General features: G+C 55.2%; 53 protein-coding genes and 3 tRNA genes (1 of these 56 only partly in view). 34 read left to right on the top strand and 22 right to left on the bottom strand.

What is annotated here, in order from left to right; genetic code table 11:
- A partial coding sequence (locus ABIN98_RS17575) for an ABC transporter permease (protein WP_346911877.1) occupies positions 1 to 1,138 on the top strand: 1,138 nt, incomplete at its 5' end.
- Between the two features lie 30 nt (positions 1,139 to 1,168).
- Here ABIN98_RS17575 and ABIN98_RS17580 read toward each other — a convergent pair.
- The 5 genes from ABIN98_RS17580 to ABIN98_RS17600 form a co-directional block, all read right to left on the bottom strand.
- Entirely contained in the window at positions 1,169 to 1,927 is a 759-nt protein-coding gene (locus ABIN98_RS17580; protein WP_346911878.1) for an SDR family oxidoreductase, read from the bottom strand.
- Between the two features lie 4 nt (positions 1,928 to 1,931).
- Positions 1,932 to 2,756 (bottom strand): ABC transporter permease, encoded by an 825-nt coding sequence (locus ABIN98_RS17585; protein ID WP_346911879.1) that lies wholly within the window; start codon positions 2,754 to 2,756, stop codon positions 1,932 to 1,934.
- Positions 2,756 to 3,619 carry an ABC transporter permease gene (locus ABIN98_RS17590; protein ID WP_346911880.1) on the bottom strand — a complete coding sequence of 288 codons (864 nt, stop codon included), beginning with the start codon at positions 3,617 to 3,619 and terminating at the stop codon, positions 2,756 to 2,758. Before ABIN98_RS17590 ends, ABIN98_RS17585 begins: the two co-directional genes overlap by 1 nt.
- A gap of 113 nt (positions 3,620 to 3,732) precedes the next feature.
- Positions 3,733 to 4,890 carry a spermidine/putrescine ABC transporter substrate-binding protein gene (locus ABIN98_RS17595; RefSeq protein ID WP_346911881.1) on the bottom strand — a complete coding sequence of 386 codons (1,158 nt, stop codon included), beginning with the start codon at positions 4,888 to 4,890 and terminating at the stop codon, positions 3,733 to 3,735.
- Between the two features lie 46 nt (positions 4,891 to 4,936).
- A complete protein-coding gene (locus ABIN98_RS17600; protein WP_346911882.1) occupies positions 4,937 to 6,013 on the bottom strand; it encodes an ABC transporter ATP-binding protein in 1,077 nt (358 codons plus the stop codon).
- Positions 6,014 to 6,131: 118 nt separating this feature from the next.
- Here ABIN98_RS17600 and ABIN98_RS17605 point away from each other — a divergent pair, with 118 nt between their 5' ends.
- The 4 genes from ABIN98_RS17605 to minE all read left to right on the top strand — a co-directional run bounded on the left by ABIN98_RS17605 (position 6,132) and on the right by minE (position 9,162).
- On the top strand, positions 6,132 to 6,992 hold the full coding sequence (locus ABIN98_RS17605; protein ID WP_346911883.1) for a LuxR C-terminal-related transcriptional regulator: 861 nt from the start codon (positions 6,132 to 6,134) through the stop codon (positions 6,990 to 6,992).
- Between the two features lie 226 nt (positions 6,993 to 7,218).
- Positions 7,219 to 7,992: a septum site-determining protein MinC gene (gene minC, locus ABIN98_RS17610; RefSeq protein ID WP_346911884.1), complete on the top strand. Its 774-nt coding sequence runs from the start codon at positions 7,219 to 7,221 to the stop codon at positions 7,990 to 7,992.
- Positions 7,993 to 8,071: 79 nt separating this feature from the next.
- Positions 8,072 to 8,893, top strand: coding sequence for a septum site-determining protein MinD (gene minD, locus ABIN98_RS17615; protein WP_346911885.1), 822 nt, complete (start codon positions 8,072 to 8,074; stop codon positions 8,891 to 8,893).
- Positions 8,890 to 9,162, top strand: a complete 273-nt coding sequence (minE, locus tag ABIN98_RS17620; protein WP_346911886.1) for a cell division topological specificity factor MinE — start codon at positions 8,890 to 8,892, stop codon at positions 9,160 to 9,162. The genes minD and minE overlap by 4 nt, the downstream gene beginning before the upstream one ends.
- A 309-nt stretch (positions 9,163 to 9,471) precedes the next feature.
- Here the strand turns inward: minE and ABIN98_RS17625 are convergent.
- Together ABIN98_RS17625 and ABIN98_RS17630 are read right to left on the bottom strand one after the other, a co-directional pair.
- Positions 9,472 to 9,547, bottom strand: a tRNA-Glu gene (locus ABIN98_RS17625).
- Positions 9,548 to 9,670: 123 nt separating this feature from the next.
- Entirely contained in the window at positions 9,671 to 10,111 is a 441-nt protein-coding gene (locus ABIN98_RS17630) for a VOC family protein (protein ID WP_346911887.1), read from the bottom strand.
- Between the two features lie 98 nt (positions 10,112 to 10,209).
- Here ABIN98_RS17630 and ABIN98_RS17635 point away from each other — a divergent pair, with 98 nt between their 5' ends.
- The 13 genes from ABIN98_RS17635 (at position 10,210) to ABIN98_RS17695 (ending at position 24,007) form a co-directional block, all read left to right on the top strand.
- Positions 10,210 to 10,929 carry a Sir2 family NAD-dependent protein deacetylase gene (locus tag ABIN98_RS17635; RefSeq protein ID WP_346911888.1) on the top strand — a complete coding sequence of 240 codons (720 nt, stop codon included), beginning with the start codon at positions 10,210 to 10,212 and terminating at the stop codon, positions 10,927 to 10,929.
- A gap of 153 nt (positions 10,930 to 11,082) precedes the next feature.
- Positions 11,083 to 11,664 carry a cold-shock protein gene (locus ABIN98_RS17640; protein ID WP_346911889.1) on the top strand — a complete coding sequence of 194 codons (582 nt, stop codon included), beginning with the start codon at positions 11,083 to 11,085 and terminating at the stop codon, positions 11,662 to 11,664.
- 135 nt (positions 11,665 to 11,799) lie between these two features.
- Positions 11,800 to 12,279, top strand: a complete 480-nt coding sequence (locus ABIN98_RS17645; RefSeq protein WP_346911890.1) for a DUF192 domain-containing protein — start codon at positions 11,800 to 11,802, stop codon at positions 12,277 to 12,279.
- A gap of 135 nt (positions 12,280 to 12,414) precedes the next feature.
- Positions 12,415 to 14,013, top strand: coding sequence for a PAS-domain containing protein (locus ABIN98_RS17650; RefSeq protein WP_346911891.1), 1,599 nt, complete (start codon positions 12,415 to 12,417; stop codon positions 14,011 to 14,013).
- Between the two features lie 13 nt (positions 14,014 to 14,026).
- Entirely contained in the window at positions 14,027 to 14,872 is an 846-nt protein-coding gene (locus ABIN98_RS17655; protein WP_346911892.1) for a response regulator, read from the top strand.
- A gap of 111 nt (positions 14,873 to 14,983) precedes the next feature.
- Positions 14,984 to 15,060 (top strand) — tRNA-Pro (locus ABIN98_RS17660).
- Positions 15,061 to 15,546: 486 nt separating this feature from the next.
- Positions 15,547 to 16,404 carry a 3'(2'),5'-bisphosphate nucleotidase CysQ gene (cysQ, locus tag ABIN98_RS17665; RefSeq protein ID WP_346911893.1) on the top strand — a complete coding sequence of 286 codons (858 nt, stop codon included), beginning with the start codon at positions 15,547 to 15,549 and terminating at the stop codon, positions 16,402 to 16,404.
- Positions 16,405 to 16,467: 63 nt separating this feature from the next.
- Positions 16,468 to 17,397, top strand: a complete 930-nt coding sequence (cysD, locus tag ABIN98_RS17670; protein WP_346911894.1) for a sulfate adenylyltransferase subunit CysD — start codon at positions 16,468 to 16,470, stop codon at positions 17,395 to 17,397.
- Entirely contained in the window at positions 17,397 to 19,301 is a 1,905-nt protein-coding gene (gene cysN, locus ABIN98_RS17675) for a sulfate adenylyltransferase subunit CysN (protein WP_346911895.1), read from the top strand. The genes cysD and cysN overlap by 1 nt, the downstream gene beginning before the upstream one ends.
- Before the next feature lie 62 nt (positions 19,302 to 19,363).
- The gene (locus ABIN98_RS17680; protein ID WP_346911896.1) at positions 19,364 to 20,518 is read left to right on the top strand and encodes a glycosyltransferase; all 1,155 of its coding nucleotides are present in this window, start codon (positions 19,364 to 19,366) and stop codon (positions 20,516 to 20,518) included.
- Positions 20,515 to 21,648: a glycosyltransferase family 4 protein gene (locus ABIN98_RS17685; RefSeq protein ID WP_346911897.1), complete on the top strand. Its 1,134-nt coding sequence runs from the start codon at positions 20,515 to 20,517 to the stop codon at positions 21,646 to 21,648. Before ABIN98_RS17680 ends, ABIN98_RS17685 begins: the two co-directional genes overlap by 4 nt.
- A 108-nt stretch (positions 21,649 to 21,756) precedes the next feature.
- Positions 21,757 to 23,109 (top strand): hypothetical protein, encoded by a 1,353-nt coding sequence (locus tag ABIN98_RS17690; protein ID WP_346911898.1) that lies wholly within the window; start codon positions 21,757 to 21,759, stop codon positions 23,107 to 23,109.
- Position 23,110: 1 nt separating this feature from the next.
- Positions 23,111 to 24,007: a sulfotransferase gene (locus ABIN98_RS17695; protein ID WP_346911899.1), complete on the top strand. Its 897-nt coding sequence runs from the start codon at positions 23,111 to 23,113 to the stop codon at positions 24,005 to 24,007.
- Positions 24,008 to 24,184: 177 nt separating this feature from the next.
- Here ABIN98_RS17695 and ABIN98_RS17700 read toward each other — a convergent pair whose 3' ends face one another.
- The 3 genes from ABIN98_RS17700 to ABIN98_RS17710 all read right to left on the bottom strand — a co-directional run bounded on the left by ABIN98_RS17700 (position 24,185) and on the right by ABIN98_RS17710 (position 27,604).
- Positions 24,185 to 25,459, bottom strand: coding sequence for a hypothetical protein (locus ABIN98_RS17700; protein WP_346911900.1), 1,275 nt, complete (start codon positions 25,457 to 25,459; stop codon positions 24,185 to 24,187).
- Between the two features lie 201 nt (positions 25,460 to 25,660).
- Positions 25,661 to 27,160 (bottom strand): hypothetical protein, encoded by a 1,500-nt coding sequence (locus ABIN98_RS17705; RefSeq protein ID WP_346911901.1) that lies wholly within the window; start codon positions 27,158 to 27,160, stop codon positions 25,661 to 25,663.
- Positions 27,161 to 27,367: 207 nt separating this feature from the next.
- On the bottom strand, positions 27,368 to 27,604 hold the full coding sequence (locus ABIN98_RS17710) for a hypothetical protein (protein WP_346911902.1): 237 nt from the start codon (positions 27,602 to 27,604) through the stop codon (positions 27,368 to 27,370).
- Between the two features lie 1,249 nt (positions 27,605 to 28,853).
- Here ABIN98_RS17710 and ABIN98_RS17715 point away from each other — a divergent pair.
- On the top strand, positions 28,854 to 29,465 hold the full coding sequence (locus ABIN98_RS17715) for a calcium-binding protein (protein WP_346911903.1): 612 nt from the start codon (positions 28,854 to 28,856) through the stop codon (positions 29,463 to 29,465).
- Between the two features lie 204 nt (positions 29,466 to 29,669).
- Here the strand turns inward: ABIN98_RS17715 and ABIN98_RS17720 are convergent, their stop codons facing one another.
- From ABIN98_RS17720 to ABIN98_RS17735, 4 genes are all read right to left on the bottom strand, one after another.
- Positions 29,670 to 29,957 (bottom strand): hypothetical protein, encoded by a 288-nt coding sequence (locus ABIN98_RS17720; protein ID WP_346911904.1) that lies wholly within the window; start codon positions 29,955 to 29,957, stop codon positions 29,670 to 29,672.
- 837 nt (positions 29,958 to 30,794) lie between these two features.
- Positions 30,795 to 31,649: a sulfotransferase family 2 domain-containing protein gene (locus ABIN98_RS17725; RefSeq protein WP_346911905.1), complete on the bottom strand. Its 855-nt coding sequence runs from the start codon at positions 31,647 to 31,649 to the stop codon at positions 30,795 to 30,797.
- Between the two features lie 528 nt (positions 31,650 to 32,177).
- Entirely contained in the window at positions 32,178 to 32,975 is a 798-nt protein-coding gene (locus ABIN98_RS17730; RefSeq protein ID WP_346911906.1) for a metallophosphoesterase family protein, read from the bottom strand.
- A 142-nt stretch (positions 32,976 to 33,117) separates the two neighbouring features.
- Positions 33,118 to 33,462 (bottom strand): hypothetical protein, encoded by a 345-nt coding sequence (locus tag ABIN98_RS17735; RefSeq protein WP_346911907.1) that lies wholly within the window; start codon positions 33,460 to 33,462, stop codon positions 33,118 to 33,120.
- A gap of 361 nt (positions 33,463 to 33,823) precedes the next feature.
- Here ABIN98_RS17735 and ABIN98_RS17740 point away from each other — a divergent pair, with 361 nt between their 5' ends.
- The 7 genes from ABIN98_RS17740 to ABIN98_RS17770 all read left to right on the top strand — a co-directional run bounded on the left by ABIN98_RS17740 (position 33,824) and on the right by ABIN98_RS17770 (position 42,081).
- Complete coding sequence (locus ABIN98_RS17740) at positions 33,824 to 35,065, top strand: polysaccharide biosynthesis/export family protein (protein WP_346911908.1); 1,242 nt, start codon at positions 33,824 to 33,826, stop codon at positions 35,063 to 35,065.
- 114 nt (positions 35,066 to 35,179) lie between these two features.
- On the top strand, positions 35,180 to 35,914 hold the full coding sequence (locus ABIN98_RS17745) for a hypothetical protein (protein WP_346911909.1): 735 nt from the start codon (positions 35,180 to 35,182) through the stop codon (positions 35,912 to 35,914).
- Between the two features lie 66 nt (positions 35,915 to 35,980).
- The gene (locus ABIN98_RS17750; protein ID WP_346911910.1) at positions 35,981 to 38,284 is read left to right on the top strand and encodes a polysaccharide biosynthesis tyrosine autokinase; all 2,304 of its coding nucleotides are present in this window, start codon (positions 35,981 to 35,983) and stop codon (positions 38,282 to 38,284) included.
- Positions 38,281 to 39,063 carry a hypothetical protein gene (locus tag ABIN98_RS17755; protein ID WP_346911911.1) on the top strand — a complete coding sequence of 261 codons (783 nt, stop codon included), beginning with the start codon at positions 38,281 to 38,283 and terminating at the stop codon, positions 39,061 to 39,063. Before ABIN98_RS17750 ends, ABIN98_RS17755 begins: the two co-directional genes overlap by 4 nt.
- On the top strand, positions 39,060 to 40,454 hold the full coding sequence (locus tag ABIN98_RS17760) for an O-antigen ligase family protein (RefSeq protein WP_346911912.1): 1,395 nt from the start codon (positions 39,060 to 39,062) through the stop codon (positions 40,452 to 40,454). The genes ABIN98_RS17755 and ABIN98_RS17760 overlap by 4 nt, the downstream gene beginning before the upstream one ends.
- Before the next feature lie 72 nt (positions 40,455 to 40,526).
- On the top strand, positions 40,527 to 41,312 hold the full coding sequence (locus tag ABIN98_RS17765) for a hypothetical protein (protein ID WP_346911913.1): 786 nt from the start codon (positions 40,527 to 40,529) through the stop codon (positions 41,310 to 41,312).
- A gap of 169 nt (positions 41,313 to 41,481) precedes the next feature.
- Positions 41,482 to 42,081, top strand: a complete 600-nt coding sequence (locus ABIN98_RS17770; RefSeq protein ID WP_346911914.1) for a transglutaminase-like cysteine peptidase — start codon at positions 41,482 to 41,484, stop codon at positions 42,079 to 42,081.
- A gap of 59 nt (positions 42,082 to 42,140) precedes the next feature.
- On the opposite strand, the gene ABIN98_RS17775 is transcribed toward ABIN98_RS17770, so the two are convergent.
- Positions 42,141 to 42,974, bottom strand: coding sequence for a sugar transferase (locus ABIN98_RS17775; protein WP_346911915.1), 834 nt, complete (start codon positions 42,972 to 42,974; stop codon positions 42,141 to 42,143).
- A gap of 941 nt (positions 42,975 to 43,915) precedes the next feature.
- On the opposite strand from ABIN98_RS17775, the gene ABIN98_RS17780 reads away from it, so the two are divergent.
- The 3 genes from ABIN98_RS17780 to ABIN98_RS17790 all read left to right on the top strand — a co-directional run bounded on the left by ABIN98_RS17780 (position 43,916) and on the right by ABIN98_RS17790 (position 46,947).
- Positions 43,916 to 44,515 (top strand): transglutaminase-like cysteine peptidase, encoded by a 600-nt coding sequence (locus tag ABIN98_RS17780; RefSeq protein ID WP_346911916.1) that lies wholly within the window; start codon positions 43,916 to 43,918, stop codon positions 44,513 to 44,515.
- Between the two features lie 170 nt (positions 44,516 to 44,685).
- On the top strand, positions 44,686 to 45,309 hold the full coding sequence (locus ABIN98_RS17785) for a hypothetical protein (RefSeq protein WP_346911917.1): 624 nt from the start codon (positions 44,686 to 44,688) through the stop codon (positions 45,307 to 45,309).
- A 936-nt stretch (positions 45,310 to 46,245) separates the two neighbouring features.
- On the top strand, positions 46,246 to 46,947 hold the full coding sequence (locus ABIN98_RS17790; protein ID WP_346911918.1) for a hypothetical protein: 702 nt from the start codon (positions 46,246 to 46,248) through the stop codon (positions 46,945 to 46,947).
- On the opposite strand, the gene ABIN98_RS17795 is transcribed toward ABIN98_RS17790, so the two are convergent.
- The gene (locus ABIN98_RS17795) at positions 46,922 to 47,416 is read right to left on the bottom strand and encodes a hypothetical protein (RefSeq protein ID WP_346911919.1); all 495 of its coding nucleotides are present in this window, start codon (positions 47,414 to 47,416) and stop codon (positions 46,922 to 46,924) included. The genes ABIN98_RS17790 and ABIN98_RS17795 overlap by 26 nt on opposite strands.
- A gap of 37 nt (positions 47,417 to 47,453) precedes the next feature.
- Entirely contained in the window at positions 47,454 to 47,690 is a 237-nt protein-coding gene (locus ABIN98_RS17800; protein WP_346911920.1) for a hypothetical protein, read from the bottom strand.
- A 289-nt stretch (positions 47,691 to 47,979) separates the two neighbouring features.
- Between ABIN98_RS17800 and ABIN98_RS17805 the strand changes: the two genes are divergently transcribed.
- Positions 47,980 to 48,285: an ETC complex I subunit gene (locus tag ABIN98_RS17805; RefSeq protein ID WP_346911921.1), complete on the top strand. Its 306-nt coding sequence runs from the start codon at positions 47,980 to 47,982 to the stop codon at positions 48,283 to 48,285.
- Between the two features lie 54 nt (positions 48,286 to 48,339).
- Positions 48,340 to 48,416 (top strand) — tRNA-Arg (locus tag ABIN98_RS17810).
- A 249-nt stretch (positions 48,417 to 48,665) separates the two neighbouring features.
- Here the strand turns inward: ABIN98_RS17810 and ABIN98_RS17815 are convergent.
- The gene (locus ABIN98_RS17815) at positions 48,666 to 48,914 is read right to left on the bottom strand and encodes a hypothetical protein (protein ID WP_346911922.1); all 249 of its coding nucleotides are present in this window, start codon (positions 48,912 to 48,914) and stop codon (positions 48,666 to 48,668) included.
- A gap of 212 nt (positions 48,915 to 49,126) precedes the next feature.
- On the opposite strand from ABIN98_RS17815, the gene ABIN98_RS17820 reads away from it, so the two are divergent.
- Positions 49,127 to 51,106 carry a BTAD domain-containing putative transcriptional regulator gene (locus ABIN98_RS17820; RefSeq protein WP_346911923.1) on the top strand — a complete coding sequence of 660 codons (1,980 nt, stop codon included), beginning with the start codon at positions 49,127 to 49,129 and terminating at the stop codon, positions 51,104 to 51,106.
- 39 nt (positions 51,107 to 51,145) lie between these two features.
- Here the strand turns inward: ABIN98_RS17820 and ABIN98_RS17825 are convergent, their stop codons facing one another.
- Positions 51,146 to 51,442: a hypothetical protein gene (locus tag ABIN98_RS17825; RefSeq protein ID WP_346911924.1), complete on the bottom strand. Its 297-nt coding sequence runs from the start codon at positions 51,440 to 51,442 to the stop codon at positions 51,146 to 51,148.
- 73 nt (positions 51,443 to 51,515) lie between these two features.
- The gene (locus ABIN98_RS17830; protein WP_346911925.1) at positions 51,516 to 51,806 is read right to left on the bottom strand and encodes a hypothetical protein; all 291 of its coding nucleotides are present in this window, start codon (positions 51,804 to 51,806) and stop codon (positions 51,516 to 51,518) included.
- A 265-nt stretch (positions 51,807 to 52,071) separates the two neighbouring features.
- On the opposite strand from ABIN98_RS17830, the gene ABIN98_RS17835 reads away from it, so the two are divergent.
- Positions 52,072 to 53,490, top strand: a complete 1,419-nt coding sequence (locus ABIN98_RS17835) for a YcaO-like family protein (RefSeq protein ID WP_346911972.1) — start codon at positions 52,072 to 52,074, stop codon at positions 53,488 to 53,490.
- 187 nt (positions 53,491 to 53,677) lie between these two features.
- Here ABIN98_RS17835 and ABIN98_RS17840 read toward each other — a convergent pair whose 3' ends face one another.
- Together ABIN98_RS17840 and ABIN98_RS17845 are read right to left on the bottom strand one after the other, a co-directional pair.
- Positions 53,678 to 54,229 (bottom strand): CAP domain-containing protein, encoded by a 552-nt coding sequence (locus ABIN98_RS17840; protein ID WP_346911926.1) that lies wholly within the window; start codon positions 54,227 to 54,229, stop codon positions 53,678 to 53,680.
- Positions 54,226 to 55,065: a phosphodiesterase gene (locus ABIN98_RS17845; RefSeq protein ID WP_346911927.1), complete on the bottom strand. Its 840-nt coding sequence runs from the start codon at positions 55,063 to 55,065 to the stop codon at positions 54,226 to 54,228. Before ABIN98_RS17845 ends, ABIN98_RS17840 begins: the two co-directional genes overlap by 4 nt.
- Positions 55,066 to 55,260: 195 nt before the next feature.
- On the opposite strand from ABIN98_RS17845, the gene ABIN98_RS17850 reads away from it, so the two are divergent.
- Positions 55,261 to 56,883: the 5' portion of a glycosyltransferase family 39 protein gene (locus ABIN98_RS17850; protein ID WP_346911928.1), read on the top strand. Its footprint extends 135 nt past the window's final position; 1,623 of the gene's 1,758 nt are visible here — the first part of the coding sequence; its start codon is at positions 55,261 to 55,263; its stop codon lies beyond the right edge, outside the window.

Genomic DNA, 56,883 nt, shown 5'->3' on the forward strand with positions numbered 1-56,883 from the left:
CAGGAGGCGTGAGTTGCGCAAGCTTTCGAACATCCTGCGTCTCGGTATCAAGGAACTTCACAGCCTTCGGCGTGACGTGGTCTTGCTGATCTTCATCGGCTGGGCGTTCAGCCTGGGCATCTATGTTGTCGGAACGGGCTTTTCCGTCGAGTTGCACAATGCGGCGATCGCGATCGTCGACGAGGACCAGTCGCAGCTGTCCCACAGACTGAGACAGGCCTTTCTGCCCCCGGAATTCAAGACACCGGAGGTGATTCCGTTCAATCGGATCGATCCGGGGCTCGATACACGCGAATACTCTTTCGTGCTGGTCATCCCCGACGATTTCGAGAAGGACGTCCTGGCTGGGAACCAGCCGGCGATCCAAGTCAATATCGATGCGACCGCGGTCATGCAGGCCGGGATCGGCGCCAATTACATTGCCAATATCATCGCGCAGGAGCTGGAGCGGTTCGGTGCCGAACAAAGCACGAGTTCGACCACCCCGCTGAAGCTCGTGACCCGCTATGCCTTCAATCCGAACCTGACCAGTTCCTGGTTCAGCAGCGTGATGGAGATCATCAACAATGTGACCATGCTGACCGTGGTCCTCACAGGCGCGGCCTTCATTCGGGAGCGGGAACACGGCACGCTGGAACATCTGCTGGTGATGCCGGTGACACCGTTCGAGATCATGATGGCGAAGGTCTGGGCGAACGGCCTTGTCATCATCTGCGCCGTTGCCTTCGCGCTTTGGGTCATGGTTGGAAAGGTTCTGTCCGTGCCGATTGCAGGTTCCGTTCCGCTGTTCCTCTCAGGCGTCGCGCTTTATCTCTTCTTCGCTTCGGCGCTGGGCATTCTACTGGGCACGATCGCGCGTTCCATGCCCCAGTTCGGGCTGCTGTTTATTCTCATCATTCTGCCCATGATGCTGCTTTCGGGCGGACAGACACCTGTGGAAAGCCAGCCCCAGGTCCTTCAGGACGTGATGCAGTTCGTGCCTTCCACCCAGTTCGTCAGCTTTGCCCAGGCGATCCTTTACCGCGGAGCCGGGTTTGACATCGTCTGGCCGGGGTTCGCGAAAGTCACGATCGCCGGGCTGATTCTGTTCCTCCTGGCCGCCCTGCGGTTCCGCCGCAGCATTCTGACAGTCAGGTAGCGCGGAGCGGTATCGATTGGGCGAGGGGTGTCAGATCGTCTCGCCGCCGTCGACGACGATCGCCTGTCCGGTGATGTAGGAGGAGCGGTCGGAGACGAGGAACAGGATCGTTTCAGCGACTTCCTCCACGCTTGCCCAGCGGCCCATCGGGACCTTTTCGGCGATATAGGCCTCGATGGCCTCGCGGCCGCCCATCTGGCGGATGAAGGGCTCGTTGAACGGAGTGTCGACCCAACCGGGGCAAAGCGCGTTCACGCGAATATTGTACTGGGCATAGTCGGCGGCGATCTGACGGGTCATCGCGGCAACCGCATGCTTCGAGGTCGTGTAGGCGATCATTTCCCGGTCGTAGAAAATGCCGGACGAGGACGAGGTGTTCAGGATCACACCCTTTTTCTGAGCCCGCATGATCGGGGCGACAAGGCGCGCGGCAATGAAATGCGCGCGCACGTTCACGTCCCAAGACTTGTCGAAGCCTTCGATGGCGACACCTTCCAGCGTGCCTTCCACCTGTACGCCGGCATGATTGTGAAGAATATCGATCCGGCCAAAACGTCCCTGTACATCGGCCACCAGGGCGGCCATGGCCTGGTCGTTTGTCACGTCGACGGCGGCGGCTTCCCCCGAACCGCCGGCAGCCTCGATCCGGTCGACGGTTTCCTGCGCCCGCTCCGGGTTCAGGTCGACGACGGCGACATGGGCACCTTCGCGGGCCATGATCATCGCTCCGCCCTGGCCGATGCCGGATCCGGCACCGGTCACGATCGCAACCCGGTCTTTGAGTATCATTCGGTCAGTTCCTTGAAGATTTGCCTTTTTGCCGGCCGAGGAGGGCCTGGGCGGAGAAAACGGCGATCAGCGAGACGCACAGGACGATGGTCGCCACAGCGTTGATTTCCGGTGTGACGCCGCGCCGGATGGAGGAGAAGACGTAGATTGGCAGCGTGGTCTTGGTGCCCGCGACGAAGAAGGCGATGATGAAGTCGTCGAAGGAGAAGGTGAAGGCGAGCAGGAAACCCGCCACAATCGCCGGCAGGATCTGCGGCAGCACGACCGAGCGGAAGGTGGTGAACGGCGTGGCATAAAGATCGCTCGAGGCTTCCACCAGGTCCCGGCCGAGGCTGGAAAGCCGGGCCCGAACGATCATGGTCACAAGGGCCATGGAAAACAGCGTATGGGCGGCGATGATCGAGCCGTAGCCGAGGCTGAGCCGGAACGGACGTTCGCCCTCCGGCGACAACGAAGCGAGCAGCGGGTTGATCACGTCGAACACGGCGACCAGCGCCACCAGGGTGGCGATCCCGATGACGACGCCCGGAACGACGATTGCGGCCGCCAGGAGCATGTCGAACACCATGCGGGCCTGTCTGCCGAGGCGGGGCATTCCCAGGGCCGCGGCGGTGCCGAACACGGCGGCCAGAAGGGCGCTGGTGGTCGCGACGATCAGGCTGTTTTGCAGCGCGCCGATCAGGAACGGATTGGCGAGCGCCTTGCCGTACCACTGCACGGAAAATCCGGTGATCTCGCTGGCATGCCGTCCGGCATTGAACGAGAACAGCACGATGAGCGCGATCGGCGCATAGAGAAAGACGAAAACGGCGGTGGCGAAGGCGCGCATCAGACGAGTTCCGATTGCCGGGCGCCGGAGAGGCGGTTGGTGAGGGCCGAGGTCGCCATCATGATCAGGACGACCAGTGCGACCAGCGAGACGGCAATGGCCGAGCCGTAGGGCCAGTTGCGCGACTGCAGGAACAGGTCGACGAGTGCATTGCCGAGGAAAAAGACCTTGCCGCCGCCGAGAAGGGCAGGGATCAGGAATTCACCCATCAGCAGGATGGTGACCACGGAGAAGCCCGCGAAGACGCCGGGAAGCGACAGGGGCAGGGTGACGTCGAAGAAGGTCGACACCGGCCGGGCGCCGAGATCGGCGGAGGCCTCCAGCAGCCGTGTGTCGAGTTTTTCCAGGCCAACATAGATCGGCAGGATCATCAGCGGCAGATAGCCGTAGACGATCCCGAGCAGCACGGTTCCCGGCGTATTCAGCAGGATATGGTCGCCGAAGCCGAGCCACTCGATCAGGGCTGGAAGGCCGCGGCCGCCGAGGATGTACATCCAGGCGTAGGTGCGCATCAGGAGCGACGTCCAGAACGGCACAACCACCAGCGCCAGGAGCAGCATGCGGCGTTTTTCCTGGACCTTGATCGCCAGGTAATAGGCAAAGGGATAGGCGACCGCGAGGCAGGCCAGCGCCCCGACCGGCGCCATGATCAGCGTGTTCCAGTAGGCCTTGGCGCGCGCCGGCAGGTTCAGATACTGGTCGAGGGTGAAGGCTGCGGTATAGCCGCCGGCCGGTCCGCGCTCGCCGACGCTGAACACCAGAATGGCGATGAACGGCAGAACCAGAAAGGCGACAAGCCAGATGGCCGCCGGGGCCAGCAGGAGCCCGGTCACGAGGCTTTTCTTGGAGTTTTGCTTCGCCATGATCGAATTGCCGGTCGTGAATAGTGCGTGGCGTGGAGTTGCGGATCGGTGCGCCCCCTCCCGCCGGTGGGAAGTCGGGAGAGGGCAAGTCTGGCTTCAGGTGCGGCCTGTGATCAGGCCGACTTGAAGCGAGCCATCAGCTCGGCGCGGTTCGGGTCGGTCAGCGTTGCAGCGGCACCGAATTCAAGCGGCGTGAGCAGCTCTTTCGCCGGATAGACGATCGGATTGTCCAGGATTTCCTTCGGCAGCAGCGGGCTGACGCGGCTGTCGGTGGACGGATAGCCGTGGGCGATGACTTCCTTGGCGTTGATCTCCGGGGTCTCCAGGTAGTTGATCAGCGCGTAGGCGGCTGCCTTGTTGGCAGCTTCCTTGGGGATCGCGTAGAAGTCGGTCCAGATCTCGCCGCCTTCCTTGCCGAGCACGTATTCCATTTCCGGCAGGTCGCGGTTCAGCTGGGTGCCGTCGCCGGTCCAGCACATGGACATCCAGGCGTCGCCGTTGCGCAGCGGCGGCTGGTAGTCGGAGTTGATGGCGTAGAGATGGGGCTTGGCATCGATCAGCAGTTTTTCGGCATCCGCAAGTTCCTTGGGATCGACGGAATTGAACGAATAGCCGAAGTATTTCAGGGCATTGCCGATGGTGGTCAGCTGATAGTCATGGACCATCACACGACCGGAGCCCTTGTCCATGGTGACGTCCCAGAATTCCTTCCAGGAGGTCATGCCCTTGGGCAGTTTGTCCGTGTTGACGACGAAGCCGGTGGTGCCCCAGTTCTTCGGCACCGCATAGACCGTGCCGTCGACGGTGCCTTCATGGGTGAAGCGCTGGTCATTGGTGGCAGCCTCGTATTTGGGCAGCATAGAGAGATCGAGCGGATCGATCAGGCCCAGTTCGGCGTAAGTGGAAATGGTGTAGTTGGTGGGCACGAACAGGTCCCAGCCCGATCCGCCGGCCTGGAGTTTGGCGAGCATTTCCTCGTTGGAGCCGAAGACATTCACTTCCACAGCGCAACCGGTCATTTCGGTGAAGGCCGCGAAATTGGCCGGATCATGGTAGTTCGGCCAGGTCGCCAGGGAGACCTTCTCGCCGAGATCGCCGGCAAAGGCCCGGCCGACGCCGAAGCCGGTTTCACGGGCCATGACGGCCGTGGCGAGGCCGAGGCCGGTGACACCGAGGAAGTGACGGCGGCTTACCGAACCGCGCTTCCAGCGCATCAGTTCATGTACAAATTCCTCAGGCCGGATCGGCCGGTTATCATCCTGTTTCGACATCGATACTACCTCTGGTTCTGTTTGATAGGCCCAGTCTTGTTGCTGGTTAGGATGGGAAAGCGATGGCGGTTCCGGCCTCGAAACCGATGGACACGTTGGCGCCCGCGGCATGGACAGCGCTGGCGGCAGGCACCTGCGCCAGAATTCTGCCGAGGCCGGGAACGTCGATGGCGTAATCGGCACTGGGGCCGAGGAAAATGCGGTTGTGAACCGTTCCGGTCGCGTTGGACTGGGACGCGGCGAGGGTGATGGATTCCGGCCTGACACAGACCGTGGCCTTCGAGCCGATGGCAAGACCTTCCCGGGCCCTGGCGCTGGTCATCGTGCCGTTGTCGAGCCGGACCTCGGCGATCCCGTCGCTTAAGCCTGCGACTTCGCCGGAAAGCATGTTGGTCTTGCCGACGAAATCGGCGACGAACAGCGATGCGGGGTCATTGTAGACATCTCCCGGTTCGCCAAGCTGGGCGATCCGGCCTTCGTTCATCACACAGACGAGATCGCTCATGGACAGGGCTTCTTCCTGGTCGTGGGTAACGAGCAGGAAGGTGATGCCCAGATCCCGCTGCAGGGACTGCAGCTCGATCTGCATCGCGGTGCGCAGCTTCTTGTCGAGTGCGGCGAGCGGCTCATCAAGGAGGAGAACCTGGGGCCGGTTGACGAGGGCGCGGGCAAGGGCGACGCGCTGCTGCTGACCGCCGGAGAGTTCATGCGGCCGGCGTTCGGCCAGGTGGCCAAGCTGAACCATCTCCAGCGCTTCGCCGACGCGGGTACGGATTTCGTCCCGGGGCAGGCGCGGGCGCTGCTGCTTCAGGCCATAGGCGACGTTGGTTTCGACCGTCATGTGGGGGAACAGGGCGTAGTGCTGGAACACCATGTTGACCGGACGGCGATAGGGCGGTTCTCCGGCCATGTCGCGGCCGCCAACCAGGACGTTTCCGCTGGTCGGCATCTCGAAACCGCCGATCATGCGCAGGCTTGTGGTCTTGCCGCAGCCGGAGGGGCCCAACAGGGCGACGAAGCTGCCTTTGGGGACGGAGAGATCCATCTCGTGCACGGCAACAAAATCACCGAAGAGCTTGCTAACGTTGCAGAATTCGATATCGGGACTTTGGATGGAACTCACCGAGTGCTCCACTGCTGCATGTCAATTAGGCATGCAAAAAAACTAGCATCGGTCGAATTTAATATATATACCCCTCAAGTGGTATTTTGGTAAAAAAATTAGTTTGAGGTGGTAGTTCATGGTTGTGTCGCGGGATCGCACCAAGCCGATGGCCGCTTTGGCGGCTGCGATCGACGCGGCCCGGGAAGAGGCGGAAAGCCCCGGCTGCGGCCGTTTCGGGCCGGCTCTTCTCGCGTGGCTTTCCCAGATTACCCATTTCGATCATTCGGTGACCTTCGCCTACCGCGGCATCGCGCGGCCACCCTGCCTGTTCGAAACGTTCAATCCCGCGGAAAGTCATATTTTTGTGGCGCTGTACCAGGAAGGGCCTTACCGCCTCGATCCGTTTTACCAGACGGCGGTGGAACGGCGCGCCGGATTCTGGCGGATGCGCGAACTGGCGCCCGACCGGTTTTATGCCAGCGAATATTTCCGCACCTATTATGAAAAGACGGGGCTTGCCGAAGAGGTCGGCTTCTTCGTCCCGCTGGAAAGCGGGGTGACGGTCGTCGTGTCGCTGATGCGACTGGACAAGTCCAAGGCGTTCAGCGCGGTGCAGATCCGTGCCTTGCGGGAACTGTCGCCGGTCGTTCTCTCACTCGTCAGGCTTGCGTGGGGAAATATCGCCGTCGACGACCCGTCGAACGGGCAGGGAGTGAACGGTGATCATACGCAATCGGAGCCGGACAATCCCTCCCAGATTTCCGCGTTGCTGACGACGGACGAGGACGGCAACCCTCTGCTGACACCCCGGGAAATCGAAGTTGTCGACCTTGTCCTGAAGGGCCATTCATCGGATTCGATTGCGGCCCTGCTGGGCATGACGCCCGGTACGGTCAAGGTGCACCGGCGCAACATCTACCGCAAACTGCACATCCGCTCCCAGGCGGAACTCTTCGCCTGGTTCGTCGCCAATTCCGGGATGGCAAAAGGCGAGTAGCGGCACAGGGGCCCGGAGGCTTTTGCCGCACTTCGCTTTCTCGCTGGAACTGGCCGGGTTGTTCGGGTTCAAGATCGATGTTCTTTTTTTGTTCCATATCCTTTTTTGTGGTAATAGCAGTGGAAAACGACGCTCTGCCCAATTGCCGGAGCCTGGGAATGCTACCTCTTATGTGAACAGAAGCCGACTGCTTCGCCATCAGCCATGAAAGTGCCGCGAGCCCCTAATGAAGTTCAAGGGTAAGTCCTTTATCGCCATAGTCCTGACGCCGGAGACGCCCGCCGATGCGTGGTTCGGGGAACTCGACCGGATCATCTCGCGCTCACCGGGGTTCTTCATAGACCGGCCGATCATTCTGGATGTGCGCGGCAAGAAGATACCGATCGAGGATCTGGAAGTGATTCTGGCGGGCCTGGGGGAGAGGTCCATCCGGGTCATGGGGATCGACGGTATTGCCGGAACCCGCCTGAAGCCTGGTATGCCGCCAAGCTTTGCCGGAGGCCGTCTGGCAACCGATATCGAGGTGCCGGATCAGGAAGGAGCCGTAGCACCGGAAAAGACCGAAACCAAAGCGCTTTCCGGATCGAAAAAATCCCAGCCGGAGGCCAATGACCGGAAAAAGCCGGCGAATGGCACTTTCCAGAAGGCCGTAACCGGTGTGGCAGCCGACGGTCAGTCGATTGTCATCACAGAACCTGTCCGCTCGGGCCAGAGCGTGGTCCATCCAACGGGAGACGTTACCGTCGTGGGCTCGGTGGCATCGGGGGCCGAGGTCATCGCAGGCGGTTCGATCCACATCTACGGTGCCTTGCGGGGCCGCGCCCTAGCCGGGGTGTCCGGGAACGAGCGGGCGCGAATCTTCTGTTCGAAGCTGGAAGCGGAACTGGTGTCCATCAACGGGCTTTACACCATTGCGGACGACTTTGCCGATCATGTTGTGAACAAGCCGGCTCAGATCCGTTTCGACGAGGAGAGGCTGATTTTCGAATCTCTGAATTAGGCAGAGACCTGATCAGAGACGTTGCAAGCCGAGTGTTCCCTGGCCAGACCGGGAAAATCGGAAAACAGGAAAGCACACTATGAATAACGCCACAGTCATCGTGGTCACATCGGGCAAGGGGGGCGTCGGCAAAACAACGTCGACCGCAGCCATTGCCTCGGCGCTGGCCAAGCAGGGATACAAGGTTTGCGCGGTGGATTTCGATGTCGGTCTGCGCAACCTGGATCTGATCATGGGCGCGGAACGCCGGGTGGTTTTCGATCTGGTCAACGTGGTACGCGGTGAAGCCTCGATCAAACAGGCTCTGGTGCGCGACAAGAAACTGGAAAACCTCTACCTGTTGCCGGCTTCCCAGACCCGCGACAAGGACGCACTGACCGACGAAGGCGTAGCCAGTGTCATCAACGAGCTGAAGATGTATTTCGACTGGATCGTCTGTGACAGCCCGGCGGGCATCGAGCGCGGTGCGACCCTTGCCATGCGCTATGCGGACGAGGCGATCATCGTGTCCAATCCGGAAGTCTCTTCCGTGCGCGACTGCGACCGGATCATCGGCCTGCTGGACGCCAAGACGGTCTTGGCGGAACAAGGCGAACGCATGCCCAAGCATCTGCTCATCACCCGCTATGATGTGGAGCGTGCCAGGCTGGGCGACATGCTGGCGGTCGAGGACGTGGTCGACATTCTGTCCGTACCGTTGATTGGCGTTATTCCGGAAAGCAGAGATGTACTGAAAGCCTCCAACGTCGGCCTTCCGGTCACCCTGTCCGACGAGACTTCCCCGGCCTCCAGGGCTTATACGGAAGCCACCCAGCGGCTTTTGGGCGAAGACATTCCGATCACCATTCCCACCGAGAAGAAGGGCTTGTTCGGCAAGTTCTTCAAGGGGAGGGCGGCATGAATATCATGAGTTTCTTCGGCAAGCGGGGCGACACAGCCTCGGTTGCCAAGAACCGACTGCAGATTCTGCTTGCCCATGAGCGCAGCGGAAATTCGACCGAAGACGCCCGGCTGATTTCCTCCCTGCGCGAAGACATATTGGCCGTGGTCGCCAAGCATATTTCCATCGATCCAAACGCCGTGCGCCTGGAAATGGACCGCTCAGGCGACATCACGACTCTCGGTATCGACATCGAACTTCCGGACGGAGCGACCAGGAAGTCTGCCTGATGGCCGTGCCGGACAGGGGCCCAACCCTCAATTCTGTGCCCGACCCCCAATTCTGTGATGGTGCGCAAGCGCCCTCACAGATATTGGAAAACATGGGCCTTCGGATGCGATCCGGATGAGCGATGTCCGCAAGCGTGCCGATCAGAAACAGTAGGCCCAATCGGGCCTCATGATCGCAAAGTGCAGTCGAAACGACCTGGTCCGGAAATGATGATCCAAGGAAAGCGATCGGATGAAATCGTTCAGACGGGTTCGCTGCCAAACGCCAGCGCTTACTCGTCTCATAGTCGATCATTTCAGGGAGAAAGTTGGCACGCCCAACGGGACTCGAACCCGTGTTTCCGCCGTGAAAGGGCGGCGTCCTAGACCGCTAGACGATGGGCGCGCGGACGACGTCGTTGCGTCGTGGGGAGGCTTATAGGCAGTATTGTCTCACGCCGCAAGAGCAAATTGTCATGAAATTCACAGGCCCGCATGCGCGGGCCCGTGAGGGCGCAAAAAGCGGTTCCTACCACTCGCCGGTATTGGGCATGGAGGCCCAGGGTTCGGCGATTTCAAGGGAATCGCCCTTCTGCAGCAGCTCGAAGGAAATGTTGTCCGGCGAGCGGATGAAAGCCATGCGGCCGTCGCGCGGCGGGCGGTTGATGATCACACCCTTTTCCTGAAGGCTGGCGCAATAGTCGTAGATATTGTCGACCTCATAGGCGAGATGGCCGAAATTGCGCCCGCCGGAATATTCCTCCGGATCCCAGTTGTAGGTGAGCTCCAGCAGCGGCGCCTTCACTTCCGTGCCGCTTTGGACGTCTTCTGAGGCGGCCAGAAAGATCAGGGTGAAGCGGCCGGCCTCGTGGTCCAAGCGGCGGACTTCGGTCATGCCCATCTTGTTGCAGTAGAAATCCAGCGATTCATCGATATCGCGGACGCGGACCATGGTGTGCAGGTAGCGCATTGCGTGTCCTTGTAGATAATAAGGTATTGGAGTGATGATCAGAACGTATGGCCACTATGACAGAAATCAATGATCTTGCCACCGCACGAGACCGGATAATGCGTTTTTTAGGCCCGGACGCGGGGCGGATCGTGGTGCTGACGGGTGCCGGGATTTCGACGGAGTCCGGCATTCCCGATTTTCGTTCGCCGGGCGGGCTCTGGTCGAAGATGCAGCCGATCGAGTACCAGGATTTCGTGAGCCATGAAGAAAGCCGCCTGGAGGACTGGAACCGGCGGTTCCAGATGGCCGAGATCTTTCACAAGGCGGAGCCGAACGCCGCGCACAGGGCGCTGGCCGGGCTGGCTAGAGGCGGCCGGCTTTCGCTTCTGATAACCCAGAACGTGGACGGGTTGCATCAGCGCTCCGGTGTGCCGGAGGACCTGCTCGTCGAGTTGCACGGCAACAGCACCTATGCCTCCTGCCTCGACTGTGGCCGGCGCGCGGAGCTGGAGGATCAGCGGGCGGTGGTCGAAGCGGGCGACAGCCCGGTTTGCGGGGCCTGCGGCGGATTGCTCAAGGCGGCAGTGGTCAGCTTCGGTCAGATGATGCCGGAAGACGCCCTGGTTCAAGCCGCGGAGGCTGCCCGCAAGGCGGATGTTTTTGTGGTCATTGGATCGTCGCTGGTGGTGCATCCGGCCGCCCAGTTGCCGGTGCTCGCAGCCCAGGCCGGTGCCGAACTCGTCATCATCAACAGGGAACCGACCCTGATCGACCCTCTGGCGGCGGCCTGCATCCGCACTCCGATTGCCGAGAGTTTTGTGGATTTTGCGCCATAGCCGGCCAATAAATGCAAATGCCTTGTGGTTAGTTTCACAATCCCCCTTTCCGGATCGAAGTCGAATGTTATCCTTTTGTTAGGAATCAGCCGGTGCGTGAGTCGCAATTCCGTTCCGGCTGGGTGATGCGGACCAAAGACGGGACAGTAGGCTATGGGGGGCAAAACCGCTCGGGATGCCCGCGCAATCGAAGCGCTGACGGATGATGTTGCCGTCGACGTAATCGAGATTGCAGGCACGATCAAATGGTTTGATGTTGCCAAGGGGTATGGGTTTATCGTTCCGGATTCGGGCGAGGCTGATATCCTCTTGCATGTGACCTGTCTCAGGCGCGACGGCTACCAGACGGCCTATGAGGGCGCCCGGGTGGTCTGCGAGGTCATGGACCGGCCACGGGGACTGCAGGCCTTCCGGATCTTGTCCATGGACGAATCCACCGCCTTGCATCCGTCCCAACTTCCGCCTTCGCGCACCCATGTTCAGGTTGTTCCGGAAAGCGGTTTCGAAAAGGCGACCGTGAAGTGGTTCAACCGGGTCAAGGGCTTTGGCTTCCTGACCCAGGGCGAGGGCACAGAGGATATTTTCATTCACATGGAAACCCTGCGCCGCTTTGGTATCGCCGAGCTGCGTCCGGGACAGGATGTGTTGGTGCGCTTCGGCAACGGACCGAAAGGCCGTATGGCCGCTGAAATCCGGCCGGTGGGAACCGGAACTCATATTCCAGCTTCGCACTAGTTTTCGGGTTTAGTAATTTCCCGCACGAGTAGGTCGGACGACACAGTCCGGCCTTTTTTGTTGGCGTTTAATCGCAGGCAGGACCTGCTGAACATGTGCCGGCCCTATTCAGTCACATCACATGGAGCCCCGTTCATGCTGCGTCTGCCTTTTCCAAACCTGCGTTTCCTGTTTGCGGCCATTGTTCTGTCGGCCGGGCTTTCCAACCCTGCGCTGGCTGCCGACGAGGAGATGCCGCTTCCGACCGAGACCCTGACGGTCACCACGGAAAAAGGCCCGCAGCAGTTCACCGTGGAAGTTGCCGCGACAGACGCGCAAAAGGCGAAAGGCCTGATGTTCCGGGAAAGAATGGCGCTCAACGAGGGCATGCTGTTTCTGTTCCAGGCCGCAGGGGATCGCTATTTCTGGATGAAGAACACGCCCTTGTCGCTGGATATCATTTTCATCGGCGATACGGGACGGATCATCCATATCGCGGAAGGAACGACGCCTTTTTCGGAAAAGACCATTTCGTCGCGAGGGCCGGCGCGATACGTGCTGGAGTTGCTCGCCGGCACGTCGCGACGGCTCGGGATCAAGCCGGGTGATCAGGTTGACTCAAGGTCCATCAACTAACGTTTGATCGGAATAACACGATTGGGTGCAGCCTTTTCCTGAACAGGATCACGCGCCCTCGGCAATTTTGCGTAGGAAATTCTAAATACATTTGTTCGAAAGTAGTGAAATGTACTTGGCGTGTGGTGCGGGACAATGAGCACACATTTCATCCGTGAAGGCTCTGACGATAGCGCGCTACTCGGGTGCCTGATGGAAACCATGCATCAGGGGATCACGGTTATCGACTCCGACCTGAATATGGTACTGCTCAATGCGGCCGCACGGCGGCTTTTAAATTTTCCTGACGATGCCATTAGCGACAACGCGACCCTGGAAGACCTGATCCGGTTCAATGCCGAACGGGGGGACTACGGTCCCGGCGACCCGGAGGAACAGGTCCATCAGCGACTGGAGCGGGCGAGACGGTTTGAGCCGCATGACTTCGAGCGTGTCCGGCCGGACGGCACGATCCTGCGTGTCCAGGGGACACCGACCGCCGATGGCGGTTTCGTCACGATCTACACCGACGTCACCCACGAGCGCACCCAGGAACGGGAGCTGCACGATGTGCGGGCGCATCTGGAAGAGCGGCTCGATGACCGCACACGCGAACTCCAGGACAGTCGTGATCTGCTTCTCAACGCAATCAACGCGGTGACGGACGGAATGGGCATTTCCGATCCGCAGGGACGGGTGATGCTTGCCAACGAGCGCATGCGGCAGATCTATCCGGGGGTCGACGAGCGCATCAAGGAGGGAATTTATGTTCCCGAACTTCTGAAGCTTATCTTTCCGGATGAACCCGAGATACCGTTCGAGGAGCTGATAAACCGGACCGGGCCTTCCCAGGAAAAGCGGTTTCCCGATGGCAAGTGGTACCGGATCGACCGTACCCGGACACCGGATGGCGGCATTATTTCCGTCTATGCTGACATCACCGAATACAAACAGCAGCAGGCCACGCTGATGGGGCAGGCCCACGAACTGGTCAAGCTGCTCAATCAGGAAAAGCAGCTCAGCGAATTGCAGCGGGACTTCGTCTCCATGGCATCGCACGAGTTCCGTACGCCGCTCGCCATTATAGACAGCAACGCGCAACGGCTGATCCGCCGCTCCGACAAGCTTGAGCAGTCTGCCGTTCTGGAACGTGGACAGCGCATTCGGGATGCGGTCGGCCGGATGCAGTATCTGATCAACCGGTTTTTGAATTTCACCCGCTCGCAGGCGGGGGGGATGGAGATCGACAGCCGCGATCAGCCTCTGAAAGACACCATCAGCGAGTGTTGCCGCCGTTTTCAGGACAGCTGTTCAAGCCACCGGATCGTCCTCGATCCGGGCAACCTGCCGGAGACCTTGCGCTTCGACCGGAAACTGCTTGAGCTTTGTATCGACAACCTTCTGTCCAACGCGGTGAAATATTCGCCCGATGCGGACGAGATCCGGGTGGCCGGTCACACAGACGGGACGTGGGCGGCGATCAGCGTTGAAGATGACGGATTGGGAATTCCGGAAACGGAACACCGGAAGGTGTTCGACCGATACTTCCGGGCTTCCACATCCAGCGGCATTGCCGGTACCGGGATCGGTCTCAACATGATTTCGATGATTATGGACAAGCACCGCGGGAAGGTCGACCTGGAAAGCCGGGTAGGCGAGGGAACCCGTGTGACGCTCCGCCTGCCGGTCGCGCAGGATGACGCCGGGGAGCGGTCCGAAAGGACGTCTCCGCGGCGGCGGGCTGTGTCTGCCTGAAGGAGAGAAGACCATGGCAGCCAAGGCAACTATTCTGTGTGTTGAGGATGAAGGGTTCCTACGGGAAGACCTTCGTGAAGAACTGGAGGAAGCCGGTTACGACGTCCTGACGGCGCCCGACGGCCAGGTTGCCATTGAGCGGATCGGCGAAAAAAGGCCGGACCTGATCCTGTGTGACGTGATGATGCCGGACATGGACGGCCCGGCGTTTCTCTCCTATGTCCGCTCCGCCATGCCCGCCCTGAACGATGTGCCGCTCATCTTCCTCACCGCCAGGGGCATGCGCGAAGACATCGTCGCCGGCAAGCAGATGGGCGCGGACGATTATCTGACCAAGCCGGTCGACTACGATCTGCTGCTAGCCACCGTCGAAGCCCATCTCAGGCAGGTTTCCCGGGTCGAGGGGCTCAACCGTATCCGGCTGCAGCAGATCTATGAAGAGGTCAAGCGCCTGCGCGGCTCGAAGGAGCCGTTGACGATTTCCATCGTCACCGGAAACACGAAGGTGATCGCACCGATCCGCGGCGCGCTCCTGGAACTGGGCTGCAAGGTGCGGACCGTGCCCGAGGCCAACCTGGAACATGGTGGGGCGCTGTTCGATGACGACAGCATCACGATCCTGACCTACAGCGAGGCGGTGAGCCGATATCTGACCGGACAGGCAGGGATCGCAGGCACAGGGACGTCGAGGCGGGTGCTCCTGGCGCCTCCGAGCATGAGTGAGACCCGCAAGGAGAGCCTGATGGAAACCGGCCTGGATGATTTCATCGACTATCCCTACAAGCCGGTGGACATTTTCAAGGTCGTCATGAACCGGCTGCAGGAGGTCAGGCTGCCAAACGCGAAGGCGGCGGGTTGATTTGCGCTCCCCAATCACCCAAATGCGATATCCACCGGCGCGCGGTCTCGCCCCTTGCGTCCTAGCTGCGATCGCGTATAAATCAGCACCTGTTCGCAGTCGCGACACGATCGGGGTATAGCGCAGCCTGGTAGCGCATCTGGTTTGGGACCAGAGGGTCGCAAGTTCGAATCTTGCTGCCCCGACCATTTTTCAAGCAGTTAGATGATTTCAAAGAACGATGCGCTTCGTATTCCTACGACATCGCCCCTCGCCGCGCCGGCGACGCGGCCGAATGCTACGCCACACCCAAAGGGCAGTGCAGGTCCTCGGCTGGGGCGCGCAGAAGGGCCTGGCGCCATGTGCCTGGATACCTGGAACTGGGTTGCAAGAACCCGCGGGGGTATGTGGGGGATCGGCGAGGCTGATCGATGATTTTTCCCGGAGAATGTACCTTGTTCGATCCGAGTTGGCGGTGAATGAGTTAAGGTGATTTCCCAACGTATTCAATTGTATGGCATTTTTTCAAATCTACACACGCGTTAATCAAAACGCTCGATTTATGATCATAAAGCTCTTTCGCAGTTGCACAATATGAGGAAGTTTTTATTATTCTGTTGTAAATAGATTGTTAGCCATTTTCGAGCAAGCGGCGATTGCTTGTCAGCTTACTTTTATCGGTTGGAGCCATGTTTATGACATCTGATCTATCTACTCTGCCTGAAGCCCGCCTGTTATCGTTAGCCATTACCGCTGGTGCCAAGATTCTTGAGATTTATGCCGAGCCGTTTGAATCGGCGGAAAAGTCTGACGGATCTCCTGTGACGGCTGCGGATGCGGCGGCGGAAGCGGTCATTCTGGCGGGTCTGGAACGGCTTTTCCCCGGTATTCCGGTCGTTGCCGAAGAGGCGGTCGAGGCGGGGAGCCTTCCCGCTGTTTCGGGGCGATATTTCCTGGTTGATCCTCTGGATGGAACGCGGGAGTTTTTGAAGCGCAACGGCGAGTTCACGGTCAACATCGCGCTGATTGAAAACGGTGTTCCGGTTTTCGGCGTCGTTCTGGCGCCCGCTCTCGATGAACTCTACTGGGGCGGTGCCCTGCCTGCGGATCTGGCCGCTGGGGAAACGTCGGTTTCGGGCGCCTTCTCCGGCAAGGTGTCGGGGGACCGGATTACGGATGTGGCGCCGATAACGGTTCGCAGCCGGCCGGCCGGCGGCCTGTCGGTTCTGGCGAGCCGATCGCATCTGTCGGAAGAAACCGCCGCGCTGATCGACCGGCTTGATGTCGTGGAGCGTCTGTCGGTTGGCTCCAGCCTGAAACTTTGCTGGGTGGCAGCGGGCAAGGCCGACCTTTATCCGCGGTTGTCTCCCACCATGCAGTGGGACATTGCCGCCGGAGATGCGGTTCTCAGGGCTGCCGGTGGCCATGTGCTTGAAGCGGACAGCCTGAAGCCGCTCGCCTATTCGGTGCCTGCGGGTGCTGAAAAGAGCGACCTTCTCAATCCGCATTTTATCGCCTTGAGCGACCCGGATCTGCTGGCGGCCCTTGCCTGATCCGGACACGGAAAGACACCGCCGGAGTTTACGTCCGGCCTGACATTTGAGGTTTTGACACTCATGAACGTGACAGCAAACGGCCTGACCGCGCAGCGCTTGAGCAACTTGCGCCGGCTGGAGGCGGAAAGCATTCACATTATCCGCGAGGTTGCGGCGGAATTCCGCAACCCGGTGATGCTTTATTCCATCGGCAAGGATTCCGGTGTGATGCTGCATCTGGCGATGAAGGCGTTTTATCCGTCCAAACCGCCGTTTCCGCTGCTCCATGTGGACACGACGTGGAAGTTCCGGGACATGATCACCTTCCGCGACGAAACCGCGAAGCGGCTCGGTCTGGACCTGATCGTCTATTCCAATCCGGAGGGGTTGGCGCAGGGGATCAATCCCTTCGAGCACGGCTCTTCGGCCTATACCCACGTGATGAAGACGGAAGCTTTGAAGCAGGCGCTGACGAAGTACGGCTTCGATGCGGCCTTCGGCGGTGCGCGCCGGGACGAGGAAAAGTCCCGTGCCAAGGAACGGGTGTTCTCGTTCCGCAATTCCAGCCACGGCTGGGATCCGAAGAACCAGCGGCCGGAACTGTGGAACATCTACAATTCCCGCGTGGCAAAAGGCGAAAGCATCCGCGCGTTTCCGCTCTCCAACTGGACCGAGCTCGATATCTGGCAGTACATCCTGACCGAGGACATCCCGATGGTGCCGCTCTACAAGGCGGCGACCCGTCCCGTGGTGGAACGCGACGGCATGCTGATCATGGTCGATGACGAGCGCATGCCGCTGCTGGCGGGCGAGGTGGTTCAGGAAAAGATGGTGCGGTTCCGCACGCTCGGCTGCTATCCGCTGACCGGCGCCATTGAATCGGATGCCGATACCCTGCCGGCCATCGTCAAGGAAATGCTGATCGCCCGGACCTCGGAACGGTCCGGCCGCCTGATCGACCATGACGACGCCGCTTCCATGGAAAAGAAAAAGCGCGAGGGCTACTTCTGATGTCGATGAGCGAACAGATCCTGGCCTCCGAAGAGGCCGTCACCGACTATATCCTCGCCCAGGAAGACAAGGACCAGCTGCGGTTCCTGACCTGCGGCTCGGTGGATGACGGCAAGTCGACCCTGATCGGCCGGCTTCTCTATGACACCAAGCTGATCTTCGAGGATCAGCTTGCGGCGCTCGAACGGGATTCCAAGAAACACGGCACGGTCGGCGAGGAGATCGATCTGGCGCTGCTGGTCGACGGTCTGGAGGCCGAGCGCGAGCAGGGGATCACGATCGACGTGGCCTACCGGTTCTTTGCGACCGACAAGCGCAAGTTCATCGTCGCCGACACGCCGGGCCACGAGCAATATACCCGTAACATGGCAACCGGTGCCTCCACCGCAGATCTGGCGGTGCTTCTGGTCGATGCGCGCAACGGCCTGATGGTGCAGACCCGCAGGCATGCCTTCATCGCCTCGCTTCTGGGCATTCGTCATGTGGTGCTTGCGGTCAACAAGATCGACCTGGTCGACTATTCCGAAGCGCGGTTTGAGGAAATCCGGGCCGAATTCGAAACCTTTGCCAACGGCTTCGATTTCGAAACCTTCGTCGCGATTCCCATGTCGGCGCGCTTTGGCGACAATGTCACCGCCAGAAGCGAGCGCATGGGCTGGTACGACGGTCCGACCCTTCTGGAGCATCTGGAAGGCGTCGATGTGGGCGAGCATGTGCTGGAGGCGCCGTTCCGCTTCCCCGTCCAGTGGGTGAACCGTCCGAACCTGGATTTCCGCGGCTATTCGGGCACGATTGCCAGCGGCCGGGTTGCCGTCGGCGACAGTGTCGTCGTGGCAGGGCCGGGCAAGGCCTCGAAGGTCGCCAGGATCATCGCGCCCGAAGGGGACGTGAACGCCGCGCGCGCCGAAGAGGCCGTGACCATCACGCTTGAGGACGAGATCGACATCTCCCGCGGGGATCAGTTGTGCGCTCCGGAGGCCCGTCCCGACGTGGCCGACCAGATGGCGGCTCACCTGATCTGGATGGCGGACGACGCCATGTTGCCGGGCCGGTCTTACCTGATGAAGATCGGGACGAAGACGGTGACGGCGACGGTGACGGAGATCAAGCACAAGATCAACGTCAACTCCTTCGAGCATGCGGCGGCCAAGAAGCTGGATCTCAACGAGATCGCCTTCTGCAATCTGGCCCTGAGCCAGGCGGTCGCCTTCGATCCTTACGAGGCGAACCGGTCGACCGGCTCCTTCATCCTGATCGACCGCATGACCAACGCGACGGTGGGGGCCGGCATGGTGTGGTTCGCGCTTCGGCGTGCGACCAACATCCACTGGCAGGCGCTCGAGGTGGACAAGGCCGCCCGCGCGGAGAGCCTCGGCCAGAAGCCGGCGGTCCTGTGGTTCACCGGGCTGTCCGGTTCCGGCAAGTCGACCATCGCCTCCATCGTGGAAAAGAAGCTCCACGCAGAAGGCAAGCAGACCTACACGCTCGACGGCGACAACATCCGCCACGGGCTGAACCGGGACCTGGGCTTTACCGACGCGGACCGGGTGGAAAACATCCGCCGGGTGGGCGAGGTGGCGCGGCTGTTCGCCGACGCGGGTCTGATCACGCTGGTGTCGTTCATCTCGCCGTTCCGCTCCGAGCGCCGCATGGCGCGGGACCTGCTGGAGGAAGGCGAGTTCTTCGAGGTCTTCGTGGATACGCCGATCGAGGAGTGCAAGAAGCGCGACCCGAAGGGTCTCTACAAGAGGGCGGAAGCCGGCGAGATCAAGAACTTCACCGGCATCGACAGCCCCTATGAGGCGCCCGAACACGCCGAGATCCACCTGCGCAACGTCAACCGGGACCCGGAAGACGTCGCCGACGAGGTCATCGCATTCCTGAAGGAAAAGGGTGTCGTATAGGTGTTATTTGCATGCACATAGATTACATTCCGTAATCTTCCTGCATTAGTTTGGATATTTCGATGGCGAAAATTCTTGTCGTTGGTAAGTATTATTATCCTTTCCAGGGTGGTATTGAGGATAATACGAAAAGTGTCTGCGAAACACTGGCTAAAAAACACGATGTCACAGTACTTGTATTTAACCATGAAGCAGGCGAACGCGAAGAGCATATCAATGGCGTGAGAGTGATTCGGAAAAAAGTTTTAGCGAATCTTAAAAGTCAGCCGGTGGCACCGCGATTGTTTTCCGGCATTTCTATCGATGACTATGACGCGATACATTTTCATTCGCCGAATCCCTTTGCAAATGCGCTATTTTTATGGAAATGGGGATTTAGCAAGCGGCCTCCAGTTATTGTCACGCATCACATGGATATTTATGGCCGCAAGTTTTTGAGAAATTTGGCGATACCATTTTTACATTTACTGGTTAAAAACGCCAAGACAACAATCATAACTTCGAAGAAAAATCTGACCATTTCCGCTGATTTACCGAATAGCGGAAACTACACGGTCATCCCACTCAGCATCGATCCAGACGATTTTGTTATCGATGAGAGCATTCGCAAGTCCGTCATGAACCGGAGAAAAGCGCTTTATGGCGATGCAAAGGTGATCGGATTTCTTGGGCGTCATGCCCGGTACAAAGGTTTGACCGAGCTTGTTGAAGCCATTTCCGGGCTTCCCGATATCCATTTACTCATCGCCGGAGACGGGCCGCTTAGACAGAATATAGAAACGAGAGTTAGGGAACTCGGCTTGACCGATCGGGTGCATTTCCTGGGTCGTGTCAGCCACGAGGAAAAACTGGAGTTGTTCGCGAGTATTGATGCTTTCGTGTTTCCATCCACAGAAATCACGGAAGCCTTCGGCATCTCTCAAATCGAGGCAATGTTCTGCAAAACTCCAGTGGTTTCCAGCAATTTACCGACTGGCGTAACCGATGTCGCAATAGACGGAAGAACCGCAATTCTGGCCGAACCGGGCGATGTCGAGAGCCTGCGGGAAAAAATAAGGATCGTTATTGAGGACGCGGATCTCTCGGCGCGTTTGCGACAGGCGGGTCATGAGCACGTCGCTGCCAATATGATACACGAAGTCACGGGCGAGCATGTTTTTAATATGTTTGACGCCGTCATTTCTGGAGAAACCATAAAGGGAATTCAGAAACAATGAAATCCGTGCTCTTCGTGAATCACACAGGCCAGAAAGGCGGCGCCGAACTCTTTTTGGTCGATCTGATCAATCATGCCCCCACGAACTGGGCGGCCTGTTTTTTGAGCCCTGGTCCGGCTGTTGATTCCATTTCGAAGGATCATGAATGTTTCGTATTGCCGGCCGAGAGCGACCTTCTCTCTATTAAGCGCGAATCATCTTTTTTGTTACAGTTTCTGGCGCTTTTCAGCCTGATTAAACTCTCGTGGAACCTTAGTAGAGTTTGCAGCAAGTACGATGTGATTTGCGCCAATTCCCAGAAATCTTTGTTTGTCGCAGGACTTGCTTCCTTTTTTAGTCGTAAGCCGTTGGTCTGGATACTTCACGATATTATCACTGATCCGGCCTTCAGTCGTTTGAACCGGAAGGCAATTATCGCCTTTACTTACCTGTTCTGCAGCAAGGTATTAGCCAACTCGCAAGCCTCGAAGGAGGCCTTTATAGCCAGTGGGGGACAGGAGAAAAAAGCCGGTATCATATACAACGGTTTTTATGTCGGAGAGGAAGAAGAGGACCGAGCGCTTACGAAAACATTATGTCCGGGGAAGGTTGCGACGGTCGGGCTCTTTAGCCGAATCAGTCATTGGAAAGGCCAGCACGTCCTGTTGGCGGCCTTGTCGCAGCTAAAAGACGTGAATGCGATAATTGTCGGTGCGCCGCTTTTTGGAGAAGAGGCCTACGCCGAAGAGCTTCGAGATATGGTCGACAAGCTGCAGCTGAATGACCGTGTCCAGTTTCTGGGCTTTCGCAATGATGTAAAAGAACTGATGAAATCCGTTGATATAGTGGTTCATACCTCGATCGCGGCGGAGCCCTTTGGACGTGTCGTCGTGGAAGGAATGATATCGGGTACACCCGTAGTCGCCACAAAAGGCGGCGGCGTGACCGAGATAATCCGGGAAGGTGAAACTGGGATTCTCGTGCCACCCAATGAACCGGATGCTCTGGCATCGGCAATTCAAACGCTGTTGAACAACCCGGATCTTTATGGACGACTTAGCCGAAACGGTCTTCAGGAAGCACGCGACACCTACTCAATTAATAATACCTTGCATTCTTTCCAAAACGTTTTGGACACATTGGAGAACTAAAGACCTGGTCGATCAGTGGGAGGCCGTTTGGACCGACGCGCCGCCTAGGACCTCACTTAATAACCTGCCTCTTGGTCTTTAGGTATTCCGGTTTGGTGGCTCACAAATATGCTTGCAAAAATATGGCGAATATCGAGAAAGAACCCCCGCCTCCTCAACCTTTTTGAGGGCATAGCTTCAAAGGCAATTGGGGCGGTGATGTGGTTCGGCTTCACGATTGTTATCAGCCGGAATCTCGACATTTTGGAAACAGGTTATTTCTTTTACGCCCTTTCTATTTTCCTCTTCATACCGCAAGTGACAAATGCCGGATATCCGCCGCTATTGCTGCGCTACGGGTCCGAAATGCTTCACATGCAGGACTTTCGTGGGGCTTCGAGACTGCTACGCCGCTCGATCACTGTGACTATCATCTGCTCGCTCTTGGCGTCGGTGGCGTTCATTGCGAGCTCAAGATGGGGTTTGACCGACCTCTACACTGACAATGATTTGTTTATTGCCTGCTTTGTCATTGGATCTTTGCTTTTTTCGCTGCAGGCCTTGTTCAGGAACGCTGAGATCGCTTTCGATAGAATTCGCGATTCCAATCTGAATTTCTACGTGTTTAGAGGACTATTTTCGCTCGTCTTCAGCTATATAGCGCTGCAGACTTGGAGGAGTGACCTGGTCGTCGCGATGTTGGCAATATGCAGCGCGATGTTATTGATTGTACTTCGAGATTTTTACGTATTACGAGATTTCATCTTCAAACGGAGACCAGCGTCATCTGCCACAAATGAGGCCATTTGGCCCAAGCCAACCCTGACTTGGATCTCTGAATGCGGTTCGGCTCTGATTATCAAGGGCGACGCGCTTTTCGTATCCTTCTTTTTGGGGATTGAGGCTGTCGCAAGTTACTTCATCGCGCAACGTATTGCCGTCTTTGCCGAGTTTTTCATCGACGGGTTACGGTCCTATGTTGCGCCCCGGCTATCGAAGGCGTTTTATAGTGGCGGCAGTGTTACCGAGCGCAACCGAACCATTTCAGAGGTTGCAGTCGTTTATTTCCTGGCGTCGTTTGTTTGCGTCGTTCCGCTACTAATTGCAGCGCCGTATTTGCTACAGCTTTTCGGTGGTCATGCCGAAGACGCGCTTTTATCCTGTTACATCTTGATCCTTGGGCGATTGCTGGTGGCGTCTTTCGGTCCGACCATCTTCATTTTGGACTATGCCAACCTTCGGATTTATCGAAGCTATATCACGCTCTTTTTCCTAATCCTGACACCCTTCGTCTATTGGCTGTCGACATCGGTTCTCGGGTTTGTCGGGGCCGCGACCGCTTATTCGTTCATCATAGTCGTTAATGGACTTGTACGGGCGCTCGTGAGCTGGCGAAAATTGGCGATCTGGCCAGGTGTGACGCCACAGGGTGCTATAAACGAAGCCAAGGGTCTTCTGAAGATGAAGCAGAAGGGAATTTGATTTGAATCCAGAAAAATTCGTACTCGTTACAGGTTGTCCGAGGTCCGGAACGACGGTCGTTGGCGAATTACTATCGCTGGCGTTGAACAGTTACTATCTGTACGAACCGATGAACGCCCTTTCCGGCGATACGATTTTCAAGAACTATTTCGCTATTCCAGGAGATGAGACTTTTCCTGAGCCTGTTGCGCGAGATTTCCTGAATCGAATGCAAAAGTTGAACCTTCGTCTTCAGTCCGGTCTGTGGCCGCATGAAAAAGGTTGGATCCGTTTCAGAAAACAACTGATTGGCGGGCGCTCGCGGGTGTCGCTTCGGCTGTGCAAACTGCATCCCTTTTTGAAGACGGTTATATGGAAAGATCCCTTCGCCTTCTTCGCTATTCCTTTCATTTTGGAACATACGGATTTTCCCGTGGTGATTACCCATCGCCCGATTGAGGGAATCGCAGCTAGTTTTAAACGGTTTGGATGGGGGTTCGATCTGCGCGACCTGGTGAAGCGGATGAATGATCCATCCCTTCCCAAAATTCCGGCGGATCTTGATCTGTCGAATTCCGTCGTCAACGCGGCCGTGCTTTGGTGCATCATGGATGCCAAGGCGCAGGAGTATCAAAAATCCGGAAGGGTCAAGATTATCGAGATCGATGACTTGATCGCCGATCCGCTCGCATCGACGGAAGGCCTGTACCAGCACTGTGGCTTGCCGCTAACCGACAAGCTGCATAGGAAGGTCGAGGCGCGCTATTCGAAAGATACCGACGATAAAGTTCCAACACACAACACAGCGCATGTGCGCAAGCGCAACATCAAAGCCGTGAATTCCTATTGGAAGAAAGTGCTGGACGACGATGAACTGGCGGCAATCGAACGGGTGAAAGGGATGTTCCAGGAAATCTAGTCAGTGTTTTTTCCTGGGGCACTCCCTAATTTCAAACAAATAGACGTGAAAATTGACAAGATTTTTTTATGAAGAAACAAGAGAAACTTTTAAGTTTGGAGAGCCTGCGTGGAATTGCAGCTGTATCAGTTGTATTTTTTCATTTTAACGCAGGCAGCATATTCAATGGCGTTTTTTTCAATTCGACTCGGATACGGAAAGTCGACTAACCGGTTTCGATATACTATTCTTTGTGAAACTACTAGACCTCAGGCACCAGCAAAATCCTGTAGTTAGTATTATGAAATTCGTATAAGTATACATGTAAATAAGGGATACCAACGATAGGAATCCTAAAAATATTGACCACTTGCTTCCTTTTGTAAAGCCAACGAATACGGACCATAGAAAGAATAGGAATACCGTTAAGCAGTACAGGTATCCGAAGTCTCCGTAACGCATTTTGAACCAAGCCCAGGAATAATGCGCAAAGGATCTTTCGTAATCATAGCGATGTGTTAGTTGTACGGCGTATTCGGCCCCATGGCCGAATCCAAAGGATGATACGAAAATTCCCTGCTGTTGCTGCTGACTGACAATCGCACGGTATTCTGCATCCCGTTCGCCAGTCGAAGCGTCGTTGCTGTACTCGTTCGATGAAAATGCTGATGCCAGTCGGCGGGCCGTTTTTGAATCCTCCGGGATTATATTGATGAATATCGCTCCGGCTGCGATGACAACCGTCGCTACCGCCAGGAACAAAATAATATTCTTCCAAAAATATTTGAGCATGATCATGGAAAAGCCGAGAGCAAGAAACAGCATCTTGGTCCGGTTGAAGTCGTCGGCCCAAAATGCCAGGAGCACAAATCCCATCAGCAAGGTTGGGATATGAAGCTTTTTTTCCGAAAAGAGCTTGGCGAAAAACAGGCTGAAGAAAATTTCTGGTAGTGGATCTCCAGGGGCGGGCCGGGTGGGCAATCCCGCGAGCATCCCAACCGTTCCCAAGACCGCGATGATCAACAGGACCACGAACATGAAATTCATGATCCGTTCGATTTCCATCTTTTGAGCGGATTTGAACTCATCCTGCAGGCGAATGACGTTTAGTGCAATGACGATCAACGGGACGGTGTCATTGAAAATTTTAAATAGCTTATTGTCGTTGATCAGACCGACGATGACACCATGGACGCATAGTATTAGGAAAGTACCGGAAATGATTAGTGAGAAAGCCTTGATATATTTCAGGCGAGCAAACTGAATTGAAGTTGCTACGTAATCAAGGGCAATAAATGAATAAAGGATGTATTGATAGGTTTGACTGGTCTTATACCACCACATTCCCATGCCAAGCTCGAAAACGAGCTTGACTATAAATTGAGCTAAAATAAAATAAAATAAAATTCGGAAGCTAAAAAATTTAAAATAAGGGAGAATATCAATTTTTTTTAAAAAATACTTCTGTTTCACAGATGTGCGCCCAATTGTTCCGCTCATTTTATAGACAGGGTGATTTTTGCATAAGAAAGCATAATGTCTTCCAAAGGCCGTGTCTATTGGCGTGCGCTGTTAGAAACCGGAAACATATCGATATTGGTGGCAATGACGCGGAGCCTGAGTCTCCCGATGTTCTTTCGCCGGCCACCCACAGCGCGCATTGCCTCTATAGCCTCATTGTTGCACGGATGCGTTAGTGGCTGCGTTGCTCTTGAGCCTGAATTTGATCAGGCTTGCGCGAATGGAAAGGGCGACAGGTACCTGGCTTTGACAGGTGCCATTTTTTTCGATGGTCTTAAAGGCTGGAACGGTTTCCTGCATTCCGAGTTGTACATAGGTGATAGGGGCGGGGACGACGTCACACGGGTGGTCGAGCAAGAGGTTCATCATACGATCTTCAGCTTTGTGATGTCCGTTCCAGAAAGCGACTATGTAGGTGCTGTCATCGGTTTGAAGCCATTGTTTGATGTTTACATGTTTGATGCCGGAAGTGTTGCTGAGGCTGACGTTCAAAGAGGCCGGCTCCAGTTTTGATACGTCCGGAATTGCTTTAATGATGGCAGCATAGGTGCGATAGGCGTCTTTCTCTCTGGTCAAGTCATATGACAACAGACCAAAGTTGTGTTGGACGTGGTTTGGATCCGTCCCGTCATCTTTTAAATCGTACCAGAACACGGCTTCGATCGGTATATTGTGACGGACGTTGAGATCGATATAGATCAGTATTGATCTGCTCAGGTAGTCTGCTTGAGTTTTTTCTGATCCGACGCCGTGACTGCCACTCTCTGAGGACGAGTAGCCAAATTCGGTTAGTAAAATGCCCAGCTTCTTGCCGTTCGGGGCTCGCGACTGGATTTCGTTGTTGAAGTTGATGAAGGCCTCTTCAACATCGAGGAGATCATCGCCCGGGACACTGTTGAAATGGGGATCGTCCTCCGGCGGCTTCCGTTTGGTATAGGGGTGAACGGATACAGCATCGGCGAATTCAAGCAGGCCGGCATCCATGGCCCGGCGCAGCCAGGCGCGTCCCTTCGGCCATGAAAGGCTTGCGATGGCGCCGACGGTCATTTGGATGTCCGGTCGCACCGCTTTGAACTTATGTGCAATTTCCCGGTAAACCTCGACATATTCCTCGGGGGTCGAATTGCGCCAGAAGAACTTGATGTTTGGTTCGTTATGAAACTGGATGGTCTTAATGTTCGGGTGACGCTGGATCAATTCGGCGATCCAATCGGTAAAGTGCCGATTGAATTCCTTGTAGCGCGGAACACGCGGTGTTTTGGCAAAGACATGAAGGCTGACGATCAGACCCTCCTGGTCTGCCAGAGTGAGCCATTGATCAATCAGGTCGCGGCGATGTTTTAATCCGGCGGCGACTTGTGGGCTGTGTTTTTCCAAGCGTATCAGGCCGGCGCGTTCTCCATCGTACGAAAAAATCGGAAATGTTATGCGTTGAATACCGGCTTTTTTAATTTGTTTCATCAGGACCGGTAAACGCCAGTTGGGATCCCAATTATCCTTAAAATCCGGGGTTTTCAGAAAATGTCCGACCACACCATAATATTTGGCTTCAGGAACGAACTGGTCTGGCGTTTGTGCCTCTACCGGTACCGTCACGATGCCGGCAATAAGTGCGAAAACTGCGGTAAAAACCATGCTCAAAAATCGGCGCATAATTGCGTCTCCGCACCAGTTGAAATTGGCTGTGCCATTGAATGAAATAGACTTATTGAATGAGGAAACCAGAATTTGATATTCAGTTCAATATATGGCGCAAATGTGATGTGAAGGCAGCCATGCGAACTGATATCCGGGACAGCGCCGATAATGGCGGTTGTGCGGCTCTTAAGTGAAGTGAAGTTCCTCCGATTTTCCGGACAGTCACACGTTAGCGGATTCTAGCTGTTCAGCCTGCCTCCTTTTGTTTGCAAAATGAGGCTGATATCCGAGCGTCGAATGACGTCGGGCGGGATCGTACCATCCCTTGATGAGTTCGAAGATCGCCATACAGGTATACGCCTTGGTCTGAAATTCGCGGCGGATGAGCAGTTCAAATTCCGGTATGGCGGCGGAGCTCTCCCACTTGGCGTTGTCTTGGGCTTCCCAGACCGAGCCCATGGACGGCCAACGCCACTTCCTTTCATCGCTGCCAAAGGCCGCTGCGTGTATTGCGATCCCTGATCACTGTCTTGGATGACGTTCTTCGGCTTGCGTCGCCCGATCGCCATCTTCATTGCGTCGTTGACCAACCGGTCCTTGAGGTATTGGTCCTTTGCCTATCAACGATTCTGTGACTGGAGACGTCGTGGATCGCCGCCAGATACAGGAAGCCTGCCCTAGTCGGCACATAGGCGATGTCTGCAAGCCGAAGCACATCGGGTTTACGGGGCAAAGAAGTTCAGGTCGACCAGATCACTGACCGGCCGCAGCCGTTCGTTCCGGATCGTGATTCGCGTTTCCTAACGGCAGTCGCTTCGATTCAAGCCTGCGGCTTTCACAAACCGTTCGACATCCTGCGACCGATAGCCGGCAGAAGTATCTGTCTCTGCGAGTTCTGCATGGATGTGCAGGGCGCCATAGCTTTCTTTCGATGTTGAATGGATCTATCCGAGTTTCTGAATCTGATCGCCATCGGCGGTTGAACGAGCCGTTGGAAACTGTCCGCTCCGCACATAGAAGCCGTTGTGTGACGCGTCCAGAGGAGTCTCCTTCGTTCGACAGGATCCACGGCCTGATTCGCGGTCACGAAATTGAAGACCGGGACAAGGTCACGCCGTTCGCTGAAAACCAGGTATTCGCCGTTGAGCCCGAATCAATAGCGCCTTCAACGGCTCACCCTTTGAGAGGAAATAGAGCTCTGTAGGAGGTTGACGGTTCTCCTTGTGCAGCCGCCGGGCCTTTTCCCGCTTGGTGCTGGTAAGGCCGTCATCGTGAGTTCTGCCGTCAGTCTCTGCCTGCTTGACCCAGCGACAGATCGTCGCGACCGTCGTCTCGAATTCGCGCTAGGCGTCCAGCTCTGCGACCGGCCTTTGCCTGCGCGATCATCAGTTTCCTGAATTTCGGAGGGGCCGGATTCTTCTTATAATTTATGAAAAACACTTTATTTTACAACCAAAAGTGTCCATCGAATCAGGTAACCTCTATCCCCGGATCTGAGATGCTTGGCGACACCGTCAAACCCAATTCAATGCGGCCAGGCCGGCTTCAATACGGCATGCTGAGCGCTCCCGGGCGTGCGTTCCGCATCCAAGTGTTCACTCTATTAGTGAAATCTACCAAAAATATGTTGCGTCAGGAACATAATTTCGTTAATAATCCACTAATTCCAGGCGGAATTAATTTTCATTTATAAATGATGGAGTGAGATATGAGCATCGTAGGTACCAATTTCGACGACGACATGACTGCCCAATACACTACCGGAGATGACTCTATTAAGGCGATCGGTGGCGACGATAAGATGTTTGGCGGCGCCGGAGATGATATCATGTTTGGTGGTGGTGGAGATGACCTCATCAAGGGTGGTAAAGGCAATGATGAATTGCGCGGCGGCGAAGGCAACGACGAGCTTCAAGGCGGGTCGGGCGACGATGATCTGTTCGGCGGCGAGGGTGATGATGCCCTGAAGGGCGGGACAGGAAATGATTTTCTGTTCGGCGATGTGGGGAACGATAGACTGGACGGCGGCACCGGAGACGATCGCCTTCGCGGAGGCGAGGGGGACGACACTTTCCACTTCTCCAATAGTTTTGGAAATGATGTCGTAACCGATTTTGAAGACGGTGATAGCATCAGTTTTCAGAAGGGCGTTTTTGACGGTTCGGCCCAGGCAGTGGAGTTTGACACTTTGTCAGAATTCTTAACTGCAGCTGTTAATGCCGGATATTCGGTCTCTGTTGACGGCGATGACCTCTTGGTCGATTTTGGATCGGGTAACTCAATTACATTCCTCGATCACGCCTCCGACTTTGTTATCTAAGCAAGAATATATTCAGCGGCAGCTTTTTGCTGCCGCTGAATATTTATATATTGAATGAAATAAAATTGAATTATTAGATACTTAGTTTGCTTCAATATTACCTTCCGAAATTCGCACACTCCTTTAAGTCAAGACTTGTTGTCTGCTGATCTTCGAGAAGAAGAGGATCAGGGATGTTGAAACGTGAGTTGCACTTGCCGGTAGTCAAGGCGGAGATTGCCTGGAAATCTTGAAAGGTGGTTTCAAGATTGGCGAGTCGGCGATAACTGGCAATTGTTTCTTCAGAAAGATCGCGCCCTGAAGCGTGAAGTGAGGCGCGGCAAGGTCAAGCCGGCTCATCTCGAATAGTCGGTCGGCAAGCCTTATTTTCTGCTGTAGATTTCGCACTCGTCTTGCTAGTCCACGCCGAATGGCGAGAGCGATATCAGCCTCACCCTGATAGGCCTGACTGATGAACAGTTCCTGGAGACGTCGTTTTTCGGTGTCCGGCATATGACCTGGTATTTGAAAAACGAAGCTTCTCCGGAGAACGAGATGCGGAGCCGGCGACTGATGCAGCTCGTGGGCCTGATGCCAATCTGCCGGAAGCCCAATTCACGCAGGCCGGCCAAGGGACACAAGACCTTTCCATATCAGGCGAAAGGCTTTCGGCTGGAGCGGCTGAACCAGAGGTCTGGACGCCTGACGCCCTGTATATTTACCGCTGCGCCGGAGGTTCCTCGGCCTGGTCGAGATTACCGACTGGGTCTCCCGCAAGGTGCTGGCCTGGCGAATCGCCAATGCGTTAAAAGCCGATTTCTGCTTTAGGCATTGTACGAGGCGAATCATAAATCCGGTACTCTGGGAATGCTGGGGCGCATATCAGGGTTGGTGTGCGGAAGTGACCTGCCGAGGCATAAGACAGCCTTCAGATGAGTTATCAAACGGACGGTTGCGACGATCGCTTGAAATCGCCAACTATGCGTCGATCAGGTATTTCGAGCGCAGGCAGAAGCAGTCATCGAGCCTTCGGTCGGAGCGCCGGCGATAGCTACGACAATGCTCCCACCGATACGATCACCGGGCTTTGCAAAGCCGAAGGCATTCATCGGCCTGGGTCTTGGCGAAGCTGCGAATACGTCGAATTCGGCGCATTCGAATCGGGTGATTGGTACGATCACAGGCGGGCGCTGGTACAGGCGCGTGCCGAGGCCCTTAGGGAGCATCTTGCCGGCTGAACCGTAGGAACAATAGTACGCCATGATGCAGCAAGTGGCCGCACGCATACTTGAACGAAACTGCTTCCAATAAAAAACGGCCCGGTTCTCGGGGGGAGATGCTGCGGCCTTATTAAGGCGCTGCAGAGGCCGGTTTGGCGTCGCTTACTGCCTGACTGTCAAATAGTGCCCAGTCTTTTGCGTAGAAGTCCCCGATGAACTTTTCGACATCATCTCCAAGGTGCATCTTGTCGTATTGCGAAGCGGCTTTCACGAACAACGGGCTTTCGGCGAGGATTGGCTTGACGATCTTACGAACGGACTGCGGCAGCATTTTATATGCCGGTGAGGCGACTTTATTGAGTTGCTTGAACCATCCCTTTGGCTTCAGGCTAGCGTGAGTGTAGCTCATATCACCAAGCGAAATCCCGAACTCATCCTGCATCCAACTGCGCCATGCATCCATCTGATCGAGGCGGAAAAGCTTCGTGACTTTGCGCTCTCCTTCCAGGTCGATGTAGTCGGCTTGACGGGTGAAATGGATGTAGGGCAAGTCGCAGAAAACTTCTTTTCCGTCGAGCCAGTTGCAAACATTCTTGCCTTCCTCGATCACATGGTTTTCCTGGATGGAGGTTGGTCCTAGATCGCAAAATTCACGTAGACGCTGCATGATTGCGGAGATGAAGCGGTCCCGCGGATTGCGTAGGATCGCAAAAGACGTCGCGCCGGCGAATGCCGCATAAGTGGACGGAAAATACTCGGATAGGTATTTCAGAGGAATATGCGCCTGATGGATTGAACCCAGCACGTCATGTTCGAAACCGCGCCAAGACAGTAGCGCTTCAGTTTCCTCTACGGTTTTGTTCAGATCCCTGGCAAATAAGGCATATGGGAAGTCCGCGATACCGTCGAGTCCTTGGTAGATGTTAGTACCTGCACATTTTGGAATATGGACAAACATGAGTTGATGTTGTTCGGAGTAGCGCACGCTCTTAAATCCAGATTAGGTGAGAACTTACCGTTTTTAAATGCTGATGATATTAGGTTTTTATAGCCTTAAAGTAGTGAATATTTAGGAAATATCCTTATGACTAATAAATAGTCTAAGATTAGAACGTTGAAAATTAAGCATTGTTGCGGTGAGCTTTCAAGGGTTTCAAGCAATCTCTCATTTGAAGAGAAGAAGGACTGTTATTTCATATCAGAAGCAATCGAATTAGAAAAGTTAATGGTATAAAATAATTTAATAATAATGTATCCACTTAACTTTCTTCACGTATGAATGACACGATGGTTTCGTTAGGTCGTCGACTCATGTCCCGATAGTCTGGAAGGGAGCATTCGGTATTGTGGTGCACCTGTCGGGCGTCGTGGTCTACCTGGAGCGAAGCGTCGGCTTGATGGAATTGATATGCATTGGTCGGCAGTTTACCGGCTGATTTCCTGATTGTGATTTGAGCGCCCAGTTTTCTGATGAATGTTCGTCAGGATCTTAGAACATTTCAGGCTGGTTCGATCATTGTCCAACGAGTGCACTTGCCGAAAATGATTGCACTTGCCCCCGGTCGGTTTGCAGGAAACGTAAGCCTTCTGAATCGAGTACGGCACAAGTGAGCTTGCCGGTAATATATACGCCGGTATCTATGTTGATCCGGTTAGGTTTCAGTTCAATCTGGCTATGCGGCGTATGGCCATGGATAACCAAAGCCCCGAAATCCCCTGTGTAGTCCAGGAATTCATGCCGAATCCACATCAGGTCTTCGTCTCGTTGATAAATGAGGGGGACACCCGGGCGGACGCCGGCATGTACAAAGGCATAGCCGTCAATGTGATGCATTGTTGGAAGCGTGCGTAGAAAATTCAGGTGTTTCCGAGGCATGGCCAATCGAAATTGACGCTGAATTTCAAATGCATTAACGGCAGTAGGGTGAAGATTTATTCCATAGGATTTGAGTGTCGGGGAACCGCCGACGTTAATCCAGCGAGGCAACACGTCTGGGGTCGTTAGAAACGTCAGCATTATGCTTTCGTGATTGCCCATCAGACATAATCGATTACGGCCTGCTTTTGGTCCGCGAGAAAGGGCTTCGATAACACCGGCGGACGAAGGGCCGCGATCAATGTAATCTCCGAGAAAGATTTCGGTGACTTCGGCAATGGGGCGAAGTCTCAGATCCTGCTCGACTGCGGCAAGCAGGGTGTTCAAATGGTCCAAATGCCCGTGTATGTCGCCAAAAACGTAATAGCGTTTCGATTCTGGAATTGGAGTTCTCGCAAAATTGCGAATGCGCCTATTGAACCAACGTTTGAACATACTCACCGGGCTGCATAAGAGCTAGATACGTTTATCGATTCCGATAAATATCCAACCAACGACAGCTGGATAAATTTTTCTGCTCCCAAAGATTCTGACAAATTCCAGTGACAAAGCTGGACAAATGATCAGTCGAACCCGCCTAACGTACTACATCAAAGCTGCCACAGGCTGCCGGGCCATCCACATCGTCGCCTGCCTTGGCGCTGATTGTCTTCACACCAAGCAAGAAAATGAGGCGGCATTCGTTGGAATGCAGCGGCGCATTGTAGGCTGTATCGTCACCATAGAGCGTTACCGATCCACCGTAAGAATCTTTTCTGCAGACCAAGCCAAGCTGGGCAGTCGTTGTCGTGGCGCTTCTGTCGGACAAGGCCATCGGGGTCAGGTTCAGGGCTGGAGAGTGTTGCCCCTTTTCGATTTTCCAGAAATTTTCTATCTGAGGCCGCAAATCATCGCATTCTTCCGCAACTGATGAAGTGGCCATGCAAATGCATATTGCGAATGATGTGAGAATTGGTCTCAGCATTTAGGAACCTGCTTAATGTTTCGATTTAATATTACGAACAATCGCTTCGCTGAAATTGGCACGCTTCATTCGCTCCGCGCAACCCATTTGTGGGCTAGATTCGCTGAAAGGCCGAAATTTGATTCTCCTCGTATGGAATCTGCGAACGTACCGAACATCATATCATGAAGGATCTGTTCATAATCTGTGTTTAGTATTATGAATCTGTTGTTAATATGCAACGCTGACCATCGTTTCGGGGTGTGCTTTCGATTTGTAATTGCATCAAAATATGTACGTGGTAGCAGCTTATTAAAATTCTTCTGCGGGCAGGATTGATATGACCTCCAATTTTTTGAAGTCGGTTCTAATGTGTTCAGTCGCGGGGCTCGCCGCGTGTGACACCCTGCCTCGTTCTGGGCCAGACCATAAGGCAATCCAGACGCAGGCAACCGATTCCATCGTAGAGGAGCCCGGCGCCGCGCAGAAAAGCACAATAAAATATGCCTTCCTCGATCTTTCTCCGGCGGTTCTGAAGTACGTTAAGGGCTCGGAGCTCGGTTCGCTCTATCGCGGATTTGGCGGCGGACGAGGCCCTGCGCCGGAGATCCTGGTTGGCGTTGGCGACATAATTCAGGTGACGATATTTGAATCGTCCGCGGGCGGTTTGTTTATTCCTGCAGATGCCGGTAGCCGGCCTGGTAACTTTGTGAATTTGCCTCAGCAGACGGTAGACAGGCGTGGCTACATTACAGTGCCTTATGCAGGGCAAATATTGGCATCGGGACGGTCATTGCCCCAGATCGAGACTGAAATCGAGGCCAAGCTCTCGAACCGGGCAATCGAGCCGCAGGCGATTGTTCACTTCGTTGAGCGCAATGCGACGACCGCATCGGTGGTCGGTGAAGTTAATGACCCGAACAAGCTGAGGATCAGCGAAAGCGGCGACCGTGTTCTCGATATTATCTCGAAGGCGGGTGGCATAAAGTATCCGGGCTACGAAACCTATGTGACTTTGCAGCGTCGCGGCCGAAAGGCGAGGGTTTATTTCAACTCATTGGTCGAGAACCCGACAGAAAATATTTATGTAGCACCTGGCGACACAATCTATGTCGATAGAGAGCAGCGGTCTTTCCAGGCTTTTGGTGCCACGGGCTTGAGCGGGTCATTCAACTTTGACAAAGAAGAGCTGACGTTATCCGAGGGTGTCGGCAAAGCCGGCGGCCTTCTCGACAGCCGGGCCGATCCGGGTGAGGTTTTTGTCTATCGAATGGAGTCGCGAAAGTCGCTCGAAGAGATCGGGGTCGATATGTCTCAGTTCGACGCGGACAAGGATGAGATTCCAGCCATTTACAGGACCAATTTCCGCGATCCTTCGGGATATTTCGTCGCCCAGGGTTTCCAGCTGCGCGATAAGGATGTCTTGTATGTATCGAATGCTGAATCGGTCGAGCTCATTAAGTTCCTGACAGTTCTGAATTCCGTTACTTCGACCGTTTCCGGTGTCAGTGGAGATGCACGCCTGACCAGGAATAATGCGGTATCACTGTCGCATGGGGTGAACGTCACTTTGGACGAGTAAGTGACGGTTGGGGATTGTAGTTACGAAGGTGCATTGGACGTGATGCATTGGGCAAAGCTAAGGATAGCTGGGGTGTTGCGCCGTTAAGAATAGTTCAAACAAGGGAAGCCTTGGGTGTTGGGTGTCCGTTGTGGTTCATTGTTTTTGGTGTTAATATGTCAAGCATATTTAGGGAGTCGCTTGATGTTTCGGTTGTGTGGAAGTGTCTTTGAAGTGCGGAATATTGCCGGTTTCGTTGGTGTCGCCTTTTTGTCCTTGGTCGGTCTTTCCGATGCTGCGACAGCTGATTCCTGTTTTCTTTCTCCTGCAAAATTGTCCGATACTGCTGTCAGTTCCTTCAAAGATAATCCCGATGCGCTGCTGACCTCAAATCCGGTCGGCGGGTACAGTTTGTCGACCCAGGTTAGGGGACTTGTCGGTTCCGATACGGATTCGATATCCATCATCGTTGGTCTTTCGGAAAAGGCGAATGACGTTCAGGTGGCGGCAATCGCAGCAGGTTTAGCCCAGGCAGCCACTGCTTGTGTGAACAGCCGCCCTGATGTGGCCGCACAGATTCAGCAGGCTGTTGCTGAAAGCGGCAATCAAGCGTTAATTGCCGCATTCGCTGCGTCAATTGGGGATACGCAGACTGCAGCGCTTACCGGTGGGATTGGCGGTACCGGCGGAACCGGAGCAGGCGGTGGCGGCGCGATCGGTGGCGCCGGAGCTGGAGCAGCTGGTGCTGGTGCGAATGGAACGGATTCTTCTGCAACAAATGATACGTTTTCTCTCGCCGCTAACGGCGCAACATCGAGCATTTCAACGACTCTTGGGAATGTTGTCGCCGCTGTTAGTCCCACGCAATAATGTTAATATTGTGCGAACCCCTATTGAGCGGCTTATGCCGCTCTTTTCATATTGGTCTGAGTCAATATGCTAAACAAACAGAGCTCTTCCTTATCCGATTACGGTTTCCTCGATAAAGGACCGGGTGATCGGGATCATGAGGACGAACTGTCCGTCGATTTGGAACGCGTTTTAGGTGCATTTAAACGTCAGTTCAGGTTGATAGTTTTCTTTAGCATTGCCGGCTTGGTTTTAGGCATTGCATATGTATTGAGTGCACAGCCTCTTTATACCGCGTCCTCACAAATCTTGATAGAAGATCAGAACATTACTGGTAATAACGGTGATAGCGGTCTTGGTATCCGTTTCGATACAGCCAAAATCGACAGTCAGGTTGAATTAATTAAATCGGACAGAATTGCCCTATCGATTATCGATAAACTGAAGCTGATTGAAGATCCCTATTTCATGAATGCTCGTGGGTCGATTTGGGCTAAGGGCATCAATGCGATTAAACAATTTGTAAGTGGTGGTTTTTGGTTCGGAGGCGCGAATTTATCCGAGGCCCAGTTAGAGCAGAAACGCCAGGCGGCTCTAAGAATCTTGCTGGATAATCTTAATGTTACCCGAAAGGGGCTCACCTACGTCCTGGAGATTGATTATACTTCACCGTCGGCCGATGAAGCTGCTCGAATTGCGAATACCTACGCTGACGCTTATCTTCTTGATCAGTTGGATGCGAAATATGATGCGGCCAGGCGGGCAAGTGACTGGTTGCAGGTGCGCATTCAGGAACTGAAAGGAAAATCGCTCGCGTCGGACCTTGCGGTACAGAAGTTCCGGAAGAAACATAATCTGATCGCTGCTGATGGAACTCTGATCAGCGAAACCCAGATGGCCGATATGAACAGTCAGTTGATTCTGGCGCGAGCGGCAACAGCTCAGGCTCAGGCAAAATATGAGCGTATTCAGAATATTATCAACAACGGCCAAATGGATGCCGCTGTTACGGAAGCATTAAACAATCCGGTTATCGCTGATCTTCGCTCGAAATTCCTGGAAGCGTCCAAACGCTACGCTGAAATCAGTCAGAAACTGGGCGCTAATCATATTCAGGCGTTAAAATTTAAGAATGACATGGCTGAGTATAGGCGTGTCATTTTCGACGAGCTAAGCCGTATCGCACAAAGCTACAAAAGCGACTTTGACATTGCCAAATCGCGCGAGACGTCCCTTGAACAGAGTCTGTCGAAGCTCGTCGGAGAAAGTGCAGATACCAACGAAACGATGGTTTCGCTACGAGAGTTGGAGCGGGAATCCGAAACCTACAAGAATCTTTATCAGACTTTTTTGCAGCGTTATCAAGAAACGATCCAGCAACAATCATTTCCAATTACTGAGGCGCGCGTAATATCCAATGCGCGAGCTCCAGAAAAGCCTAGCCTTCCTCGCAAGACTCTTGTTTTGGGAATTGCCCTGGTTCTGGGGGGCATGGTTGGCGTTGGAATTGGTGTCGCGCGGGAATTCCGCGATCGGGGCGTTCGAACAGGGGAACAAGTGAGGGAAAGACTTGGACTTGAATTTCTAGGCTTGTTGCCAATTCTCTCCCACAAAGGAATTAACCCCCTGGAAAAATTTGGAAATCGGCTCAACGATACCAAACGCTACATAAAGCCAATAGATAGTGTTCTTAGACAATCCTTGGATTCTCCGTTATCATCGTTTTCGGAGACGCTTCGTGCAGCAAAAATTGCTGCGGACTTGATGTTGGGTGAAAAGGAGACCAAAATTATTGGAGTTGTTTCGATTTTCCCAGGAGAGGGAAAATCAACGATTTCCAAAAACTTCGCCTCCATGCTTGCCAGTCTCGGACCTAAAACGCTTTTAATTGATTGCGACCTCCGCAATCCTGGACTGACTCGAAGCGTAGCCGGCGAGGCTGAAGCTGGATTGTTGGAAGTGTTGCTCGAAGAAAAAGAGTTCAAATCCGCGCTACTTGTTGAACCGGATTCTAAGCTCTTCGTTTTGCCGGCGGTGGTTAGGCAGAGGATTTCGCATACAAGTGAGTTACTTGCATCACCCGGAATGAAAAAGCTATTGCGCCAAGCAAGCGAAGCATTTGACTACGTCGTCATCGATTTGCCGCCGCTGGCTCCGGTAGTAGACGTGAGAGCTATTGCAGGACAGATTGACGCTTTCCTGTTTGTCGTTGAGTGGGGGAAGACCGCGCGTCATACGATCAGGTCCATGTTGAGTCATGATGAGCGTTTGAGAGAAAAATGTCTCGGTGTCGTGCTGAACAAAGTTGATATTCAAACGCAGAAACTTTACGAGAAAAACACAGCTGAAGGATATCAGTATTCAGCCCATTCCCGGTACTATTCTGATTGACCTTGGCCTTGCTGTTCGCTCGCTTAAGTCATGTGGTATTGGGTTTGTCACTGTCAGGCGCTGCATTTATTGCGATCTCAAATGACTTGAGCGCGCGCAGGGTTCTGCTCACGGCACAACCTATCCTGCGTGGCATAACTCTGACGGATGCTGAAGCCGATCGTCTGGCTCTATACCCTGATAATAGTGACCTTTCGTGCCGACGCGATATTCAGGAAGCTGCCATGACTGTGAAACTGGCAGTTCTGGAGCATCGTCTTCTAACAACGGCATCCACCGAGACAGTCAATCAGTCCTATATTGTCGTGAAACAGGGGATTCGCCATCTGCTCTCGTGTTTTCCGCTGAATGGTAACGGTTGGATGCGTTCAGCCATGAGCACCATGAGGATGGAGGGGCCGACAGAAAGTGTTATGCATGAGGTTGAACTTTCCGAACTGACCTCTCCCCGGGAGGGATGGCTATTAGGATCGAGAATTCCGTTTCTGATTTCACTCAGTCAGACACAAGATCCACGTGCCATCGAGGCACTCAATAATGATCTCGATACACTTTTCAGATGGATGCCAGAGTGGCAGGTGCGTGCGATTTTTGAGGCAGTCGGCGACTACGGGAAATCCATCATGCGGGCTCGATTTTCGGCAGGAAATGCCGATGTTATTGCGGCGATGGATCCGGATCGATTGGAACTGCTTTATCGGATCATGGGGCTGAAATTTCCAGAAAAGGACTGCGCGCGGTATTTCAGGCGGCTGAAAACCTGTGTTGGAAGACGATGAAACTGACGCAGTCCCCTGTTTGGCTTTATTTTCGTACCAAACTTTCTGAGGCAAACAGATGGGCCCTATTGCTCGTCCTGGTACTCTTGTTGCTTCTGAAAGGCGGTACGCCATGGCCAGTCGCTGAAGTTGTCTCAATTCTGATCGGTTTAATGTTGGTTTTCAGCTCTGTAGAGCCTCCGAGAAACGCGGCGGTTGCCAGGTTCCAAGTCTATTCTTTGGCTTTCGCCGTCAGCGTTACCATGTACATTCTTTTCCAGACGCTGCCCATCAGTGGACTTTCTAATCCAATTTGGGACCTGGTTCGAAAGCAATTAGACTTGAACTTGTCCGGAAGAATTTCCGTGGCACCGATCCAAAGTCTCTGGTCGATCTTTCGGTTGGTATTGCCCTATGCAGTCTTTTCAGTAGGGTTGGCGCTCTTCCAGTTTGAAAAGGATGTTAAGTGGCTCTGGCGTGCATTCAGTGTCATAGGCACTGCCTTTGCAATTTACGGGATTCTTCAACTCCTCCTGTTTCCAGACTGGCTATTCTTAGAGGCCAAAACCTACTACAAAACCTCTCTAACAAGTGTCCTGGTAAACCGGAACAGCGCGGCCACATTCCTGGGAATGGCCTTGATTGCGACCGTGTGTTTGATCAGGTGGGAAGTCCGGAGCGGAGAAAGGTCTGGTTTTTGGGAAGAGCCATGGCTTCAGTTAGGGTATTTTGCGCTTTCCAGGAATCTAGGTCTATTGATCGGTGGGGTATTTCTCCAGGTTCTGGCTTTGGGACTGACGACGTCTCGTGGTGGCCTGTTATCATCTACACTTGGTCTATGCGTTGCCGTTTTTCTGCTGGATTTCCGGGTTCTCCGCAGGCGGGTTAGCAACCGGGTAGTCAAATGGGGTATTCTAACGCTACTGGCTATATTCGCATTCGAACTTTTTTCGGGTCGAACCGTTCACCGGCTTGAAACTGACCTCTCCTCGGCTCGATTGTGCACCTACAAATCGACTTTGCAAGCAGCGCTGCTGAACCTCCCATTCGGCACTGGTTTAGGTACCTTCCAGGATGTTTTTCCGAGCTTTCGTGATCCGAATTGCGGGGTCGTCGGTATCTGGGACAAGGCTCACAATTCCTACTTGGAGAATTTCCTCGAACTCGGCTTGGCCTATATCTTATTTTTGGGAATTGGCTGCATTCTCCTGCTCAGGACGCTTGTCCGGGGCTATGGCGAGCGCCAGGAATATCGCCCCTTTGTTGCGGGTGGACTAGCTATAACCGTTCTTGTTGCTGTGCATGCCCTGGTTGATTTCTCGCTGCAAATACCGGCGGTTTCAGCTTTTTATGCGCTTTTATTATCCAGTTCTGTGACAATTGCGCTGGGAAGATCGCCAAGAGACATGTAAAAACTGCAGAATGAGAAAATACTTTGGGCGTGGTGTTCTTGCCGTAAAATGCAGGAAATAGGGATTTTCGAAATGAAGCCGGGTTGGCTCCGTGAGCAGCCGGAAAAGGACGACGGGAGCCGTTCGGACGAAAGCGCCGGCGGACGGCGATACAAGATTTACTGGATCCTAGCTGGTCTTGTGATCTGCGCAAATATCGCTTCTTTTTCCTTTCGAGGGGAAATATCGACGGCATACACTGCGCTGAGTGGTTTCTTGCAAACTTCCTGGGGTTCGGCGGATGACAATCCCGCGCAACCAACGTCCAACAAGCCGCCTTATGAAGCGTTACCGCTTGCATACAATGCGCCCGCGCGCCGGCCATTCTCCGAACTTTATCAAGCCCTAGATTTGCAGCCGCCTTACACGGTCGTGACGTCAAACAGTTTCATGGTCGGAAATACACCTATCAGATTGGCTTATATCTTTGGTATCGGCGCAACGGACCTTTGCATCGACGACAGCTTTGCCAAGTTTCCCTGTGGCCTTATGGGGCGGGCCTCCCTTCAAAACAGGATCTCCAATGAGCCGATGTCCTGTATCCCGGTTTTCTATTTGGCGGGTGCCCCTCATTATGACTGTCACCTGACTGATGGAATGACCCTGTCGCGTTTTCAGGTTCATGCAGGATTTGCGCGTCCAGATTCTCTGGGCGAACGATTATTCTCAACCGAGAAACAAGACGCAATTGACCGCCTCGCCGGAGCCTGGAACGGCAACTGGACGATACTGACCCTGGACGAGATCAAGCGTCAGGAGCGCCTGGCCAACCAATTTGACCAACTCGGTGACGAGGCGGCTGAGGCGGTAGAGAACTGATAGTCGTAGCGAAAATCAGCAGAGAGTATCGCAGATATTTGAAACTTGAAAATTACCAAAGCGTTACGCTGAACGGTACAATTTATTGAAAACTGCGTTTGGGTCTCGAACCTGGATTTCAGATGTTTCGTGTAGCTTCTCCTTCAAATCCTGTCGGGGAGAAGTGGATATGCGTAACAGGGCAGTTCTTTTAGCGATCTTCGCCGGTTTGCTGCTGGCTCCGGTCCAAGGTGCATTTGCATTCGGTCTTGGTGGCGGCTTGTCGTCGCTCAAGCGGCAATTGGAGCCGCGGTTCATTTCCAGCCGCGGGCCGACACTTGCGCCGATGGGGCATGTGATTTTCTGTGCCAAGGAGCCGTCCCAGTGCCGGTCCTTCGGGCGTTCGGTCGTGGCGATGAACGCGGTCAAGAAGCAGGAACTCAACCGGATCAACGCAAGCGTCAATCACCGTATTCGTCCGATCAACGATAAAGGCAGCAAGGGTTGGGCGGACACGTGGACGGTGGCGCCGAAGTCCGGCGACTGCGAAGACTTTGCGCTGACGAAGAGAGCGGAACTGATAGCCCGGGGTTGGCCGTCACGCGCCTTGCGTATTGCGGTGGCCAAGACCTCCTGGGGGGAAGGGCATGCGGTGCTGGTGGTGCGCACCACCGATGGCGATCTTGTCCTGGACAATCGTCGCAGTGGTGTGGTGCCGTGGCACAAAAGCGGCCTCACCTGGCTGAAAATCCAGTCGCCGGTCGATGCCAAAAGATGGCTCGCGATTTGACCTCGCGCAGAAAAGGCACTTTGAAAAACGGCTTCGGCGCAACCAACGTCCGGGGCCGATTAGTATCCTCGGCCTTTGAAAAATTCGCGCACGATCGTACCCACCATGATCTTGATGTCCAGCAAGGTTGATTGCTGATCGACATAGGTCAGATCATAGTGAAGTCTCATCCGAGCGGCGTGGGCATCTTTTGTCTCGCCCCGGAAGCCGTTCACCTGTGCCAGACCGGTTATCCCAGGCAGCACGGCATGCCGGTCATGATAGCGTGCATCGAATTCTTCGTAAGGCACTCCGGCGGCAAGCATGCCTGGAACATGTGGGCGAGGGCCCACCAAGGACATGTCTCCCCGGATCACGTTAAAGAGCTGCGGTAGTTCGTCGAAATTGCTGCGGCGCAAAAAACGCCCGATCGGTGTTACACGCGGGTCGTTCTTGACTGTTTGCTGAACGCCGGAGTGATCGCATTGATCGACATACATTGAACGGAATTTCAGAACCGTAATGACTTCGCCGTTCTTGCCGTGACGTTCCTGGCGAAAGAAGACAGGTCCCTTACTCGTCGCCCTGATGGTCACAGCCAAACCGAGCAAAAGCGGACTCAACAGTCCGACCGCTGCGCTTGCTCCGACGACATCAATCGCCCGTTTGAGTGGTCTGGATTTCTGAGCGACAGCAGCATCCGCCATGAAATCAGCGGCCGCCGCATTCGACGTTAACATTGCCGAAAACGATTGATTTTTCTCGACATTTAGAGCACTTGCGCCACCAGTAACCTTTGGTAGCTGAAAGTGCTGTGTCGTGGGTTTAAAAGGCCGTCGTTTAGCCGAACGAAACTTAAAAAGTGGGCGAATACCAACTTTGCCTCGGCCATATTCAATATTTTCGTGCGTCATAAATGCACCCAATAATAGAAGTCAAGCTACATGGCTCAACCAAATTAACCGCATCTGGCGTGACAAAAAAGCAATTTATTGACAATCGGTTAACATGAACCAGCTTGTCATTTCATTATTAAAATTACCTTAACCCAATTTGCAGTGCACTGCAACACGCAATGCAAAAATTTACAGTATGTACGCACGTGGCCAGGCTTCGGCTGGCGAGCAGGTTCCAGGCTGCCCGCAATATGTTTCAAATGAAATTTTCAGGAAAATTTTTCGGTTGGGACCGAAAGCAATCAGCGTGTGCCGCGGATGCAGGCATATGTTGAAGTGCGCGCGTTTCCGTCCTGTGAAAGGGCTCGTCAAGCGGAGCGATCACATCAAGCCGAATGATGTGAATATGCGGCAATTGGATAACTTCATTATCTACGGAAAGTTGACTATTCCGCCAGTCAGATCAGCAAATACAGAATACCAATTGAGGCCGCTATAGAGCCCCAGAACAATAAGTTCTTGAACAAAAGGAATAAGAGGTCGGCCCCTGCGCCATCGGGCTCGATGATATGATCGACGTAGCCGCCCGCGGGTTTCGCCCGCTCGTCTGTGAAGTAATTTGCCATACTCAAACACCTTGGCAATTTTCATATTTAAGAATTGATTTTAGATGAAGGCGTATTAAGACTTTGTTAAAGGTCAGGTCTGCCGGCCGTTTCCGGTATTGAGCCACATCGAAGATAGTTCTCAGGCAAAGTTTGTGCCTTCGAGTCATCGTTCTCATTGCAGATGCTTTTATAGGTGCAGAAATGGTGGGTGAGCGCCCGAACGCCCGGTAAAACTTACCTGAAGCTTACTCGATTTTATTCAATTTATTGAAAACTGCGTTTGGGTCTCGAACCTGGATTTCAGATGTTTTGTGTAGCTTCTCCTTCAAATCCTGTCGGGGAGAAGTGGAAATGCGTAACAGGACAGTTCTTTTAGCGATCTTCGCCGGTTTGCTGCTGGCTCCGGTTCAAGGTGCATTTGCATTCGGTCTCGGTGGCGGCTTGTCGTCGCTCAAGCGGCAATTGGAGCCGCGGTTCATTTCCAGCCGCGGGCCGACACTTGCGCCGATGGGGCACGTGATCTTCTGTGCCAAGGAGCCGTCCCAGTGCCGGTCCTTCGGGCGTTCGGTCGTGGCGATGAACGCGGTCAAGAAGCAGGAACTCAACCGGATCAACGCGACCGTCAATCACAGCATTCGCCCGGTCAACGATCGGGGCAGCAAGGGTTGGGCGGACACGTGGACGGTGGCGCCGAAATCCGGGGACTGCGAAGACTTTGCCCTGACGAAGAGAGCGGAACTGATTGCCCGTGGCTGGCCGTCACGAGCCCTGCGTATTGCGGTGGCCAAGACCTCCTGGGGGGAAGGGCATGCGGTGCTGGTGGTGCGCACCACCGATGGCGACCTTGTCCTGGACAATCGTCGCAGTGGTGTGGTGCCATGGCACAAAAGCGGGCTGACATGGCTGAAAATCCAGTCGCCGGACGATGCCAAAAGATGGCTCGCGCTTTAAAGACGCCTTTGAACACATCCTGAGACGAAAAACGCTTTCGACGAAAACGCAGGCATAGGGATCCTCGGTCTGATATCGTGTGTCCGATGCCGCTTTGTCCACGTACACCTTGACCGGGATCGGCTTATGTTCTTGAGTGATTTCAGTTTATCATGCCTGAGGATGCCGTTATGCAGAAATCCCAGGTCTCGTGGCTTATTTGCCTGCCATTGGTCATTTGTCTCTGCGTTCCGACGAAGGCTCAAAATGCCAAGCAGACCGATCAGGACGCCGGAAACACGAAGGTCTTGTGGACCACGGAGCCGGTGCGGGTAGATCGGAAAAACCAGAAATTGCCGCGCGCGCCCGACCGCCGGTTAAGCGAGCCTTTTCCTGATCATATCTATATTCCGAAAAGTGTCCGCGTGTCCGATAGCACGACCTTTCAGGTCGGAGATGATATCTTCCGTCTGGCCTTTCTTGAGCCGATTCCGCCCCAGAAGGTGTGCAAAACGGAGGAGGGGCGCAGGTGGTCTTGCGGATTGCGGGCGCGGACAAATCTTAGAGCAATGATTGCCGGCAAGCAGATCAAGTGCAGGCAGACCGGACAAACCGAGCAGGGGGTGCCCTTGGTCAATTGCGAGGTGCATTTTGGCGTTACTCTGGCTGAGGATTTGTTAAGGTCAGGCTCCGCGACCATGACACCGGATGCGCCCGTCGAACTGACGAAGGCGTCCACTTTTGGCGTTGAAACACGTGCAGGTATCTGGAGCGATGCCGAGTTTCTGAATGCCAATGGAGGAAGAAGACAGTGAACAGCAAACGAAAACTCTCCAATTTTGGAAAGTCCGGTCTCCTCTCTGCCGTCTTTTTTTGGTCGGTGTTCGCCCCAGTTCCAGGTTCTGCTCAGGTGGATAATCGACGAAACGAGGGATGGCCTTATATCGAAGGCGTCCCGAACGCACCACGTTATGGGGATCGGCGGGACAATCGCCCAGGTTACCGTCCGGGAGATCAGAACGAGAATCGATACAATGTAACGCCTGGATACAGGCCAGGATACGCTCCCAATAGCAGCCCTGCTTATCCCTCCAGCAATTGCCCCGCTGACGATCAGCGTTGCCGATAGGGCCGTTTGCCGCGTTCACGACAGCGCCGGCCCGTCGCGTGTAAGTTCATTAAATTTCGATCTTATCTTCTGATTGGATCCCGGCGATCATTCCTTCGGGAATTTCCGGGCTTTGACCAGCCGTGACAAGAGAATTCAGCGTCCTCAAAATACAATCTCTCAAGCAAGTAATGGTTGCATTCGCTAAAGTAGACTTAGCGCAATGCATGCATAGTAAAATTGTATTTTTGAATTTTAACCTTATTTTTTGATTAATTAGTGGGTTCGAATTCATTCGCTTGTATTTGACGGCATACTATCACACGTTGAAGGAACCAGTTGTTAACTATGATAGGTCCGATAATGGCGAAAATAGTCATCATCTGGGGGAGTTCGGGAAAAATCTGGCGGAGGAGATTTTAAACGGGGGAAACAATAGCCGGACGGCAGTCCGATATCCGCCTGACACAAAATAAAAGCCAATGTGGATGGGAACACGTGGACTTGGTCGGTATTCGCCGTCCAGTTCGGTGACTGCTGCGCCTAAGGAAACAAGGTAATCGGGTCTTGGAACGGCGGGCAGGCCTCAGGACATCAGATAACACGGGAACGGGACGGCCTCGGCCGAGGCGGGTAAATCAAGATGTTCGTCGATCAAACGGGTGAGGGAACCCTGGAAATTTCCAGCGCAATCTCGATCCTTCAGGCAAAGATAAAAGATGCGGGGCTTCGTCTGAAGGAAAGTTCGGATTTTACTTTGTTCGAGGATACGATTCGGGCGACCGAGGATCGCTATCTGATGGAGGATTTCTCCAGCAGGTTCTTCGACCTGCATGGCGCCATGGCGTTCTGGATCGGTGCCTGGGACGAGAAGGGGGAGCCGGTTTCCGTTCAGGCGGCAAAAGTCGAGGATCTGAAGGATCGCAGTCTGGGCGAATTCTGGCAGCAGCAGCAAAGGCGGATGTTCGTCGACCCGGCGCCGAATGCGGTGCTGGGCGAAGAGCATGCGCAAGATGCGTTCTACATGCGCGGTAAAATTGTCTATCACGGCAATCTCTGGCTCCGCCGGGATGCGCGCGGCAAGGGGCTGGCCGAGGCGTTGACCCAACTCGGCTTTCTGGTTTCGCTGCTGAAATGGTCTCCGGATTATCTCTACGGCCTGATGGCTGCGAGAAACGCCATGAAGGGGTTCGGGATCCGGGTGGGGTACCGGCGATACGTACCGCGCGGGACCCACTGGGTCGTTCCACCGGCGCACATCCGTCCTGACGACTGGCTGGTGTACTCGACCAGAAGCGACCTCATCGGTCTTGCCAGGACTATTGTTGCTGAAGGTCTTGAATGACGCCGAAATACGCGCAGAAACGCCTGTCTGAATGTGCTGACGGGCGCAGCGTCATGATCAGGCGCTCGAAGGCGATCTCGATCGTGCCGCCTTCCAGATGCAGGGCCGTGCGCGCGTAGCCATAGTAGGGGCGTCCGGACAAGGCGGCTCGGTAGCCTTCGGCGGAAGCGTATTCCAGGTCCGGGTCCGGGGTTCTCAGTTCCTGTCCCTGCTGCATGGCCCATTCGTCGCCGAACAGGCTGCGCTGGCTGGATCTGCGTCCGACATAGAAAATGGGAGGAGGGCCGATGCCCTCAAGCTTGTCGGAACATAAGCTCAGGTATGGCATGTGTTCGCGCAGGTTCTCGTTCACGAGGCCCGAGGAAGACATCATGCTTTCATAAAAGGCAGAGAGCTGAGGGTCGGCGAGGCCCTTGTCGATCGCCTCGGTACCCAGCTCGGTAAAAACTGGCCGTTTTGTGGTCAGCAAAATCGCACCGTTCCCTGACTTCGATTAGTAGTGATTTCTACTCTTTCACGAATGCCTTAAGAAGGAGTTCAATAATACCGTAAAATTCTTCCTTCGTCTCATGAGATAACTCATGGGCACTGGCAACTTGGTAGTCGAGTGTCAGGATCATGTCCCACATTTCGGTGAGATTATGGCGATCGACTTCGGCTTTCAGTTTTTTGAGCCGCCTGTCACCAGGTTGAACATGTTCATGAAAATAGGCAGATTGCGGTATGAAGGGTGGTGTTTGCATTTTTTTCGAACACTCTCCGAAAGGTGCGTGTCCCGGATTCTTCGGGATCCGGTTAGAAGTCCTGCCGATCTAAAGCAGTGATACCAATGGCACAAATTACTCTGAGTTGTATAGGGGCAAATGAAACCAATCCCCATTTACGGTTAAACCGACTTTAAGTGAAGACTGATCCGGAGGCTTGGTCCCGTCTTCTCCATCGGGTGTTGACACGGGGCCAAAAGAGGGGAAAAACCTTGGCTGTGGAAGCCGGTCCGGGGAAGCGGGCAGGCCCAGTTCGGGAACGATCAAAATGCTTGCACGCATCTATCGGCCAGCGAAAACCGCCATGCAATCCGGAAAAGCCAAAACCCATCGTTGGGTTCTGGACTATGAACCGGAGACGGCCCGTTCGGTGGAGCCGCTTATGGGGTACACCTCCTCTTCCGACATGCGGCAGCAGATTCGGCTTTATTTCGAAACGAAGGAAGAGGCTGTCGCTTACGCCCGGCGCAACAGCATCGCCTATCGCGTCGAGGAGCCGCGTGAGCGCAAGATCAGAGGCGCCTCCTATTCCGATAATTTCAAGTTTAACCGAATTGCGCCCTGGACCCACTAAGTCCGTATCCTTGGATCGGGCATGTCGCGAGTCGCATGCCACACCTTCCAATCAGGCCCCGTAGCTCAGCCGGATAGAGCACTCGCCTTCTAAGCGAATGGTCGCAGGTTCGAATCCTGCCGGGGTCGCCAATTCTCGGAAATTTGTTTTGCCTCGGGCGCCGAACGGCTGCGCCTTGAAACGAACTGCTGCGCCGGGGCGAATGCAGATGCCGATCGCGCAGAGAGTTTTTTGTTGGTTCTGAAGACGCCGGAGAAATCGATCAGGCGAGAATAAACGATGCAGGCAAATTTGCCTGGTGCCTTCGCGTTCATAAGGTTGACACCGAACCTCGAAATGAGGTCCGGTATCCTCCCTTCTCTTGAAGAATACGCCCTGGATCAGGCGTTTTCCTTGGCTCCGTTGCCTTCCGAAATCGTCAAGGGTGTGATTTTCGCCTTGAGAAGCATGTTCATTTCCTCCGAATCCTCATCCAGCGCATTGAGCGCCATGTCGAGGAAGTAGGCGCAGAAGGTCCGGCCGTCTTTTTCGGCTTCGCGCTTTGTGAAATAGATCATGCGCTTCAAGGTCTCTTGAGCGAGTTCGTCACCCGGGGCCTGGTTCAGGTCGATGTCAACCGCTTTGGACATTTTGATACCCACCATAATTTGGAATTTCGAATTGCTGCCTTTTGGCATTCTTCTTAGCGCGGCAGGATCGTTTCGCCGCGTGAAATTACCGTGATAGACATATCCTACATAACAGGAAACAGTTTTGCAGCGTATTCGCAAAACTTGGTAACTGCTGCATAATCAGTCTCGGTGGTACTCTAACGGTTGATCCGTGGGTCATGGGAAGAATTTTGAAAATTCAAAGCCTTGGTGTTCCAGCTCTTACCGACGACACGCGTGCTCCGGTTGCGGTGAAAACGCGCAAGGCCTTGGCTATCCTGATCTTTTTGCTGAGAACACCCGGCAATACGATTCCGCGCGAAGCTCTGGCGGATTTTTTCTGGAGCAACACATCACGGGACAAGGCCACCCAGTCCCTGCGTCAGGCCTTGCGGCAATTGCGCACGATCGAGGAGACGGCCGGAATCCGTTTCCTGCAGACGGGGAACATGCATGTTTCGCTGGATCCAGGCGGACTTGACTGGGATCTGGTCCGTCTCGGGACATTGATCGGGCGCGGTAGAGCCGCTGATTTCAAGGAAGCCGAAACTCTGTGGAAGGGCGAATTCCTCTATGGTTACGAAGCGCTCGATCCGGAGTTCAACAGCTGGCTGTTGATCGAGCGGGAGCGAATCCGCACCGACCTTCTGGCAGACTGTTTCAGGAAGATCGACGTCATGACGGCCGGCGACGACGATGAAAGCATCGAGGCGGCGGCGAAGTTTCTGCTCCATGTGGACGGTACTCTGGAGCATGCGCACCAGATTTTGATACGGCGCTACTTGACACTGGGGCAAACGGAACGGGCCCGCCAGCAGCTCAAGGCATGTGAACGGGAATTGGCGATCGGCCTCGACGCCAAACCCGATCCGGCAACCTATCGGCTTTTCGAGGAGACCGCCGGACCGGTCCCGGCGGGAACAGGGGCGAAGCGGGGCGTCTTCAATCTGTCGGGTATGCTTGGCCCGTTGGACAGCGAAGAAATCCGTCTGCCGGAAATCTCTATCCTGTCCCTGTCGCTTGATAGTTCGGGACAGATGAATGCCAGGATGCTGCGGGATGAAATCGTGGCTGGACTTTCGTCCTATCGGTCTTTCGAACTGATTCAGGCGGAATACAGGGAAGAGGATAGTGGCGGCAGCGTCACGCGTGTGGAGAGTGGGGAACTGGGGAGCTATCTCCTGCGCTTTCGCCATGATCCGGCAGCGAGCCGTGTTTATATCCAGTTCGAGAGCCGAGATACCGGCAGGATCCTTTTCAACGAGATCATCGACTTCGATGTGCTCAGCGACAGGAATTCGGCCCATGTAGCAGCCTTTCACACCGTCAGTCGCATTCATGCCTATGTGGTCGGCCGTCTGCGCAAGGGGGGGATGTCGATGCCCTTCGCCCGCTGGTGTCAGGCGGAATCGCTGATCTGGGAGTTCACGCCGGCGGCGGATGCAAAGGCGCTGTTGATCCTCGATCAGCTCGAAAGGTCGCACAACACGTTTTCGATGACCTACGCGGGCAAGGCCTCGATCAATATGAAGCGTCTGCTTTACTATCCGAAGGAAATGGCCGACTCCAAACAGGGGATCGAGGACATCCTCTCGGTGGCGGAGCGGGGCGTTCTGCTGGACCCATGGCAATCGGTCAATCAGCGTGTTTATGGCTGGGCGCTCGTCCAGTCGGGCCTCGCCGAAGATGCCCGACGCGCGTTCAGACATGCCGAACAACTCAATCTTGTGGATCCGAACAATCTCATGTCGGTCGCAGAAGGTCTGGCCTTCGTTGGAGATATCGAAAGCGCCCGCAAGATCGCGGAGCGGGCCTTCGGATTGTTTCCTGCCGTACCCCGGATCTTTTTCGAATATCTGGCCAACATCCACTTCGCGGCGGAAGACTATTCGTCGGCTGCCGAATTTATCGAGCGGGCTCCGGCGGGCAGTATTTTCGGCCTGACCACGCGTATTGCCGCCCTGGTCTGCACGGGCCGGGAAAACGATGCGCTCAATGTGCTTGAGACCTTCAACAGACGGTTCGGCAACAGTATCGACCGCGATCTCCTGAGGCCGCATGACCAGTTTCCCTGGCACCAGAGGATCAATTTCTTTCAGGACCCCAATACCCGAGCGAACTACCGCCGAGGCGCCGATCTGGTTCAGAGGTTCTTCTTTGGCGGGTTTTGATGGGGCCGTTTGAAAACAGCCAGTCATGGATATCGGAGGCTAATTCAGAGCGGGCGTGATAACGGTTTCGGCGACCCGGGCCAGATAATCGGGATCGTGCCGGTCCAGCCGCTGCTGATTGAGACGGAAAGGCAGGACCGCGACAGGCTGACCGGCTCGTTCGCTCAAGACCTTGAAGTTGAACAGCGCCATTGTCTCTTCCGGCAGTCCGATACGTCGCAGTTCGGACTTCGGGTCGGTTTCCAGACGCTTGCGCAAGTCAGGGTCCCGCGACGCTTCCGCCAGGAGGCGGCCAAGTTCGCGAGTGTTTTCCTTGTAATAGGGAAATCGGGCCATAAGCCTCTCCTCCTGTCCGGGCGGCGGATGCGGGTCCGATCTCCCGCATCCGTAAAGGAGCCGGAATAGCGGCTTATTTCGGCAGGTCCTCATAGAAGCAGGCGCCCAATGCCTGGCGGCCGAGCTCTTCCAGGTAGGCTTCGTCGCCGTTGGCGAGCCGGGTTTGGTCGATGCCTGCCGGCACGACGAGGTGGACCGTATCTGCGGTATCCGCGCAGACGATCATGGCGGACGAAAGACCAGCTTCGGGGAGCGAAGCTGCAGGATCCGCGACAAATGCTTCGCGGGCCGCGCTGTCGGAAAGAATTTGACCGAGCTTCCGGCCGGTTTCGAGAATTTCGCGGCTATGAATGTTGTTTTCCATGTTTCGATAACCCTGCTTCTGTCGCCTGATTAGGCGAATTTCTTTCTCCTTCTCTTGAGTTAAATTGAAAAGCTCAAGAGAAATATCTTTATATATGTCGAATTAAATTAAGTTTATGCGAAATGTCGCTAGAAACTAATTAATTCGACGATTAAATACTTTTCGATTGCATGAAATTGATCAATGGAAATTTGTGAATTACTATTCAATGCAATTTTAGGTAGATTCTACATGTGGACAAAACGTGGTCACCGGTAAGAAGGCAATGGCGCAGCTGCTCGAGCGGCTTCAGGAGGGGGATGTCCGGTCCCGAGCGTGGAGATCGGATCCGGGCGGCATTAGGTCGGCCAGCGACCGGCTTCTGGATTGGGGACTTGCCGTGGGAAGCAGTGCGGACGTCCGTCTGTCACCTGGAGTGAGCCCGGAAGTTGTCGCTCTGTTTGCAGGTTTGATCGACCTTTATGAACCGGTCCTGAAACCGGTGGCCTTGACGGATTGCCCGATCCATTTTTGCACCGGACTGGTCCGGTTGCCCGGGCGCGCAAACTCGGCTTCCAACGAAGCGCGCATAACCATTCCAGCGGGAGGTCAGGGCTCCGATCCGGCAATTGCCGCTCTTTCCTGCCTTGGTGAAATGGCTGAGCGGGTAAGTCTTTTTTCCGAGGGGGGCGAAGATCCTCGCATTCGATGGAGAAACGACGACCTTGAGGATCTTCCTCTCGGGCCTGTTCTGGGCTTCAGCACGAGACAGGAGCGAAGGTTTGCCGAACGCTCACCGGCGCTTCAGGCGGTCTTTCGACAAGACGGGATCGATTGGAACGCCATGTCGGACAGGCGGGTTGAGATCACCCGTTTGCGCGATGGAGGTCGGGCGCAAATTCCGGCTTATGCCGTTCTAATGGGGGAGAGGGACGGCATGGCACCATCCGTTCCCAGTGTGGCATCCAGCTCGGGTGCCGCGGTCTGGTCGAGCCGGGAAGGGGCTGCGCGGCGGGCGCTTCATGAGCTTGCCGAAAGAGACGCTTTCGGACGCGCCTGGTACAACCGCTTGGGGATAACTCGGGTATGCCCGGAGGATTGGGGCCGGATTCTGCCTGAAAATTTAGCACAATTCCTGAATGCGCGTTCGCGCTACACGAGTGTTCTCCGGGTTTTCAGTGATTTTGACGTGCATGTTCTGGCGGCTGTGTCCTGTCAGCAAAACGGTTTGGGGGGATGTCTGGGAGTCGCCGCGGCTCCCTCCGCCGCAGATGCCGCATCTTCCGCCGTTTCGGAAATGCTGCAGGCGGAGATCTCCCTGGAATTCTCAGCCCGGGCCTATGACGCGGATCGCAGGCGTGGGGAGGTGCAGATGCCGCCGCGGCTCGCTCTGGCGGGAACACTGCGTTTGTCCGACGAGCTGGGGTTGAAAGACCTGCCGTGGGCGGACCCACAGGCACTGGCACGCATCTACGATGAAGATGACCTGGAACGGAGTTGCCATGCCCGAAACATCGATCTCTGGCGGTTTGATGCGACCAGGGCCGACCTCGGCATTCCTTGCGTGAAAATCCTGTCGCCGCAGCTGTGTTCCTGGCAACCGAGGTTCGGCAAACAACGGCTTTTCGCCGGTGGAGAAAGCCTGAACGCTGCCGATATGGAAAGCCTGGAACTGGAATTCGAGAAGCGTCCGTTCCCCTACTGAAAGAGGGGCGTGGCCCGAAGAGCGTTGACAGTCGGGAAGGTCGGCGATATAAAAACTTGAGGGTGAAATTCAACTTTGTTGATGAGCCCTCTCTGGCGATTGCCGGATGCCTTCTCAGGCTCTCTGGAAACTCAAGGCGGGCAATGGCCCGCCTTTCTTTTTGCGCGCTGGACCGAGGCGTCGGAAGCTATTGCAGGCTCGGTCGGCCATCCTCCGTTGGCCGCGACAGGGTCATGACCCAGAAATGGCGCCACTTGCCGTTGGACCGGTCGAAGCTGGCAATGCCGACACGCGTTACATAGGGATTGAGCAGGTTCTTGTTGTGGTCCTTGGATCCCTGCCAGCCGGCGAAGGCGGCCTGCAGCGAGGCATAACCCGCCCCCAGGTTCTCTGCGCCGGCATAATTCGGGTAGCGCGCCTTCTCCAGTCTCTGTGACAGTCCGAAGGCGCTGTGTGCCCAGGTGTCCATGCTGTCGCGCCCGGCAATATGACGGGCCATGTCGGCCGAAACAGTATCAAGCCTTTCGTCGTGGCGCAGCGGTGGTTGACCGTTTTGGGCGCGGTAGGCGTTCAGCATGTTGAGCATCGCCTGCGTGTCGACCGGTACCTGGGTGAAGACCGGCTGATCCTCAAGCTCCTTGTTGCTTTGCACAGCGCCGCAGCCGGCGAGCGGAAAAAGGAGCACGGCGAGAAGGCTTCCGGCTTTCGCGATTTTAACGATCGTCTTCAGGATGGTCATTCCGGCTCATCCCCGGGCCAACTGACGCCTTCGTCAGACCAGAAGGGGAAAGGACCGGGATGGCTTTCGACATAGGCCATGTGAGTCACCAGGCCCGCCGTTGGCGTGTACCGGTGCAGGAAATAGGCAGGCGGTTCGAAATTGAACATGGACGGCGCCTCGTCCGCGAAGTCGAGCACCACCTGATGGGCAACACTGGGTGCAAGGGTCATGACCGTCCCCGCAAAGCCGGCGATGATCGGCCGGTGCACATGGCCGCATAAAAGGCGTTCGACATGCCGGTGACCGCTGAGCACTTCGGCGAACGCCTCCGTATCGTGCAGGCCGATCCGGTCCATGTGAGCGATACCGGTCTGGGCCGGTGGGTGATGAACCGCAACGAGGGTTGGCCGATCGTCTTCCGAAAGGGTCTTGTCCAGCCAGGCAAGCTGGTCTTTCCCAAGATGCCCGTGCGGTTTTCCCGGGACGCTGGAATCCAGCGCCACCAGGCGTATGCTGCCGATCTCCACCGCATAGCACAGGTCCGGTCCTTCGGTTTCATTGATGCCGGGATAATCGGACATGGCGGCACGCATGCCGGCCGCGGTGTCGTGATTGCCGGGGATCAGATAGACGGGCATCGGCAGCCTGCCGAGCAATTGCCTGGCGAGTGCGTATTCGCGCGGATCGTCCTTGTCTGTCAGGTCGCCGGTCAGAACAACCGCGTCCGGGCGGGTTCCAAGGGACAGAAGGGCCTTGATCGCCCGTTCCGCCAGCATGTTGGTATCGCTGACCCGGTAGCAGGTCAGGCCGCGCGGGCGCAGGTGCAAGTCGGTGATATGGGCAATCAGGGTCATGGTCGGTCCCGGAATCGATAGAGCTTCTAAGCGGGGTCGACGATAGTCAAACCTGTGGGGCAAGCAAGGACCTGTTTCCGTTTTGGGATGGTATCCGTAACTGATGACAGGCCTTGAAACCTCATGTAGGAGGAGGCTGCTAAAGATGACCCATCGGTACTCGCCTGACCTGACCGGAGCGATCGGATCTGAGAAATGACGACTGAGACATCAGACACTTCGGGGGACAATTCCGCAGAACAATCAGGACCTGTGGCCCCGGCTCCGGTGCGCCCGCTCTGGCTCCGGCTGTTCGGACACGATCTGTCTGCTCCCCTGTTTCTGCTTCTGGTGTCGCTTTTCCTGTTCGTGCCGGGGCAGTGGACGGTTCCGCCTCTTGACCGGGACGAACCGCGTTTCACGCAGGCGACCAAGCAGATGCTGGAGACGGGGAACTATGTCGATATCCGCTTTCAGGACCAGGCACGGTACAAGAAGCCCGTTGGAATCTACTGGTTGCAGGCGGCTGCGGTAAATGCCTCCGGCCTCGGGGCGGAGGCACCGCTTTGGGTCTACAGATTGCCATCGGCCATCGGCGCGACGCTCTGCGTCCTTTTGACCTTCTGGGTCGCCCGGGCTTTCATGGGGCCCGCGGGAGCGCTGGTCGCAGGTCTGTTCGTGGCCATGGCGATCATCCTCGGGGTCGAGGCGCGGCTTGCCAAGACCGATGCGGTGTTGTTCGCAACGATCCTTCTTGCCCAGGGCGCGCTTGCGCGTATCTGGCTGAAAGAGACGCCCAAGCGCCACTGGGGACTGAGCTTCGTCTTCTGGACTGCCTTGGCGGCCGGCGTTCTGATCAAGGGCCCTGTGGCGCCGATGGTGGTCGGTTTCACCGTTGTCGGCCTGATGGCGCTGAAGCGGCAGGTCGCCTGGTTCAAGGGCGCCGTTCCCCTGTTCGGGATCCTGTGGTTCGTTTTGCTGGTCTCGCCCTGGTTCATCGCCATCTGGATGGCAACGGACGGGGCTTTTTTCCAGGAAGCGATCGGCAAGGATCTTCTCGGCAAGGTCGGGCAGGGGCAGGAGAGCCACGGCGCGCCGCCGCTGACGCATCTGGCCACCATGTTCGGGGTCTTCTGGCCGTTGCCGGGGTTCATCTTCCTAACGCTGGCCACGGTCTGGCGGGAACGGGCGAGCCGTCTGGTTCTCTTCTGTGTGTCCTGGTTCGTGCCGTCCTGGATCGTTTTTGAACTCGTGGCCACCAAGCTGCCGCATTACACGATGCCGCTGTTGCCCGCTCTCGCGCTGCCGGTTGCCGCTGCGCTGGTGGATCCGCAGCGCGTACAGACCGGAAGAGTTCTGAGATGGATCGGCGCGTTCCTTCTGGCGTTTCCGGCGGTCGGGATCGCAATCGGAGCGTTTGCCGGTCCCGCGTTCCTTGGCGACTGGCCGTCGCCGCCGGGAGCGGTCATCTGCGTGTTCGCGGCGATCCTGGCGCTCATGGGGGCGCGGTGGCTTGTCGCGGATGTGCCGATCAAGGCGATCCCGCCGGCGCTGGGAGCAGGCGTCTGCATCGCGATCGGGGTTTGGGGATTTGTCGGACCCGCCCTGACGACGATCTGGATCAGTCCGCGCCTCCTTCAGGCCATTTCCGACGTACCCGGATGTCAGCCGGCCCATGTGGTGACCAGTGGCTTCAACGAACCGAGCTTCATTTTCCTGCAAGGAACAGGTACACGCATTGTCTCGGCCGAGCAGGCGGCGGATTTCCTGGCCGGCAAGGACGAAGGTACGGTCACCGGCTGCCGGATTGCGGTTGTCGAAAGCCGTCAGAAAGAGGCA

The sequence above is a fragment of the uncultured Roseibium sp. genome (genome assembly GCF_963675095.2).
Lineage (GTDB): Bacteria > Pseudomonadota > Alphaproteobacteria > Rhizobiales > Stappiaceae > Roseibium.

Excerpts from the sequence above, each read along its gene's own strand:
- ABIN98_RS17580 (WP_346911878.1), bottom strand. The coding sequence starts at position 1,927 with ATGATACTCAAAGACCGGGTTGCGATCGTGACCGGTGCCGGATCCGGC.
- ABIN98_RS17585 (WP_346911879.1), bottom strand. The coding sequence starts at position 2,756 with ATGCGCGCCTTCGCCACCGCCGTTTTCGTCTTTCTCTATGCGCCGATC.
- ABIN98_RS17590 (WP_346911880.1), bottom strand. The coding sequence starts at position 3,619 with ATGGCGAAGCAAAACTCCAAGAAAAGCCTCGTGACCGGGCTCCTGCTG.
- ABIN98_RS17595 (WP_346911881.1), bottom strand. The coding sequence starts at position 4,890 with ATGTCGAAACAGGATGATAACCGGCCGATCCGGCCTGAGGAATTTGTA.
- ABIN98_RS17605 (WP_346911883.1), top strand. The coding sequence starts at position 6,132 with ATGGTTGTGTCGCGGGATCGCACCAAGCCGATGGCCGCTTTGGCGGCT.
- minC (WP_346911884.1), top strand. The coding sequence starts at position 7,219 with ATGAAGTTCAAGGGTAAGTCCTTTATCGCCATAGTCCTGACGCCGGAG.
- minD (WP_346911885.1), top strand. The coding sequence starts at position 8,072 with ATGAATAACGCCACAGTCATCGTGGTCACATCGGGCAAGGGGGGCGTC.
- minE (WP_346911886.1), top strand. The coding sequence starts at position 8,890 with ATGAATATCATGAGTTTCTTCGGCAAGCGGGGCGACACAGCCTCGGTT.
- ABIN98_RS17630 (WP_346911887.1), bottom strand. The coding sequence starts at position 10,111 with ATGCGCTACCTGCACACCATGGTCCGCGTCCGCGATATCGATGAATCG.
- ABIN98_RS17635 (WP_346911888.1), top strand. The coding sequence starts at position 10,210 with ATGCGTTTTTTAGGCCCGGACGCGGGGCGGATCGTGGTGCTGACGGGT.
- ABIN98_RS17640 (WP_346911889.1), top strand. The coding sequence starts at position 11,083 with ATGGGGGGCAAAACCGCTCGGGATGCCCGCGCAATCGAAGCGCTGACG.
- ABIN98_RS17645 (WP_346911890.1), top strand. The coding sequence starts at position 11,800 with ATGCTGCGTCTGCCTTTTCCAAACCTGCGTTTCCTGTTTGCGGCCATT.
- ABIN98_RS17650 (WP_346911891.1), top strand. The coding sequence starts at position 12,415 with ATGAGCACACATTTCATCCGTGAAGGCTCTGACGATAGCGCGCTACTC.
- ABIN98_RS17655 (WP_346911892.1), top strand. The coding sequence starts at position 14,027 with ATGGCAGCCAAGGCAACTATTCTGTGTGTTGAGGATGAAGGGTTCCTA.
- cysQ (WP_346911893.1), top strand. The coding sequence starts at position 15,547 with ATGACATCTGATCTATCTACTCTGCCTGAAGCCCGCCTGTTATCGTTA.
- cysD (WP_346911894.1), top strand. The coding sequence starts at position 16,468 with ATGAACGTGACAGCAAACGGCCTGACCGCGCAGCGCTTGAGCAACTTG.
- cysN (WP_346911895.1), top strand. The coding sequence starts at position 17,397 with ATGTCGATGAGCGAACAGATCCTGGCCTCCGAAGAGGCCGTCACCGAC.
- ABIN98_RS17680 (WP_346911896.1), top strand. The coding sequence starts at position 19,364 with ATGGCGAAAATTCTTGTCGTTGGTAAGTATTATTATCCTTTCCAGGGT.
- ABIN98_RS17685 (WP_346911897.1), top strand. The coding sequence starts at position 20,515 with ATGAAATCCGTGCTCTTCGTGAATCACACAGGCCAGAAAGGCGGCGCC.
- ABIN98_RS17690 (WP_346911898.1), top strand. The coding sequence starts at position 21,757 with ATGCTTGCAAAAATATGGCGAATATCGAGAAAGAACCCCCGCCTCCTC.
- ABIN98_RS17705 (WP_346911901.1), bottom strand. The coding sequence starts at position 27,160 with ATGCGCCGATTTTTGAGCATGGTTTTTACCGCAGTTTTCGCACTTATT.
- ABIN98_RS17710 (WP_346911902.1), bottom strand. The coding sequence starts at position 27,604 with ATGGGCTCGGTCTGGGAAGCCCAAGACAACGCCAAGTGGGAGAGCTCC.
- ABIN98_RS17715 (WP_346911903.1), top strand. The coding sequence starts at position 28,854 with ATGAGCATCGTAGGTACCAATTTCGACGACGACATGACTGCCCAATAC.
- ABIN98_RS17720 (WP_346911904.1), bottom strand. The coding sequence starts at position 29,957 with ATGCCGGACACCGAAAAACGACGTCTCCAGGAACTGTTCATCAGTCAG.
- ABIN98_RS17730 (WP_346911906.1), bottom strand. The coding sequence starts at position 32,975 with ATGTTCAAACGTTGGTTCAATAGGCGCATTCGCAATTTTGCGAGAACT.
- ABIN98_RS17735 (WP_346911907.1), bottom strand. The coding sequence starts at position 33,462 with ATGGCCACTTCATCAGTTGCGGAAGAATGCGATGATTTGCGGCCTCAG.
- ABIN98_RS17740 (WP_346911908.1), top strand. The coding sequence starts at position 33,824 with ATGACCTCCAATTTTTTGAAGTCGGTTCTAATGTGTTCAGTCGCGGGG.
- ABIN98_RS17750 (WP_346911910.1), top strand. The coding sequence starts at position 35,981 with ATGCTAAACAAACAGAGCTCTTCCTTATCCGATTACGGTTTCCTCGAT.
- ABIN98_RS17760 (WP_346911912.1), top strand. The coding sequence starts at position 39,060 with ATGAAACTGACGCAGTCCCCTGTTTGGCTTTATTTTCGTACCAAACTT.
- ABIN98_RS17765 (WP_346911913.1), top strand. The coding sequence starts at position 40,527 with ATGAAGCCGGGTTGGCTCCGTGAGCAGCCGGAAAAGGACGACGGGAGC.
- ABIN98_RS17770 (WP_346911914.1), top strand. The coding sequence starts at position 41,482 with ATGCGTAACAGGGCAGTTCTTTTAGCGATCTTCGCCGGTTTGCTGCTG.
- ABIN98_RS17775 (WP_346911915.1), bottom strand. The coding sequence starts at position 42,974 with ATGACGCACGAAAATATTGAATATGGCCGAGGCAAAGTTGGTATTCGC.
- ABIN98_RS17780 (WP_346911916.1), top strand. The coding sequence starts at position 43,916 with ATGCGTAACAGGACAGTTCTTTTAGCGATCTTCGCCGGTTTGCTGCTG.
- ABIN98_RS17785 (WP_346911917.1), top strand. The coding sequence starts at position 44,686 with ATGCAGAAATCCCAGGTCTCGTGGCTTATTTGCCTGCCATTGGTCATT.
- ABIN98_RS17790 (WP_346911918.1), top strand. The coding sequence starts at position 46,246 with ATGTTCGTCGATCAAACGGGTGAGGGAACCCTGGAAATTTCCAGCGCA.
- ABIN98_RS17800 (WP_346911920.1), bottom strand. The coding sequence starts at position 47,690 with ATGCAAACACCACCCTTCATACCGCAATCTGCCTATTTTCATGAACAT.
- ABIN98_RS17805 (WP_346911921.1), top strand. The coding sequence starts at position 47,980 with ATGCTTGCACGCATCTATCGGCCAGCGAAAACCGCCATGCAATCCGGA.
- ABIN98_RS17815 (WP_346911922.1), bottom strand. The coding sequence starts at position 48,914 with ATGTCCAAAGCGGTTGACATCGACCTGAACCAGGCCCCGGGTGACGAA.
- ABIN98_RS17825 (WP_346911924.1), bottom strand. The coding sequence starts at position 51,442 with ATGGCCCGATTTCCCTATTACAAGGAAAACACTCGCGAACTTGGCCGC.
- ABIN98_RS17830 (WP_346911925.1), bottom strand. The coding sequence starts at position 51,806 with ATGGAAAACAACATTCATAGCCGCGAAATTCTCGAAACCGGCCGGAAG.
- ABIN98_RS17835 (WP_346911972.1), top strand. The coding sequence starts at position 52,072 with ATGGCGCAGCTGCTCGAGCGGCTTCAGGAGGGGGATGTCCGGTCCCGA.
- ABIN98_RS17840 (WP_346911926.1), bottom strand. The coding sequence starts at position 54,229 with ATGACCATCCTGAAGACGATCGTTAAAATCGCGAAAGCCGGAAGCCTT.
- ABIN98_RS17845 (WP_346911927.1), bottom strand. The coding sequence starts at position 55,065 with ATGACCCTGATTGCCCATATCACCGACTTGCACCTGCGCCCGCGCGGC.